Raw genomic sequence first — 57,469 nt, 5'->3', positions numbered from 1 at the left:
CCTTCCTGCTCGCCCTTTTCTTCATTCACTGAGGACATCATGCGCAAGACTTCGCTTTTCGCCCTGACCGGCGCTGCCACCATCGCCAACCCGGCGATGGCCGACACGATGACCGTCGACATCACCATCCCGCGAATGTCGGTCGCCGAATACCACCGCCCCTACGTCGCCGTCTGGCTGGAAGGCGAAGGCGGCAAGGTGCGCACGCTGTCCGTCTGGTACGACAAGGACAAGCGCGGCGGCGAAGGCAAGAAGTGGCTCAACGAAATGCGCACCTGGTGGCGCAAGGCGGGCCGCAGCGCATCGATTGACGGCGTCTCGGGCGCAACGCGTGCCCCCGGCCCGCAGAAGCTTTCGATCCCGGCCGCCGCCCTGCGCGGCCTGCCCGCCGGGAATTACCAGCTCGTGGTCGAGGCCGCGCGCGAAGTCGGCGGCCGCGAAGTCGTCAAGCTGCCCGTCTCGCTGGGCGGCAAGAGCGCATCGACCGCCCGCGCCAGCGGCAAGAGCGAACTCGGCAGCGTTGCCGCCACCATCAAGCCCTGAAAGGACTGACCTCATGAAAATGCGCAGCCGTCTTGGCGCCCGCGCCGCCTTCCTTGCCATCTCGCTGGCCGTCGTCCTGCCCGGATCGGCCCAGGCGCACCGAGCCTGGTTCCTCCCCTCCGAGACGATCCTGTCCGGCGAAGATGCCTGGATCACAGTGGACGGAGCGGTTTCGAACGACCTGTTCTATCCCAACCACTTCCCGCTCGGCACCGACGGCGTGAAGGTCGAGAAGCCGGACGGCAGCGCCGGCTCGATCGAGAACGCGGCCAGCGGCAAGATCCGCTCCACCTTCGATCTGCACCTGGACCAACCAGGCACCTGGAAGATCGGCAACATGCGCAGCGGCGTGTTCGGCCGCTACAAGCTGAACGGCGAGCAGAAGCGCCTGCCGCGCGGCGCTCAGGCAAGCGAGATCGAGAAGCTGATCCCGGCCGGCGCGACCGATGTCGAAGTCCGCGAAAACCTGATGCGCAACGAGTTCTTCGTGACGCTCGGCGCACCGACCGACACCGTTTTCACGCCGAGCGGCAAGGGCTTGGAATTGGTACCCGTAACCCACCCCAACGATCTCGTCGCAAACGAGGAAGGCGTGTTCCGCTTCCTGATCGACGGCAAGCCTGCTGCCGGCATTGAACTGACCGCCATCCTCGGCGGCGGCCGCTATGCCAACCAGCCGGTCGAAGTGAAGGCGACCAGCGACGCCAAGGGTGAAGTCAGGCTCGCCTGGCCGCAGCCGGGCATGTACTGGCTCGAGGCCGAGACCAAGGACAAGAACACCAGCGTCCCCGGCGCGACCGAGCGCGGCCTCGGCTACGTCACGACGCTGGAAGTCATGGCGCCCTGATCCGGCTGCCCATGACCTGAAGGAGAGCCGCGATCCGCATCGCCATTCCGTCGGTCGACTGGCCTGACGCACTGCTGACCCCGCCTGTGGGAGAAGTCGTTTCGTTCGGCGGACGGTCCATGGCCACGACATGGTCGGTGCGGCTCGTGGCCGAACCCAGCCTGGAAGTCGGCAGGTTGCGCCGCGATTGCCAGTCCGCGCTGGACCGCGTCGTCGCGCAGATGAGCCAGTGGGAACCGGACTCCGATCTCAGCCGCTTCAACCGCGCCGGTGCGGGCGAATGGCTTCCGCTTCCGCCCGAATTCGCAGCGGTCATGGCTGAAGCGCTCGACGTCGCGCAATTGACGGGCGGGGCCTTCGATCCCACGGTCGGCGCGGCGAGCGAGGCCTGGGGCTTCGGCGCCAGCCCGGCCACGCAAGCGCCAACCTGCGACGCGCTCGATACCCTTGCCTCGCCCCAAGGCTGGAAGCGGCTGGACTTCGCACCCGATCCGGCACGCCTGCGCCAACCGGGAGGGATCGTCCTCGACTTGTGCGCCATCGCCAAGGGCTACGGGGTCGACCGGCTCGCCGAAACAGTAACCGCCGCCGGCGTCTCATCCTTCCTCGTCGAAGTCGGCGGCGAATTGCGCGCGCAGGGCATCAAACCCGATTTCCAGCCATGGTGGGTGGATCTCGAGGAGACTGGCGGCGAAGGGCTCACGCCCTTGCGCATTGCGCTGAGCGGCTGCGCGGTCGCTACCAGCGGCCACACGCACCGGTTCCATCAAGTGGACGGCATGCGGCTTGGCCATACCATCGACCCGGCAACCGGCGCGCCGCTGCGCAATGGCGCCCAAAGTGTGACGGTGCTGGCCGAGACCGCGATGCGCGCCGACGCGCTCGCGACGGCGCTGATGGTGATGGGTGAGGCCGCCGAGGACTTCGCAAGGCAGCACGGCATCGCAGCGCGCATCGTGGCCGAGACCGAGATACTCACCCCCGCACTGGCGGCAATGCTCGATTAGGCCATCGCCTCGCGGGTGGCCAGCGCGGCATAGCGACGCGCGAGAATGGCGCAGACCATCAGCTGGATCTGGTGAAAGAACATCAGCGGCAGGATGATCGCGCCCACTTGCGCCTGTGTGAACAGCACGCCCGCCAGGGGAACGCCGGTCGCAAGACTCTTCTTCGAACCGCAGAAGACCAGGACGATCAGGTCCTCTCGCGAAAAGCGCATCGCCCGCCCGAGCATGTTCGCCGCCAGCAAGACGAGGGCGAGGATGGCAATCGATATTCCCGCGATCAGCGCCAGTTCGCCGATGGTCACGCGGCTCCACAGCCCGTCGATGACGGCAGCCCCGAAAGCGGTGTAGACGACCAGCAGGATCGAGCCGCGATCGGTGTAGCCCAACACTTTCTTGTGCCGCGCCACGAACTCGCCGATCCAGGGGCGCAGGAAATGGCCGGCAAGGAACGGCAGCAGCAGTTGCACGGAAATCGTGATCACCGGATCGCTCGAGAAACCGCCCTGCTTCCCGGTGATCAGCACCGCAGTCAGCAAGGGTGTCACGAAGATGCCGGCAAGGTTGGAGAAGGAGGCACTGCACACCGCAGCGGCAACATTGCCCCCTGCAATCGCGGTAAAGGCGATAGAGGACTGCACCGTGGATGGCAGCAGGGTGAGGAACAGCACGCCGGTTGCCAATGCCGGGTCCAGACCGGGAATCGCCGAAACCGCCAGCCCGATCAGCGGGAAAAGGACGAAGGTGAGCGATGCCACCGAGACATGCAGCTTCCAGGCCCGCGCGCCGTCCACGATCGCCTCGCGCGAGAGCTTGGCCCCGTGCAGGAAGAACAGCAGCGCAATGCCCGCGTCGGCAACTCCTCCGGCAATGTCGGCAAAGACCCCGCGCGCCGGCAGGACCGAGGCAAACGCAACGGTCGAGACCAGCAGCAGCAGGTAGGGGTCGATATTGAAGCGGGCGAGCAATCGGTTCATCGGGTATCCTGTCCGGCGCGGCCGCCTAGCACGGGAAACCGAGCCAGGCGACGCTACTTTTGCTTGAAACTGTCTCCACCGGCCGCGCTCAACCGAATACCGGTCCCTCGCCCGCTCCGGCGCTGCGGATGGCCTGCGCGATCTGCCCCAGATCCGTCGCGTCGAGTTCGAGCCCGGCCGCTGCGACCCAGCCATCGACCTGCGCCGGACTGCGCGCGCCGACTATGGCCCCGGTCACGCCCGGCATTGCCAGCGCCCAGGCCACCGCGACTGCCGCCTGCGAAACTCCGTGGCGCTCGGCCACCGGCTTCATCGCCTCCGCCACGGCAAGATTGCGCGCCAGGGCACCGCCTGTGAAGTCCGGGTGGCTCGAACGCCAGTCGTCAGAGGGCAGTCCGGCCACCCGCTCGGCAGAAAAGCCGCCGGAAAGAAGTCCCGACTGCATCGGACTATAAACGATCACCCCGGTATCGCGGGCCAGGCACCATGGCAGTTCCCGCGCCAGCGCACCGCGCTTGATCGCCGACAGCGGCGGCTGGAGGGTGTCGACATGGCCAAGCGCTTCGGCTTGCTCGAGTTGGACGGCATCATGGTTCGAGAGGCCGACGGCCCGCACCTTGCCCTCGGCTTTCAGGTCCAGCAGAGCCTGCCAGTATTCATCCAGCTCGCTGCCGTCTTCCGCGGGCCAGTGCATCTGCAACAGGTCGATGACATCGACCCGAAGTCGGCGCAGCGAATCCTCGCATTCACGGCGGATGGAATCCTTGCGACCGACGCGCAGCTTGCTCTTGCGGTCCGCCGGATCCCAGACCTGCCCGCACTTGGTGAAGACATAAGGCCGCTCGGCCTGCGGAATTTCGGCAAGCGCGCGAGCGACCACTTCCTCGGAATGGCCGAGACCGTATATCGCCGCAGTATCGATCCAGTTTACCCCGCGCTCGGCCGCATGACGGATCGCCCGCACCGAATCCGCATCGTCCTGCGCCCCCCATCCGACTGCCCAGTCCGGACCGCCGATGGCCCAGGCCCCGAAGCCGACGCGACTGATCTCCATTCCCGTGCGGCCCAGCGTGGCCTTGCGTAGTGTTGTAGGCGAAGCGGTCGCAGTCATGTGGCCTCCCGGGCATGTCCATCCATTCACATGCATTGGCCTTTGGCAGACGCGGGCCGTGCGGTCTTGATGCTGGGTACGCCCGCGCTTTGACCTGAGACGCCATCCGCGCACTTCTTTCGCGGTGCAACCGCTAGCCGACCCTGCACCAGAGCCTCGTTCGCGACCTGAAATAAAGGGATATTCCCCCTCTTGCCGCATGGCTCCGGGGGGGCTCCAGTCAAGTACTTATTCGCAAGTGCACAAGACCCGTTGCCGCCGAACCGCCAGATTTCAGGACAAGCGGCCGACCCAGACAATGACGAGCCGCAGACCGGGAATGGGTTCTGTCGTCATGTTTCGGGGAGCTTTCATGAACACCAAATCTCACATCGCCTATGCCCTGGCCTGCAGCGTATCCATGCTCGCATTCGCATCGAATAGTGCCCATGCCGCCGAGGCCGAAGCCCAGGCACCGACGCCGGGGGAAACCGGCATCACCGACATCGTCGTCACGGCCGAGCGCCGCGAGGTGAGCCTTCAGGAGGCCCCGCTCTCGGTCAGCGCTGTCACTTCCGAAACGCTCAAGGCGGCAAACATCACCGACATCACCGGCCTCAACGGGTCGGTGCCCGGTCTCGTGGTCGCGCGCAGCGGTGGCGGCGAACGGATCATCACCATCCGCGGCATCGGATCCGAAACGCCGGAGAACACCAACACGCAGCCGGGCGTCTCCTACCACATCGACGGGGTCTACATTTTCAACTCGATCGCCGCGAGCGCAGCCTTCATCGACGTTGCCCAGGTCGAAGTCCTGCGCGGCCCGCAGGGGACCCTGTTCGGCCAGGGTTCGACCGGCGGCACGATCAACGTCGTCTCGATCGAACCGAGCACCGATGCGCTGTCCGGCAACGTCAGCGCCGGGATCGGCAACTACAAGTACATGGAAGGCTCCGGCGCGCTCAACGTACCGCTGAGCGACACGCTCGCGATCCGCGGCGCGATCCAGTACACCAAGCACGACGGCTACGCCTATGCGACCAAGGTCCCCGGCGTCGACAAGTACGACCTCGACGATCAGGACGAGACCGGCTGGCGCATCGGCGCCAAGTGGTCGCCCGCGCCGAACTTCTCGATCACGCTGAACACGGTGCAGTACGACAGCAAGACCAACGGCCCGGCACAGAAGAACATCCTCGATCCCGATACCGATCCGCGCGTCCTGACGCAGGACTATCCCGGCAGGTCGGAGGTGAAGACCGAGCTTTATACCGGCGTGATCAAGTGGGAGACCCCCTTCGCCACGATCAAGTCGATCACCGGCTACCAGAAGCTGCATTCCGAGCAGGCATGGGATGCCGACGGGCTCGATACCGAGCTCTTTTTTGCCAACACCTACAATCCGATCAGCTTCACCGGCGTCAGCTACGACCACGTTCCTCTCTGGGCTTCCGATACCGAGAGCTGGAGCCAGGAAATCAACATGACCTCGAACGGCAACGGTCCGTTCAATTGGGTCCTGGGCGGCGTCTACCTGCACTCGAAGAACAGCCAGTACATCAACGAGTATCGCAGCGACGACGACAACTTCCTGCAGCCCGCGCTGCCGGTCGATACAGCCTTCGACGATCCACTGGTCGGCAATCTCACATACGCCGAGCTATCGTCGATCAAGCGCGAGCTTTATGCCTTCTTCGCGCAGGGCACCTACGAAGTGACGAGCCAGCTCAAGCTCACGGCAGGCGTGCGCTACAACCACGACAAGGCCTCGGGAGCCTATGACAGCCTGTCGGGCGGGACGTCCAACCAGACTTCAGGCGCCTACATGCAGCCGGCATCCACTGGCAGCCGCAAGGCCGATGCCTGGACCGGCAAGGTTGCGCTGGATTACCAGATCACCCCGGAAAACATGGTCTATGCAAGCTGGACCCGCGGCTTCAAGCCGGGGGGCATCAACTCGGCTTCGGCTTCGGGCGGCAGCTTCTCGGTCCTGCCGACCTACAAGCAGGAGACCGTGGACTCCTTCGAGGCCGGCACCAAGAACCGCTTCATGGACGACACGCTGCAGATCAACGCTTCAGCCTTCCTCTACCAGTACAAGAACATGCAGTTCCTCGAGGAAGATCCGATCCTCTACGGCGAGGGCATCAGCAATGCGCCCAAGGCGCGGGTCTATGGCCTGGAACTGGAAAGCACTTACGTGCCGACCGACGGTCTGCGCTTCGACGCTTCGCTGTCCTGGCTGGAGGGCAAGTTCACCTCGCACTACGCAGCGCTCGATCCCACCGCGGCGACCGATGCGCAGAACGCGGCGGGCTATCCTGACTACCTGTTCTGGACCAACTTCTACGACGCGGTCCTTGCCCGCGATGCCGCGCGCGCCGACATCAAGGGCAACCGCATTCCCAAACTGCCGCGCTGGCAGGGCACCATTGCCGCAACCTACAATGCTGAGGTCGGCCCCGGAGAACTCACCACCCGAGCCCAGTTGATCTATCGCGGCAAGTACCAGTACCGCCTGTTCAACGACGGCGCCGTCGACCTCACACCGTCCTACACACAGGTCAACCTGATGGCGAAGTACGAGCCGGAGGGGACCAACACCGACATCACCCTGCGCGTGATCAACCTGTTCGACGAGGACGGCGTGAACTCGCGCTTCTCCGATCCCTATGGCAGCGCGCAGGTGTTCGACACCTACATCCCGCCACGGCAGGTGATCCTCTCGTTCGGGTATCGCTTCTGATCTGACTGGAAGCCCTCACCTCCAGCGCCGGGGCGCGTCGACCGAAAGGCCGGCGCGCCCCGCTTCGTCTCGGCACCTCTTCACCGGACGATCAAGTCTTCAGGCGCGCACCATCAAGAGTGTACGGCGGCACCGTGAGAGCTTCGAGCCTGTCGAATCCCGGAAAAGGTTTCCGGATCGCAAAGCCTGCAGGAGCCCCCATGCCGCGTAACGTACAGGTCATGTTTGCCGCTTCGCTTGCCTTCTTCTTCGTCACGGCAACGACCTTCACGTCGCTGGGATACGTCCTTTACACCATGGTTGCAGAACTGGGCTGGTCCAAGGCCGCGGCAGGCCTCAGCTTCTCTCTGCTGGGCCTGGCCTGCGGGATCGCCAGTCCCCTGCCGCCAGTGATGATGAAGACGGTCGGCACGCGCATGACCATGTTCCTGGGCTGCCTGGTGCTTGCCGCCGGTTTCCTGATCGCCTCGATGATCAGCGACCTGACCTACTTCTTCATCGCCACCTCGCTCATGGGCATCGGCTTCACCCTCGCCGCGCCTTCGCCCGCGGTGTACCTGCTGGCGACGTGGTTCCCGCGCACCTCGGCGCGGATGATCGGCTTCTACTTCATGATCGGATCGTCGGGCGGCATCGCCGGTCCGCTGATCGTCGGCACCATCGTCGGCCTGACCGGCGACTGGCGCCTGCACTGGATGGTCATGGCCATCTGCGCGGCACTCGTCGGCCTCGTCTGCCTGATATGCGTGCGCGACGCGGTGAAGGTCGAAAGCGTCGAACAGGTCAAAGGCCCGGGCGACAAGCGCGATGGCGCCGCCGCCCAACCCCGGAACTGGACTGTACGCGAGGCCCTGTTCAACCCGACCTTCGTGACCCTTGCGGTGATCATGACGGTCGTGCAACTGGTCGTTACTTCGACCCATTCGATCCTCGTCGCCCACATCGCCACCCTCGGCGACGGCGCCGCACCCGGCGCAATCGCCATGAGCCTGCTGGCCTTTGCCGGAACCGGGGCCAAGGGCGTGACAGGCGCCGTGTGCGAACGTTACGACCCGCGCCGCATCCTGATCGCCGGGCTCATCCTCCAGGCCGCGGCCATGGCGGTACTGTGGTCCTCGCCCCATGTCCTCATTGCTTGTGGAGCCGCCGCGCTGTTCGGCACCGGCTGGGGCATGACCTGGCTCTCCGCCCATGTGCTGATCCTGCGCTACTTCGGTGCGGCCATCGCCGGCGACATGACCGCGATGGCAACCACGGCGACCACGCTCGCGGTACTGGGCCCGGTCGGCGCAGGGACCATCGCCGACCTGACCGGCAGCTACGCCCCGGCCATGCTGGTCTTCTCGATCCTTCTAGTCGGCGCGACCGCCGTCGCCGTGCTGTTCCTGCGTGCGCCGCAGCAGCGCCCGCAAGGCGACGAGGCACAAGGCGGGACGGACGGCGTCGGAGAACTCGTTCCGGCCGAATGAGCCCGAGCGTGGCGGGGCCCAATGCCAAAAATCACTACGCCCAGCGCAAAGCCGCCCCCCTGCGAAGCGGCTAACCTCCCAATATCGTCGGAAAGCGCACGAAGCGCATTCCACCGGTTCGCCCAAAACGGAAACAGGCCAGAATGACTCTCCTCAACGACCAGTTTTTCGACAGTCTCGCGAGTTCCAAGCTCGACACGCTCGAGGCCGACACCCTGCCGCCGGCCTGCTATACGAGCGAGGAATTCTTCCACTTCGAGATGGACGCCATCTTCCAGCATGAATGGCTGTGCGTCGGCCGCGAGGAATGGCTAGGCGAGCCGGGCGACTTCTTCACGGTGACCCGCGCGGACGAGCCGATCATCGTATCGAAGACCCGCGACGGATCGATCAAGGCCCTGTCGGCCGTGTGCCAGCACCGCGCGATGCTGGTTGCCGAAGGACAAGGCAACGCACGTGCCTTCGTCTGCCCCTACCATCACTGGACATACGATCTCGACGGCACCCTCGTCGGCGCGCCGGCCATGAGCAGGACCTGCAACTTCGACAAGAAGGCCGCGGCCCTGCCCGAGATCCGTCACGAGACCTGGCACGGCTTCATCTTCGTCAACCTCGATCCCGAGGCAGAACCGCTGACCCCGCGCCTTGCCGCGTTGGAGCCAGTCGTCGCCAATTACGACTTCGCCTCGCTGCGCGGCCCGCGCCCTGAGGAGCCGACCGTGTTCCCGTGGAACTGGAAGGTCATGCTGGAGAACAACAACGACGGCTATCACGCCAGCCGTCTGCATGCCGGCCCGCTGCACGACTTCATTCCCAGCGGCCTCGCCAGCTTTCCGGAAGTTCCCGAGAACTCGGCGGGCTACTACCGGCTCAACGGAACGCTTCACAGGAACGCCGCATTCAACGCCACCCAGCGCGCGGTCTTCCCGGTCTTCCCGAAGCTGACCGAAGAAGAGCAGAACCGGCTGCTTTTCGTGAACCTGCCGCCGAGCCTCTCGCTCGTCGTGCTCAACGATACTGTCCTCTATCTCATCATGGACCCGCGCTCGGCCGGAGCGCACGCGCTGACGATCGGCACGCTCATGGTTCCCGAGGCAATGGACGATCCGCTATTCGACCTGAAAATGAAGATGAACGACCAGGCGGTCGAGGAAATCGTGGCGCAGGACTTCCACGTCGACGAACTCGTCCAGCAAGGGCTGCGATCCAAGCACGCCCCGCGCGGCCGCTATTCCTGGCAGGAAGGGGCCCAACGCCTTCTCAACGTCTGGCTCGTCGACCGCTACTGGGCCGAGTGGGACCGCCGTCGCGGCCCCTCGGCTCCGGTTACCGAGATCAAGCGCTCCGGCGCTGCCTGATCTCACTTATTGCACTGTCCATTCCCGACGGCTGCGGCGTCCGACTCCGGTCGGGCGCCGCCTTTTTGCATGGGCCGTCGCCGCGCCGAAAATCGTCGCGCGAGATCAAGGAATTGTGCGCGTGGCGCCGAGCAAAGTTCCCGCGCCACACTAGGCCTTGTTCCCAGCACAAGGGAGCTATCGATGACCAACAGCCTGATTTTCTTCGACTTCGCCACTGACAATCCGGACAAGGCCGGAAAATTCTACGCCGAAGTCTTCGGTTGGGAAGACGATGCGCGCATGGGCGGGCTCTATCACCGCATGGTCCCGGGCGGCTTCTTCAAGAACAAGGACGGGTCGGACAGCCAGATCGGCAATCTCCACTTCGGCGTATTCGACGCCAGGAACGCTCGCCCCAATCCCAATCCCGACGGCGCGGAGCCGCGCACGCTTTCGACTGAAGGGCGCAAGGCGCGGATCTGGGTACTTGTGAGCGATGACGACACCCCGGAGCGCATCCTCGACACCGCGGAAAAGCTCGGCGCCAAGATCCTGTGGCGGAACCACTACTGGAAGGAATTCAACGGGTTCAACCACTGCTTCGCCGACCCCTGGGGCAACGAGATCCTGCTCTGGGTGAAGGCCGGCGAAAACCCGCAGATCCCGGAGGGCTATACCTGCGAATAAGGCCCTCCCCTTCCCGGTCCTGCGGCAGCGCGACAAGTTCTTGTGCGCCGCGCCGCAAGACCGGGAACACGGCCCCGGCCTAGCCTTCCCCCAACAGCACAAGATCTACGGCGCCCATCGGGTCGGTCGCCGCGGGAACTCAACGGAGCACACGACAATGAGCCGCCTCCCCATCGTCTTCTTCGGACATGGCAGCCCCATGATCGCCCTGGAAAAGAGCGACGTGACGAAGACCTGGAACGAGATGGCCACGCGGATCGGCAAGCCCAGGGCGATCCTGTGCATTTCCGCGCACTGGCAGACCCGCGGCACGGCCGTGACAGCAATGGCCCAGCCGCGCACGATCCATGACTTCGGAGCCTTCCCGCAGGCGCTTTTCGATGTCCAGTACCCCGCCCCCGGCGATCCCGAGCTGGCCGCCCGCGTCAAGGAACTGCTGGCGCCCATGCCGGTCGGCCTCGATGCCAACTGGGGCCTCGACCATGGCACCTGGTCGGTCCTCGTCCACGCCTATCCCGAAGCCGATGTGCCGGTGATCCAACTCGGCATGGACATTGCCAAGACCCCGGCGGAGCACTGGCTGGTGGGGCGTATGCTGCGCCCCCTGCGCGATGAAGGCGTGCTGATCATGGGCACCGGCAACATCGTCCACAACCTGCCCGCGATGGACTGGGCCAATCCCGCCGCCGCGCCATACCCTTGGGCCGAGCAGTTCAACACCGCGATGTGCCAAGCCATTGCCGGCGACGATCCCAGGACCGTCATCGATTACGAGGCGCTTGGCGAGGCCGCGCGCCTGTCGGTGCCCACTTCGGACCACTTCCTGCCGCTGCTCTATGTCCTGGGCGCCAGGCACGAGGGCGAAAACGCCCGGTTCGACCCGCATTTCATCCAGCACAAGTCGCTCAGCATGACGAGCGTCCTGATCGACGAGGCCTGAGCCGCCCCTTTCCCGTTTCCACCTGTGTCACAGGAGTTTAGATGGCACTGATCGACCTGAAGCCCGAGTTCGCCAAGCAGACCGCCGCGCCCAGCGCCCTGCACCATCTCAAGGCCACGCCGGAGACGGTGCACTGGGGTTACTTCTCTCCCGAAATCAAGCCCGCCCTGACCGTCAGGAGCGGCGACCTGATCTCCGCGCAGGCCGTCACCCACCATGCCGGCGACGATCCCGAGCTGATGTTCGACGACGATATCCGCCGCATCTTTACCGAGATCGATCCCAGCACCCGCGCACCGGGCTGCCACATCATGACCGGCCCGATCTACGTCGAAGGCGCGGAGCCGGGCGACATGCTGGAAGTTCGCTATTTCCAGATGAAACCGCGCATGAACTACGGCTCGAACCTGCAGGCGAACTGGGGCCACCTCTACGAGGAATTCGGCGAGACCGAGCGCGTGACGATCTACAAGATCGATCCCAACGCCAATACCGCCAGCGCTCTCTATGCCTATGACGTGGCGGAAAAGTACGTCGAACCCGGTCGCATTACCCATTGCCCGGAATGCGACCGCTCGCCCGCCCTGCCCGGCATCACCCTCCCTGCCCGTCCGCACCTTGGCACTGCCGGCGTCGCGCCCGCCGTCAACGATCCGGTCAGCACGATCCCGCCCGGCCTGCACGGCGGAAACATCGACAACTGGCGCATCGGCGCGGGTTCGACGATGTACTACCCGGTGCAGGTCAAGGGCGGCCTGTTCTCGATCGGCGATCCCCACGTCAGCCAGGGCGACGGCGAGATAAGCGGCACTGCCATCGAAGCATCGCTCGATGTCCTGTTCCAGATCATCCTGCGCAAGGACTTCTCGTTCCCCTCGCCCCTGCTCGAGACGCCGGACTGCTGGATCGTCCACGGCTTCGGCGAGGATCTCGACCAGGCCATGAAGGGCGCGTCGCTGGATATGCTCCACCTGCTCACCGAGCATCAGGGCCTCTCGCGCCATGACGGCTATTCGCTGATGAGCGTCGCGGCAGACTTCGGCGTAACCCAGGTGGTCGATGGCACCCAGGGCATCCACTGCCGCATCGAACGGCGCATCTTCCCCGAGAAGGGCACCGTGATCGATCCCGAATGAACATGCCGATTACCGAGAGTGTGCCGGGCGTTCCCAACCGTCCGGCACACGCCTGTTGCTTCTGATGACGAAGGAAAGTGGACGATGGGGTATGAAATGATCGAGGTGCGCCCGATGACCAAGCGGATCGGCGCCGAGATCTTCGGCATCGACTTGCGAGAACCGCTGGGCAACCAGGCCTTCACGGAAATCCACGATGCCCTGATGAAGCATCAGGTCGTCTTCTTCCGCGACCAGCGGATCGACCACGAAGCGCACAAGGCCTTCGGCCGCGCCTTCGGCAAGCTGCACATGCATTCTGCCGTGAAGGGGCTGGACGATCACCCCGAAGTGGTCGCCATCCATGCCGACGAAAACAGCAAGTTCGTCGCCGGCGAGAAGTGGCATTCCGACCTCTCGTGCGATCCCGAACCGCCGATGGGCTCGATCCTCTACATGCACACCCTGCCCGAGACCGGGGGCGATACCCTTTTCGCCAGCATGTACGCCGCCTACGAAGGCCTGTCAGAACCGATGAAGGCGTTTCTCGAACCGCTGAGCGCGGTCCACGATGCGAACCCGGTCTACAAGGCGCTGTTTCCGGACATCCACAAAACCTACGAATGCAACAGCCACCCGGTCATCCGCACCCATCCCGTGACAGGGCGCAAGCTGCTCTTCGTGAACTCCTCCTACACCACGCGCATCAACGGGCTTTCACTGGAGGAAAGCGATGCGGTGCTCGGCTTCCTGTACGAGCACATCAAGAACGCCAACTTCCATGTGCGCTTCCGGTGGGAGCCTCACTCGATCGCGTTCTGGGATAACCGCTGCACCCAGCATTTCGCGGTGTGGGACTACTTTCCGGAAGTGCGCTCAGGCTTCCGCGTTACGGTCGCAGGCGACCGCCCCTTCTGATCCACTTCCGTCACTCCGTCGCCAATGCCGACGGGGTGACGAGCGACCTCAACTGGTGAACAGTGCCTTGCGGATCACCGCATGTACGCCGAAGTTTCCGTTTACCACCTGGCTCACACCGAAATCGACACCTACCGACAGCAGCGATATCGCCTCGTCCTCGCTGAGCTGCTTGGCCGTCATCAGGAAGCGGCGGGCCTTGCGGAATGCGTCGCGCATCGCGGAATCGATCGAGGACTGCTTGTACACCTCGCTCTGCGCGTCTTCGCCCAGTTCCTTGAGGTAATCTGGGTGGCTGAAGCCCATGACCACCCACTCGGTCTCGGTCTCGATCAGCGGGTAATCGACATCCTTCAACTGCTCGATCAGGCCCGAGGCCTTGTGGTGGACGACCTGGATCAATCCGGTCATCGAGCATTCGATAGCCGTGCCGCACAGTTCGCTATCGCCTTGCGAGGCATGCGGATCGCCAAGCGAGAGCAATGCCCCGGCTACCTGTACCGGCAGGAAGATGCGCGCCCCCGGGCCGGTGCGCCAGTTATCGAGATTACCGCCGAATGAAGCCGGAGGGACCGAATCCACCAGTCCACCATAGGCAGGTGCGACTGCGATCACGCCGAAGTGCGGGCGGATCGGGATCTCGACATTTCGCAGGACGTCATAATTGCGCTCGATCGTCGTGGGATCGACCGGGACGCCCGGATAGTCATAGCGGCTATGGGCAATGCCGGAGGGATCGACCTGTTCAGTCCAGCGATACTGGTAGACGGCGTGGGCCGTGGGCGTGCGCGCGCCGGTCGCCTCGACCTCGTAGATCGTGATGACTTCGCGCTTCTTCGGCTCGGTCAGCAGGTCCTGGTAGTGGAAGCCCCAGTAAGTCGCCGCATTGCTGCCGAAACATTTGCCTGCAAAGCGCGGGTTGCCGCTGGGACGGGGCTTGAGATCGAGGATGCGCACTTCCACGAGGTCGCCCGGCATAGCACCCTCGATCGCAATGGGACCGGTGCAGATGTGAACGCCGAACCCCTCGCCCGGCCCGCGGCCGAAGGCGCTGGCATCCATCGGGCCTGCGCCGCGCCGGTCAACCGCCTTGCCGTGCTCATCCCAGTGGTAGACGCTTTCCGCGCCCGGATCGCCGTGAACCATGCGCTCGGGATCGTCGTTGGCGTGATGGGTCAACGTCTCGATGGTGATGAAATCGCCCGAGCGGACGTGAAGCGCTGGCTTCAGGTCCTTGCTGAGATAACCCCAATGCACTGTCTCGGGCGAGGCCGGAAGATGGTGATGGCGGACCGGCTGGCCGTCGGGCAGGAACTGCGCGGCATCGAGAGCGGGAGCTGACGCCCCCTCCTCCTCGCCGTCCGCGTCCTTGTCAGGCTCGCGTCGGGGGTCCGGCTCCTCGGCAGCATCGACCAGCTTTTCTTCGCCGGAACTGTCCTGCTTTGCCGCACTGCGTTCACCGCGGGCCGGACGGCCGCGCCGGAGCAGCTCTACCGCCTCCTGCTCCTGTGACTGGGCCTTGCGATATTCGCGCGGCGAGATGCCGTACTGTTCGCGAAAGGCGCGGCTGAACGAGGCGGAATCGTTGAAGCCCCACTCGAATAGAATGTCCGAAATCGACTTCTGCACATGAAGCGGGCTGCGCAAGTCGAGGCGGCAGCGCTCAAGGCGCCGCACCTTGACGTAATGGCCGAAGGAATCGCTGATCGATTCAAACAGCTTCTGGAGATAGCGCGGCGAAATCCCGTGCTCCGCGGCAACCTGCTGGTAATTGAGATCGGGGTCGGACAGGCGGATCTCGATCGTCTGGAAGATGCGTTCCAGCAGTGCCGCACGCATGCCTGCCGCGCCGCCCAATGCCTTTGCCGGCGCGTTGTCTAGCAGGCTGGTGACGAGGAATTCGGGGAACGCCAGTTCAATCGGCCGCGCCTGGTCGGTGGTGATGTCCGAGATCGTGTCCGCAAGCGAACGAAGCATCCCGGCAAAGACGCGCGCAGTGCCGGTATCCGTCGCGATCTTGCGCGGTGCGCCGCCGATTGGCGTCTTCAACCGCATTGACAACTCGCTGTGCGGCACCTGCACGATCAGGCTGCGGTTATCGCTCGCGAATGACAGATGCACCGGTGAATCGCCTTTGCCACAGATCATCTCGCCGTCGCCGAGCCGGATTTCCTGCTGCGCATCGCGCATCGTCGCACTACCGTCGAGAATAATCGCCAGCCAGTAGGTCTGCGGCTGCTCGCGAAAGTCGATCGACCAGGACTGCGGCGTGCCGGTGACACGAATGAAGTCGATATTGGTGCTGGAGCGGAATTGGATCAACTCACCATAGAGCGTCGCCTCATCCACCTCGTCGAGCGTGAGCGACAGGCGCTTGAGCGCAAATCGCCACGCGTCACGGCGCTGTTCCTTGGGATAGACGTTCGTTGTTATGCGCAAAGCGAGGACCACCCGATAAGCTGGTGGCACCCTGTCCCGGGCTATGAACGCTTCTTAACTCTGGCGACCTTTCTGCAAGGTTTATCCAGCGTTTAGGCTACCGGCAAGGGGCATTTCACCCGGTCAGAAGGGCGTATCGTTACCGTACACGCTGGATATCCCGGCAATCTGTCCAGGCGCATCGCCACGGCCGCAAACCGCCAGCATCGTCAGCGCATAAACGAGCGCGCTGGAGGCCATGTCCTCGCGCGTCGGCCGCCAGCGCGGCATGCCGGTGGTGACTGCCGGAACGCGGTGCATGTTGAACACATTGTGATCGCGCCACATGCTCGAATAGACCGGATGTGCGGGCTCCAGCGGCGCTCCGCGGGCCAGCCTGGTGGCGGCATCGACCGCACCGACAAGCGGAGCGACTTCGTCCGGGCGGGCCTCGAAACCATGGCGCACGACAACAGGCTCGACATCGAAGTCCTGGACCGCGACCCCGCGCATGGCCTCGACGATGCCGTGATAGGCGTCCGCCGCCTTCTGCCTGGGGTTGAGCGAGACGTCGATATAGAGCGCGCAGACTTCGGTGCCTGCCCCGAAGTCGATTGGCATTCCGCCGCGCACCGACGCGATCTGGACCTTGGGCGCGATGGCACCGCTATCGGTCTCCAACCGGCTCCTGCGTTCGAAGTCCAGCCCCCAAGCATGAAGCGCATCGATTACAGGGCCAAGGCGGTAGATCGGGTTGGGATGAGCCCGCGCATCCTCAGGCGCATCGAGAATCGGCGAGAACACACCCTGGCCGAATATGCGGACCCGGAACAGCGCATAGCCGCAGCCCTGCCAGGTCAGGCCGTAATCGGTGCCTTCAGCGGCAATCGCATAGTCGGGCGCCACGCCGCCATGATGGAACAGGTAATGCGCGCCGATGTCCTTTCCGTTCCAGTCGATGCCTGAGAATTCCTCGATCGGTTCAGGACCGATCTCACCCGGACAGGCCGTAAGCCAGGTCTTCCCGGCCAGCCCGATACCCGCCTTGCGCAGCGCCTTGGCGGCGATGAGGAAGCAGGACATCGGCCCGCGATCGTTGGAGATCGGATAACCGCGCAGCCGCCCTTCCTCATCGACCCAGCACTTCGTCCATTCCGGATCGGCCAGCGTACTCTCGCGGTAGCGGAACTTGTCGTGTTCGCGCATTCCGCTGGGACTCTCGGTATCGAGATGCGCCGTGAACAGCAGGTTCGCCCCGCGCCCGTTGCCGCCGTATTCACCGATGACGTTCGGCCGCTCAGGCGTTGCGCCGACCTTGCGCGGGCGAAAGCCCTCCTGCGCCATCCAGTCGTGCACGAATTCGGCTGCCGCCAGTTCCTCGCGCGAGCGACTGGGAATATTGCCGAGGGTCAGGGCTAGTTCGACGAGTTCGTCCGCATCGATGGCAGCGGCGATCGCGGCGCGCTCTTCTTCGCTCACCGCATAAGGCGCGCTGGCAGGATCGGCGAAGCCCCCTGCGGCGGCCAGTTCGTTCTCGCAATAGTCAGCCAAACCGGCCTCCCCAAATTCTGGTTTCGTGCATGATCAGTGGCCCGCGACCATCAGGCCCTCGGTCGATTGCCCCGAGCGGATGTAGCGTGGCAGCAGGGTGAGCAGCAGCGCGCCTGCGACGAGCGCGCCGCCGACCCCGATGAGCGCGATGCGATAGGAATGCTGTGCATCGTAAACGGCATCGAGCAGGATCGGCGTCGTCCCCTGCGCCGCAATCACCGCCGAATACATCGCTCCAATGATAGAGCCGAAATGCCGCACGCCGAAATACCGGGCGATGAAGTAGGGCAAGGCGCCAAACTGTCCGCCCAGCCCGACCCCCAGCAACGTCCCGCCCAGGATCAGCTGCGGCATCCCCTGCCCGGTTTCGAGCATGACAAGACCGACGACCGCCATGAGGTACATCGGCACCGCTACCCGCGGGGTCTGGATTCGATCCATGATGCGCCCAGTGGCGATCTGCCAGCCCGAGGTGACGAGCGCGAAAACGCTAACGACCGCGGTCCCGGTAGCAACCGAGAAGCCGCGATCGCTCAGGATCGGGACGACATGGCTGAATACGGCCGTTGTCCCGCCTGCCCCGGCCGCCAGAGCGATGAGGACCAGCCAGAACGACGGCGTCTGCGCAGCCTCGCCAAGCGTCAGTCCGTCACGCTCCGGCGCTTGCTCAAGATTCCCGCTCGCGTTGCGATCGCGCAGCAGCAACCATAGGAGCGGGAAGGCGATCACCAACATGAAACCGCTGATACCCAGATATCCGGCGCGCCAGCCCCAGGCCTGAACCAGCACGGCGGCAAGGACCGGAAGAACTACCGAACCGAGCCCGCATCCGCCGCCAGCGCTTACGCCCAGCGCCGTGCCCCGGTTCTGCTCGAACCAGTCGGCGATCACTTTCTGGAAAATCGGCGTACCAGCCATAGCGCCGAAAACGGCAAGGACCGCGAAGGTGGCATAGAACCGGACCAGACTGCCGCCCGTGAATGACAGCGCCGCGATCGAGATCGCAAGCCCGAAGATCCCGCTAAGCAGCGTGCGCCGCGCTCCGTGCCGGTCGACATAACGCCCGATCATCGGATAGCTCACTGCGCCGACCAGAGCGAGCACCCCAAGCACTCCGGATATGCTCGCGCGGGCCCAGCCGAACTCCTCTGACAGCGGCACCAAGAACAAGCCGAAGACGGCATGGACCGCAGGTGTGACGCTGACGGAATTTCCAAGGGTGCAAGCGGCCAGGACGCCGGCTGGCGAGCCTATCGCGAACCCCTGTCCGCGCTGGCCGCCGCGGTTCAAGACCAGGCCTCCATCAGGTCACCGCAGGTCGTCAGCAAGGCCAGGTTCTTCTGCATCACCTTGAGCGAGGCGATGTGCAGATCCGGCTCGTAGGCGGCGCAGGCGTCCGAAACGACGAAAACGTTGTAACCGCGATGAAATGCCCCCCGTGCAGTGGAATCGACGCAGCATTCGGTAGTGACGCCGGTCATCACCAGGGTTTCGATCCCTCGCACCTTGAGCTGGTCGTCAAAGTCGGTCCCGTGGAAACTGTCGAACAGCAATTTCTCGATCTCGATATCCCCGGCTTCGGGATACAACCGATAATAATCGGCGCCCGGGTGATCGGCGCGGCAGATCGCCTCGCCTCCGGCACTGCCCCGGCGGGCCATCAAGGTCTTCAAAGCGGTTGAATCGGTCTCGGGCCGGGTTACCACGCGCATGAAGGCGACCGTCACACCCGCCTTGCGCGCCGCAGCGATCAGGGCCTCGATCCGGTCGATAACCATTTCGATCGGTTCCAGGTCGACCCCGAACGTGCCGGCCAGTCCGTCAGCTGCGGCAAAGTCTTTCTGGATGTCCACCACGACGAGCGCCGTGCTCGCCGGGGGCAGCATCGCCTCGAGATTCCCCGCAGCGACATGCGGCAGGTCGAGCACTTCAGCCATGACTCCCGACCTTCACCTTGCCGGGAAATCGCTCACGCAGGACGGGCAGCACCTCCTGGCCGAATTTGGGAATGCCGGTCATGTAATCGGGGAAGATCAGCATCAGGCCATCGGTCTGCGACACTTCGAAAAGTTCGGTCAGCCGGTCGATCACGGTCTGCGACGAACCCGCGACATGCGCGGACATGAAACTGGAGCGGGCCTTTTTGGTGAAGGCGTTTTCCTTGCCGATCTCGGCATCGAGGAAGCCGTAAGCGCGCATCATGCCGTGCATTGCGCCCTCGTCGAAGCCCGCGGCATAATGCCTGGCGGTCGCTTCGGCTTCCTCATCGGTATCGGCTAGCAGGACCGTCATCATCGAATAGGTGCGCACATACCGACCCATCGCCGCTGCGTCCGCCTTGGCCGCGTGGCTCGCTTCGGCAAGTTCTTCCGGATTGCCGCCGCTCAGGAAGATCGCGTCCATCTCCTCGGACGTGAAATGCATGCCCTTTTTCGAAGAGCCGGCGCAGACGAGAAACGGCCGCTTTTCCGGCTTGGGCCAGGATTCGCAGTCATCGAGCTGGAAATACTTGCCGTCCATCGTCACCGAGTCCTCGCGCCAGAGGCGCTTGATCGCGGTGACCCATTCCTTGGCGAGATCGTAGCGACCGTCATGGTCGACACCTTCGGGCCATGCCCCCATCTGCGCGAACTCCCCCTTGTAGGAGCCGGTGACGACGTTGAGGCCGCTGCGGCCCTTCGACACCTGGTCGAGCGTGGCCATCATCTTGGCGACGACCGCCGGGTTCTGCAGGATCGTGTGGACCGTGGTCCAGACCTTTACCTTGCTTGTCACCTCCGCCAGCGCGGCCATTAGCACGACCGGATCGAGCGAGCTGTTCCAGTGATGCGTCTCACCGCCGTAACCGCGGAACTTCGACATCGACATGACGAAGTCCAGCCCCGCCTCCTCGGCGAGGATGGCGCAGTTGCGGTTGTAGGCATAGGAGCCATCGAGTTCGGGCTTGTTCTTAGAGAGGATCCACCCGCCATTCGCGATCGGCAGGAAAATGCCGAGGTCCTTGCCGCCGCTGTCGGATGGAATATCGAAGGGCGTGGGCTCGAACTGTGTCATACTCAAGGTCTCCCGATCCGCGTCTGGTCGATGTTGGATCAGCTTAGGGAAGCGGCCGCCGGGTTCTTGATTGGCAGCGCATGTTCTGTTGCCGAACCGGAAAGCAGGTCGAACACCGCCCCGCGCGCAGGCATCGAAGGGACCGCGCCCCGGCCGAGAGTGCACAGGGCCGCCGCCGCGCTGGCGATGGGCAAGGCTTCTTCGAGGCGCCTGCCTTCATCGAGCAGCGCCGCCAGTGCGCCGCAGAAGCAGTCGCCCGCGCCGATGGTGTCGACGGAAATGACCGGCACGGCCGGAATGTGGCAATACGAATCCCGCCGTATCGCAAGCGCGCCGTTGGCCCCCAGCGTAACGACGATCGCCTGATCTGCCCGCGCCAGCAAATCCCGGGCCCGCGCAACAATTCCTTCGTGCGAGGGCGGCTCTCCCGTCGACGGGACGTAGACACCCAGCTCATGCTCGTTAAGGACGAGAATATCGACAAGATCGAACAGGCAGCGCGCTTCGAGCAGGGCGGGTGCCGTGTTGAGAATGCGGACCGCCCGAGACTGCGCGAAGACCGGCGCCAGAGCGGCAACCGGCACTTCCAGTTGTGAAAGCAGGACACCTTCTTCCACCGGCGCAGGTGCCTTGAGCCTCGCATTGGCGCCCGAGACGACGATGATCTGGTTCTCGCCCTCGGCATCCACAGCGATATAGGCGGTTCCGGTCTCTTCGCCGGGAACGACTTCGACACCGGAAATATCGATGCCTTCCGCCGCCAGCCGGTCCTTCATCCAGCGCCCGGCATCGCCTTCACCCACAGCCCCGATCATGCGCGTGGCCGCACCCATGCGGGCGGCCGCCACGGCCTGGTTCGCGCCCTTTCCCCCGGGCAGGCGTGCGGTCGCCCCGGCCAGGACCGTCTCACCCGGCATGGGCAGGCGTTCGAGCGATGTAATGATGTCGATGTTGATCGAACCGACGATGTGAACAGCCAAGTCTGCGCCCCGTCTTTTTTGCATGTGCAGCGAAGGTGCAGCATGGGACCTGCCACCGGTCAAGCGCGAGGAGCCCGCGTGCGCCCAGGCACAAGATTTGCGGTCGCCAGCGCAAAGAGCGCGACTCCTGCGGGCCATTAGGTTCCTCATCTGCAACAGGAAGGTGACGACGATGACGAATTGGCTGATCACGGGAATCGGTGGCGGTCTGGGCCGGGAACTCGCCAGGGCGGCGCTTGCCCGCGGAGACACTGTAGTGGGCACCAGCCGCAGGGCCGAGGACGCTGAATTCACCAGCTTCGCTCCGGACCGCGCCCACCTGCTGTGCATCGACCTGCGCGAGGAGGCTTTGGTGCGTGAAGCCGTGGCCCGCGCCGAGGCGCTGACTGGCGGGATCGACCGTCTCGTGAACAACGCCGGCTATGGATTGATCGGCGCCATCGAGGAAGTGTCCATCGATGAAGCCCGCGACCTGTTCGAGATCAATGTCTTCGGCGCCATGCGCATGATCCAGGCCATGCTGCCGCACATGCGCGGCCGGCGCGCAGGGCATGTGGTCAACATCACATCGGTCAGCGGCCATGCGCCCTGGGCAGGCACGGCCATCTACGGCGCGAGCAAGTATGCGCTCGAATGCCTGGGCCAGACGCTGGCGCAGGAGGTCGCCCCGATGAACATTCGCGTCACCAATGTCGCCCCGGGCGGCATGCGCACCGAATTTGCCGCATCGGGCCTGCGCATCGCCGGCGCGGACATTGCCGACTACGACGAGGTTGCCCACTTCGCGCGGCGCAGCCTTACCGAGAATGCCGGCAAGGAAAAAGGCGATCCCCGGCGCGCGGCGGCGGCGATCCTCGAAGCGCTGGATGCGCCCGAGCCGCCGCTGCACCTGTTCCTGGGCGAAGACGCCTTGCACTATGCGACCGATCAGCACGCCTTCGTCGCCGCGCAGATCAGGGACTAGGAAAAGCTTTCGCTTTCGATCGCCTTCGAGGAAGCCTGATGCACAGGATAGAACTGCCCGACTGGGCAGTCGAGCGCGGGCGCGGGTACAATAGTTTCGACGCGATCGACCCGGAGCGCACGGCGCTTGTGGTGATCGACATGCAAACAGCTTTCGTTGCCGAGGAAGGTGTGTTCGGCAAGGAAAGCGCCCGCGCCATCGTCGAGCCGATCAATACCCTGGTGCGCGCCATGCGCGACGCCGGAGCCTGCGTAATCTGGACGCGCCAGACAGTGAGCGATGCACCGCACCTGGCCGTGCCCGCCTGGCAGTACGACCTCGCCGACCCGTTCGTCGCCCGGGCAGTGGCGTCGCTGCGCAGCGGTACCGCTGCTCATGAAATATATCCACCGATGGCCTGCGGACGCGACGACCTAGTCCTGGACAAGTTTCGTTACGGTGCCTTCTCATGCCCTGCCGGCGCCCTTGCCCGGGTTCTGCACATGCGCGGGATCGAACTCATCGTCCTTGTCGGCACGCTCACCAATGTCTGCGTCGAATCCACCGCCCGAGAGGCCAACATGCGCGGGCACAAGGTGATCGTGGTCGCGGATGCCTGCGCTGCCGCCACCGACGCCGAGCACAACGCCGCACTGCTCAACCTGCGTCTGAACTTCGCCGACGTGCAATGGACACGGGACATCCTGGCCTTGTTGCAGGAGCCCGATCGGCATCTCCCGCTCCTTGGGTAGGCGGCGCCGGTTCCGTGCCGAACCGACGCCGCCATCTCCCAATCCACAGGTGCCGTGCGCTCAGCAAAGCAGGCGCGGCACCGCCACGGAAAATATGTCGAAATGCCCGTCCGGGTGCTCCTCGGCTCCACCGCGAGGGGCTGCTCGGTGTTGGACGACGCCATTCTTGCCGAACCCTGGAACCACTGGCCGCCCGGCGTCGCGGCTCAGCCAGAGGCGCAGGAGGTGGCGCTTGCGCTGCGGCTCGGGCCAGTCCCGGAAGGTCGTCCGGGCGTGAAGCGCTGCATAGTTCGACAGCCACTGGATATCGCCTGGCCGGAAGTCCATCGCGATCGCCATGCCTTCCTCGTAAGTGATCTTGTCGAAGAGCTCGAGTACCTCGATCTGTTCGGGCGTCAGCTTGGGCACGCCATCGTATTCCTGCGCAGTGAGGATGTAGAGCGAGCCTGCGTACATGGAGAACACGCCATCGACGAGACTGACGATGGGCGAGGTATAGGTGTCCGCCGGCGCATTGTGGTCCTGCCGCCGCCAGTCCCAATGGAACGGCTCGAGCAGCAGAGGCGCAAGATCGGGTCGGCGCTCGAGAATCTCGTTGTAGATCTGCGCGCCCGAGACCAGACAGGACAGCCCGCCCTCCTTGGCCGGGCGCAGGCACATCAGCGCCACGATGTCCGAACTGTCGGAGTGATAGACGAGCTTGTCGCGCACCTTCGATGACAGCGCGGTCGGATCGTCCATGGTCTTGTCCGAAGTCGCATAGACATGGTCGATCAGGTCGCCCATCTCGTTCTGGCGTATCGGATCACCCATGTGCAGGCCGAGGATGTAGTAAATCGCGCTCGAAAGCGCGTCGGAATAGAGCTGGGTTCGCAGGCCACGCACCAGGACGAAGCCGCGGCCGTAATCGACATCGCTACCCCATTCCTTCACCGCGTCGGCGCAGGCTACAAGCGGGTAGTCCTCGGCCCTGACCGTGCGCAGGTCCGGATTTTCAGCCAGGAAGCGCGCACCGAGAATTTCCAGCTCGTCCACCTGCGCATCCGACAGCATGTAGATCCACTCGCCGCTCTGCTCCAGCGCATCGCCGCGCCAGGCCGCGGCGGTCGTGACCGGGGGGACGGCCTCCAGCGATGTGGTAGGGTTGCTGGCCATGCGCTATTCCTTTGCTCCGCACTTCATGACTGATCCGGCTAGCTTAGAGCGGCGCGGTTGCGTCGACTTGTCGCGTCATGTCCGAAAGGTTTTCCCGACACGTACAAGTCGGCTCAATCGCTTTCGAGGAATTCCAGCACGTTGTCCGCCCCGTCACGGATGAACAGGCCGCGCCCGAAGCGCTCGCCCACTTCCAGCACGATCTCGACGCCGCGCGCGACGAGATTGGCGCGAAATCCCTCGTAGTCGTCAACCGTGAACGCGACATGCTTGTTGCCCAGCGTCTGCAGGTCCTTGCGCGGATCGAGGCGGTCGGGAGACATAGGTTGGGGATCGGCAACCTGGAACAGCTCGATCCGCAAGCCGTCGCGTTCGAGGAACATGGCCTTCGTACCGCCCGGGATCGCAAAGCGCCTCTCCACGCGAAAGTCGAGAACTTCCACGTACCATCGCGCGGCCGCTTCGATGTCGGCCACCGACATCGCCCCGTGATGAAAGCCCAATCGCGCCATGCCCTGCCCAATCGTGTCCTGACCGCTCGCGCCCGGTCAGGCCAATGCGGCGCGAATGACGTCCAGCGCCGTCTCGGCGTCGATGACCTCACCGATCTTGGCGCGGATATCGAACAGGTTGCCTTCGTGCGGGCGCGGATCGCGGTCGGCGCAGGCATCGGCAACCACGAGCGGCACGAAACCGTGGCACAGCGCATCTAGAGCGCTGGCCCTCACGCACCCCGAAGTCGAATAGCCGCCGATCAGCAGGGTATCGATGCCCTCCGCCACCAGCATGGGCGCGAGTGCGGTGCCGAAGAAAGCGGAAGGATAGAACTTGGTGATCACGCGGTCGCCGGGCCTCGGAGTCAATTCCTCGGGAAAGGCGCCCAGCCGCGAGCCGGCCATGAAATTGCGCAGCCCCGGCACCTTGCGGAAGAACATGCCGCCTTCCTTGCCGTCGACATATTCGACATTGGTCAGGATCACCGGCACCCCGGCCGCTCGAGCGGCGTCAGCCAGACGAACCGCCTGCGCCAGCGCTACCTCGCCCTGCGCATAGAGCGGCGATTGCGGATCGAGATAGGCCATGACCATGTCGACCAGCAGCAGGGCTGGACGCTTGCCGGGTTCCAGGCCGCCGCCAAAACCGGCCCCCACGTAGTCGTTGTCGAGATCGGATTTCTCAGCAGCCATATTTCGCCCCTTGAGCCAGCAGCGATTGTGCGCCGGTCAGTTCGTTCAGATCATGAAGCATGCCGGTCTCCTCGCGCAAGCCAGTGCTGGAGCGTGCCGCGGCAAGTCCGGCGAGCCAACGCGGCGCGCCGGTCACGAGCCCGCCGAGCAACAGCATCGGATGCAAGGCGACGGCTATTCCAAGCCTTTCCAGGCACTCTTCGTCATCGGTCGGCGTTACCCCGCCCGCGACGAGATTGTGCACCAGCGGCACACGCCCAGCAAGGCGGGCGGCAATGTCCTCCAGTTCCTGCATGGTGCGGGGACCTTCGATGAAGACAGCATCCGCGCCTTCGGCCAGGAAACTCTCGGCGCGTTCCATTGCCGAGGCGAAGCCTTCGACGCCCAGTGCGTCGGTACGGGCAAAGACCAGCATGTCGACGCGCGCATCGAGTGCAGCGCGAATGCGGCCCAATGCCTCGTCATGGGGCACGACCTGTTTGCCCGCCATGTGCCCGCAGCGCTTGGGAAAGGTTTGGTCCTCGACTTGCACGGCGCTCGCCCCTGCCCGTTCCAGCATGCGCACGAAACGCTGCAGCGTCAGCGCATTGCCGAAACCGGTGTCGCCATCGACGAGCAGCGGCAGATCGCTGACATCGCGCATCAGCGCCACCGTATCGACGACCCTGTCGGCCGGAACGAGACCGAGGTCGGCACGACCCAGCGCCGCCATCGACAACGCTGCGCCGGAAAGAAAGCCGGCTTCGCAACCGGCCTTCTCGATCAGCAGCAGGGACAGCGCATCCCAGCATCCGGGCATCGAAACGAGCCCGCACTGCGCACGATCCGCAAGACGCTCGCGCAGCCGGACAACATGCCCGGGCGCACTCATCCCAGTTGGCCGGGAATGTGGCTTTCGTGGTTGGCGAGATACCACTCGGCGATTTCTTCGCGGGTCGCCCACCAGACGCCGGGCAGCGACTTCGCATGTTCGATGAATTCGCGCAGGGCCCGCACGCGATGCGCGCGCCCGGATACATGGGGATGCAGGCCGACGTTCATGATCCGCCCGGTCTTCTCACCCTCGGCATGGAGCACGTCGAGTTCCTCGATCAAGGCATCGCGGAACTGGTCGGTGGTGAAGTTCTTGCGGGTTATGAAGGTGAAGTCGTTGATTTCATTAGAATATGGAACCGAAACGATCGGCCCGTTGAGCGTGCGCAGCAGCGAAGGCTGATCGTCGTTCATGATGTCGCAGTAGAACGTGCAGCCTTCGCCGGCGAGGATATCGGCAGTCTGCATCGTGCCGCGCAGACTGGAGGAGAGCCAGCCCTTGGCCTTGCGACCGGTGAACTTCTCATACTGTTCGAGCGAGCGCAGGACGACCTGGCGCTCCTTCTCGGGATCGCTTGCAAAGCCGGTGAGCAGCTCTCCTTGTTCCCAGTTGTGCGCCAGCAGTTCCCAGCCACGCTCCAGCACCGCGTCGGTCATCGCCTTGCGGCGCTCGAAAGTCACGGCATTGGTCGTGCAGCTTGCCGGTACGCCAAGTTCGTCGAACAGCTCGAACAGGCGCCAGATGCCGACACGCTGACCGTATTCGCGCCACGTATAGTTGGGAAAGTCGGCGACATTGCCGGGCAGGATATCGGGCAGGATCGCCGGTCCGCCTGCATAATAGGGCTTGTCCGTATCCTTCACGAGATCCCAGGTTTCGAGATTGAAAGTGAGGATCAGGGCAACCCGCGCGCCGTTCGGCCACTTGAGTGGCTTGCGATGCGGCAGGGGGACGTAATCGTATTCCATTACAAGGATCTCCAGGCGTTCTTCTACGCGCCGAGCGAAGTGCGCTCCCACAAGCTCCGGACTAATTCGCCACCCCGCCCCCGGCCTAGCGCGATCGGGCAGGGTGATCGCCTGTCGAACAATGCGGGTCATCGGGGCGTTGCGACGGGTCCTTCACGCGTTATCTGCGGATCGCGGTGCCACCGGAACCACGAGCGCCGCAAGGAAGAAAGGCTAATCAATGGCTCGGCACGTTTCAATGGCATCGCATTTCCATGCAGCCCTGGCGCTTGCGACGGCACCGCTTGCCGCCACGAGCGCGACGGCGGCCGATATACCCTCGAATCCTACCGCGCAGATCGTGTCGCGAGATCCGGTGGCCATACCGCAGGGACCTGACGGACGCGCCCTCGTCATGCGGATTACCGTTCCGGAGAAAGGCAGCGACCTGCCCGTCCTCATCCTGAGCCACGGCAACCTGCTCAATCGGTCGGACTATCGTCCGCTCGTCGAATTCCTTGCGCGAGACGGCTGGATCGTCATCCAGCCCGACCACCCGGACGCGTCGCAGGACGGCTTCCCGCCTGCACCCTATCCTTCCGACACCTGGCGCATTCGGCTCGACCAGGTCGACTGGATCGCCACGCACCTGGGCGCAGTCCTTTCGCGCGTGCCCGGTCTTGCCGCGCGCGCCGACATGAAGCGGCTTGCACTGCTCGGCCACAGCTTCGGCGGGCACACGGCCGCACTGGCAATGGGCGCACGGGTAGAAGACGCCGGCCAGCCTTCACCGACCGGCAGATTCAAGGCTGCCGTCCTGCTGTCGGCTCCCGGAAACTGGGAGGGGCTGACGCCGCAGTGGCAGAAGCGCGGTCCTTATCTCAAGGTCGACTGGTCACAACTGCACGGCCCCGTCCTGTTGATCAACGGCACGAACGACATGGCCGCACTGACCGATCTTGGACCGCAATGGCACGATGACGGCTATCGCCTCTCTGCGCCGGATGCGGACTTGTGCCTGATGCATATCGAAGGTGCCGGGCACTATCTGGGGGGGATCGACTCAGTCCTGCGCCCACCCCAGGGCGACGCGACGCCCGAGCGACGCAAGACCGTCCTGACAGCAGTGGCCGCCTTCCTCGACAGCCGGACCGGCCGCAGAACCGACGCAGCCAGTCGCTGGCTGGCGATCCGGTCCGGCCTGACCTGCAAACTCCAGGCGGAATCGATCAGCCGGCCCTGAGCGCCACCAGGATATTGTCGACGACCTGCTGCCGGCGCCGGGCCAACCGCTCTTCAGTAGCCGCATCGGGTTGATAGGCGTCGATATCCTCTGAAGTGATGCCGTGACGGGCCAACAAGGCCTCGGTCACGATCTGGCGGTCGCACACGACCCATAGCTCGCGGGCGAGAGCGATTACCGCTTCGGCCACGTCATCGATGCGCTCGGGGGGTAGAATCTGTCGCTCTGCGGTCAGATCCCGACCGGTCGCTGCAGCGGCGGACTGCGTGGAAGTCTGCTTGGTCATGCGGGCTTGCGTCCATAGATGACGTAGGGGTCACGCCCCGGATTAGGCTGCCAGCCCCTGACGTCGACGAAGCCGGCCGCGCGGGCCATGGGCTCCATGTCCAGCTTGGCAGTGGAGCGCCAGAAGGGCTCGCCTCCCCAACGCGCCAGCCAGTCGAAACGCCAGGCGGTCATGCGGTCGAGACTCTGGGTCCGCGCGACGTCGGCCATGATCATGTCGCCGCCCGGTTCCAGCACGCGAAATGCCTCGGCAAAGATCGCCTCGATCGCCTTGACCGGCATCTCGTGGTGAATGGCATAGGCGGTCACGAGGTCGAAGCTGGCATCGGCGAACATCGGCATCGTCTCGCCAACGCCTGTGTGCAGGTCCCAGGAAAGGCCCTTTTCATTGGCAACGCGCTGCGCCTGCTCCAGCATCCGCAGCGAGGGATCGATTCCGGTCAATCGGGCATCCGGAAAGACCTCCGCAATCGCAACCGAATGATGGCCCGACGAGGTGCCGATCTCGAGAATACGGCGATAATCGGCGCGTGGCAGGCTTTTCAGAACGGCCCGGCGGTTACCGTAGATGTCGCCCGGAAAGATCTTCGATACGTACTTCTTGTGGACCAGCTCGCCGTGGATGAAACCGTTCCACGGCCCGGCATCCCAGCCTCCCCGCGTGCGGTGGAACCATGTCTGCGACCAGTAGCGCGGCGCGTCGACGTCGTGGACGGTGATCGTCGTCCCGCCTTCGCGAAGCTGCGCGAGCGCGGGCACGATGCTCTCGGAAATCTCCTCGAATGCCTGCTCCGCTGCGCGGCCGTGCTGCTTGGCGCACCATTCGCCCAGCAGCGCACGCGCCTGGTACGCCGTGGAACCGGCCAGCGCGCTGTCGATCACCCGGTGCCGTTCTTCCATGTCCTCGGGCAGACCCTGCGCGTCGAGGCCCGCATCGGCCAGTTCGCCTTCGACCGCCTGCTGCAGGCGCGAAGCCGCCAATCGGGTAGTCACTTCGAAATCCATCATGGCACGGCCGCGTTGGCCGAGGTCGAACTGCATGAGTCGCTTCTCCTTTGCGCCTGCATTTCAATGCCACGCCGTAAGCCCTTGTGCCATCTCGCGTTCCCGGCGCTATCCGCTCTGCGACAAGACTCGATCGAACCCGTATGGCGCGCCGCAGCCTTGTGACAGCAATGTCTGCAACGCGAACAACGCCGAGCCTTGCTGAGCATTCGGCCAATTTAGGGATGGAAACTTAGATGAAGAATTTCTGGCTTGCTGGTTCCTCGATCGGACTTGCCCTCATGGCCACCCTTGCCGCACCTGCCATGGCTCAGACCGCAGCATCGGCCGGGGCTTCCACGGGTGCCGACAACGACGTCATGGGAGGCGACATCGTCGTCACCGCCCGCAAGCGCGAGGAAACGATCCAGTCGATCCCCGCCGCGGTCAGCGCCGTCACGCAGGAAACCCTGACCCGCGCCGGCGCCCAGTCGCTCGACGATGTCGCCCGTCTCACACCGGGCCTGACCTTCAACTCGGGCAATGCCGGCGGCCTCGCCGCCCCGACGATGCGCGGCATCACCAACATCACCTCAACCACCTTCGACAACAACGTCGGCGTGTTTCTCGACGGCGTCTACATGTCGTCCAAGTCGAACCTCGACATCGACTTGTACAACCTTGCCCGGGTCGAGGTGATCAAGGGCCCGCAAAGTGCGCTTTACGGCAACAACGCCTTTGCCGGCGCGATCAACTACGTTCTCGACCGGCCCAAGGACTACCTGACCGGCCAGATCAAGGCATCGGTCGGCACCGACAGTCTCTATGAAGTGGCGGGCAAGATCTCCGTCCCGATCACCAGGTCGCTCAGCATCATGGGCGTCGGCACCTATTCGCACTTCGGCGGCACCATCAAGAACGTGCAAGGTTCGAACCTGGGTGGCTGGGACCACAAGATCTCGGCCTCGGGCATGATCGACTACCACCCGGAATCCGATTTTTCCGCCTCGCTGTTCTACTACCACTATGAGGACGAGCTCGACGGCGGCGCGAACTACATGTTCACCAACGACTGCGGCGGCACGATCTCTCCGACGATCCTGCCCAATCGCGGCGGCAGCACACTTCGCTTCAAGTGCGGCACGCTGCAGGCTCCCGACGAGGTCGACGTCGATTCCGCGTCCTACTCGAAGCGCAAGACCAACCTTGTGATCGGGCGCATGGCCTACGAATTCGGGCCGGTCACGCTGCGCTACACCGGATCCTATGCCAAGTACGATACGATCGCGCTGCAGGACCAGCACCTCAACAGCTACGGCGGCACGCTCTCTTCGGCGCAGCGCCGCTTTACCCGCCCCTTCGTCGGACCGGTTCGCGAATGGAGCAGCGAAGTCCGGCTCGAATCCTACGACAACGCATTCCTCGACTGGGCGGCAGGCGGCTACTACTATGACCGCGCGGCGAACCAGACCGTCGTCGTCGGCAACAGCCCCGGGCAAGTGAGCCGGTCGCTCGACCTCAACAACGACGAAAATGCGACGATGAAATCGGTCTTCGGGCTCGTGAACTTCAAGTTCACCCCGACCTTCAACATCGAAACGCAGGGACGGTGGACCTGGGAAGACAAGGACGCGGTCCTTACCAACAACCTGACCGGCCTTGTCCGCACCCCCAAGGCAGACTTCTCCTACGGCACCTACCGCGTAACCGCGAACTGGGAATGGAACCCCGACCGCATGCTCTACGCGGTCGTCGCCAGCGGCACCAAGTCCGGCGGGTTCAACAACACCTCGGTCTTGTCCGAACAGTCGTACGGCCCCGAGAAGAATACCTCCTTCGAAATCGGTTCCAAGAACACGTTCCTGGGCGGTCGCGTGATCATGAACGTTGCAGCCTACTACGTCGACTGGAACGATCTGCAGATCTCGGTCCCTTCGTCGGTCACCGGCCAGACCAACCCTGTCACCAACATCGGATCGGCTACCGTCAAGGGTTTCGAGTTCTCGACCGCGGTCAAGCCGTCTCCGAACTGGGACGTCAGCTTCGGCTACAACTACGCGGATTCCACCTGGGATGACGGCACGATCGATTACAGCTCCTCGCGAATCTGCCCGACCGCGGCGGACTGCGGCCTGACCCCGGCAGGGTCCGGCATCGACGTGGGCGGCTTCCAGATCCCGCGCACATCGAAGCACCAGTTCTCGGCGGCAACCAACTACACCATTCCGCTCGCGACCTCGGAGCTCTATCTGCACGCAGACATGTCCTATCGCTCGGAGCAGGCGACCAACGCGATCGCCTTGCAGAAGGTCCCGCAGCAGACCCTCGTCAATGCCCGCATCGGCTGGATCAAGGACGGATACGAGCTTTCGGTCTTTGCCAAGAACCTGTTCGACAAGAACTACATCGTTTCGTCGATCAACGAACCGGAGTTCTTCCCCTCGACCACCTTCACGACCGGATTCGTCGGCAATGGCCGCGTGATCGGCGCCACTGTCGAGGCCAAGTTCTGATCGCCATGCCCGGCGATCACGCGAATACGGGGGGGCAGGCGCAAGCTTGCCCCCTTCCCTTGCGAGGGGCAAGGTCCGGGGCGATGAGACACCTTCTGTCAACGCTCCTGACCTTGCCGCTTGCGGCATCGGCGCTGGCCGCCTGCACGGCAACGGGCGCGTCAACCGAACCTTTCCGACTTGCCGCGCAGGCAGCCGACAGCGACGCCGGTCCGCCGCCGGACTACGCCCTGGCATCCAGCTGGGCCGCACGGGAAACAAAGTCCGCCGCGCGCGATGCCGACGTCTTCTATATTCATCCCACGACGTTCCAGTCCCGGGACTGGAACCAGAAGATGGACGACAAGGCCACGCGCGCGTGGACTGTGCAAAGCGTGGCCCAGCGCCAACTCAATGCCTTTGCCGCCTGCTGCCGGCTTTTCATGCCGTTCTATCGGCAGGCTTCGAGCCGCGCCTTCATAGAGCGCGACGGGCGCGGGGCGCAGGCTTACGACTTTGCCTATCGTGACGTGCGCCAGGCATTCCGGAACTACATTGCAAAGCTGGGCCAGGGGCGCCCCTTCATCATCGCAGGACATAGCCAGGGCGCCCTGCTCGGCCTCAGGCTGCTCAAGGAAGAAATCGCCGGTACGCCTCTCGCGGATCGGCTGGTCGCCGCCTATCTGCCGGGCATCGGCATTCCCAAGGGCACGCTCCCATCCGATGTTCCCCCTTGTACCTCACCGGGACAGACAAGGTGCGTGGCATCATGGAACGGCTTCAGCGAAAGCGCCGAAACCACCGCGTGGAAACAGCGCTCCGTTGCCGACTATGGCGCCCCCGGACAGGACCCCGCTCTCGTCTGTACCAATCCCATGACTTTCGACGCAACCCTGCCCGCGGCCGGGTTTGCGGACGGCAAAGGCATGCTGCCGGTTGCACAAAAGGATCGGCCCGCCGCGGCCCTTGTTCATCGCGCCGTGGCGGCACGCTGCGTCGATGGGATACTGCGAGTCCGCACGGCATCGACTGTGGAAGCGCAGCCGCTACCCAACGGCAGCCTGCACATGCATGACATCGCCCTGTTCTGGGCCGACATTTCAGCGAACGCGGCACTACGCGCACAGCGCTGGCAAGAGGATCACCGATGACGTCTTTCGCCTCCCTGCCCCGCCGCGCCCTGCTCGGTGCCGCGGCCTCGTTGCCGCTGCTGACGGGAACCCTGCGCCCAGCCGCGGCAAGTGTAGCTCCACGCCCGATCGACGGTCCGTGGACCGAAAGCGGCACCCTCGCGCGTGCGGGAGGCGTGCTGGCCTGGCATGCGCTCGGCCCAAAGGACGGGGAGCCGGTAATCCTGCTGCACAAACTCGGGGGCTGGGCGGCGGACTGGCGCGGCGTCGCACCGCGGCTCGGCCCGGACAAGCGGGTCATTGCCTTCGATCTGCCAGGCCACGGCGATTCGGCCATGAACGGACTCCCCCCCTATGTTCAGACGGTCCCAGAAACGGCGACCATGCTGCTGGCCGCGCTCGATGAACTGGGCATCGCGCGGGCCAGCTTCGCCGGCAACTCGCTGGGTGGGGTCATCTCGACCGAAATTGCGGCGCTCTGGCCCGAGCGCGTGAACAAGCTGGTGCTGGCCAGCGTCAGCCTGTTTCCCGGCTACGATCGCGCCCGCCTTGCCGAACTGGAGGCCCATCGCGATCCGAAGGTCTATACTGCCGATTGGCGACCGGTAGCCCGCGCGACCGGCGGAGCGGGCGATTTTGCAACGCTCGACCCGCAAGTCGAGGTCGAGCAGGACGCAAGCCGCGCCCGGGCCGATCGCTGGATACGGCCGAGCGAGCGTGGGGTCGGCCTGTTCAACACCCAGGCGGCACTGGCCCGCACGATCGCGCCGCTGCTGTTCATCTACGGCGACCGCGGGCACTACGTGAAGTACATCGAGACCGGCATGAATCTGCGCGGCGATGCCGAAGTGATCGAGCTGCCGCAGACCGGTTCCTTCGTCCATCAGGAACGGCCCGTCGAGGTTGCCGCCGCCATGCGCAGCTTTCTCGACGCGCCGCTTTGAGAATCAGGCCACCAGCCTGATCGTGAAGTGCCCCGCCCGCTCGCGCATCGGCGCCAGAGCGCGATATTCCGGCGAGGCGATGTAGGCGCGCGCGGCTTCGGCATCAGCAAAGCCGAGTGCGACCACGATTTCGCCCTCGATGGCGTCGCCCTCCAGGACCTCGCGCACTCCTCCGCGTACCAGCATTTCGCCGCCGAGTCTGGCATTCACCTGGCCCACGGCCGCCCTGTATTCGCCAAATGACTGGCTGTCGGTGATAGTGACCGTCGTGAGAATAAAGGCGCCGTGCATTCGCTGTCTCCCGGGATTGTGATGACCGAGGGCTAGCAGCGAATTCAAGGCAGGCCGCCTGCCCGGCACGCCTCTGCTCACCCTGCGATAAGTCCCTCCTCGCGCCAGCGCTTGGACGACCGGCCCCGTGCTAGCGCGCTCGCGTCACCACCCAAAGGACCGGACGATGATGCAGGAAGCCGAAACGATCTACAGCGAAGTACCGCAGGACGTCCCGAGCTGGCTCGCCGGACTGGGCCTGGAGCAGACGATTGCCAATCGCGATGTTGCATCGCCGTACAGGGACGTGGTGCATCCGGCCAGTGGCACGATCATCGGCCAGTGCCCCGAAGCGCAAGTCAGCGATGTCGATGCGGCCGTCACCGCCGCCAGGGAAGCATTCCCCGGCTGGGCTGCTCTCGACTGGCAGGAACGCCGCACCCGGCTCGAAGCATTTGCCGATGCGCTGTGGGACAACCGCAAGTCGCTCGCCCTCATCGTCGCAGCGGAGACCGGGCGCCCGCTACGCCGCGCCTGGAGCGAAGTGTTCTTCTCTGTCGACTATGTACGCACGATCGCCGCACAGGACCTGCCCGAGATCGTCTACGACCGCGCGGGCCTGAAGGCACGCCTCGTCCATCGTCCGCTCGGCGTTGCCGGCGCTATCGCGCCGTGGAACGCACCGGTCATCCTTGCTGTCGCCAAGATCGCCAACGCCTTGCTGGCGGGCGATACGATCGTGCTGCGCCCTGCCCCGCAGACCCCGCTCTCGGCGCTCTACATGGGCCAGCTAGCGCGCGGGATCTTCCCGGCCGGCGTCTACAACACGATCACCGGCGATGCATCGGCAGGGGCGGCGATGACCTCGCACCCCGGCATCGCCAAGATCTCTTTCACCGGATCGACCACGACCGGGCGCGTAATCGCCGCAGCAGCCGCACCGACGCTCAAGAAGCTGACGCTCGAGCTGGGCGGCAACGACGCAGCGATCGTCCTGGACGATGCCGATGCCGACGAGCTGGCGGCTTGGACCTATCGCATCGCGCTGGAAAATGCCGGGCAGTTCTGCGCCGCGATCAAGCGCCTCTACGTGCACGAGAGTCTCTATGACGCGGTACGCGACAAGCTGCTCGCCTTGATGGCGGGCGCAAGCGCGGGAAGTCCCTTCGCTGCCGAGACGACGATGGCCCCCTTGCAGAGCCAGGCCCAGCTCGCCCGCGTCGAAGGATTCGCGCGCGATGCCGCGGAACGGGGCTGCACGGTCCACCAGACCGCATTCGCGCCCGGCACCGCCGGCTACTTCCTCGCCCCCACGCTGGTGGAGGGCTGCAGCGCCGGAATGCCGCTGGTCGACGAGGAGCAGTTCGGGCCGGTCCTGCCGATCATGCCCTTTACCGACGAAGATGCCGTACTGCGTGAAGCCAACGCGTGCGAATACGGCTTGGGGGGGTCGGTCTGGAGCCGGGACGTCGATCGCGCGCTGGCACTTGCGGCCCGGCTCGAATGCGGAACGGCGTGGGTCAACCAGCACGGCGCCTATTCGGCATCCCTGCCGCTCCCATTTGCGAAGCAATCGGGCATCGGCATGGACTATTCGCACTTCGGAGTTCTCGAGCACTCACGCGCTATGCTGCTCAACGCGCGGCTGTGAAGGCCGCGCAAACATTCTCACCAGACGAACAACCCGCCCACTTCACCTCGCCCGAAGCGAGGACTGAACATAATCTGAAACCATCGAACGCAGGAGCCGGGCTCGCAATGACCATGGAACAGACAGCAGTGACCAAGTCCGCGGAACGCGGGCCCGACAATTTAGGCTTTCGGCGCCTGTTCGGCGTTCTGGGCCCCTCCACCAACACGACCGTGCAGCCCGATTTCGACGCAATGCGTCCCTATGGCGTGACCAACCATTACAGCCGCATCATCGTCGATGATGCGCAGGCGGTATCCGATGAGACTTTCATGGCCGGGACCATGGAAATCGACGCCAACACCGCCGACGCGGTGCGCGGTGTGCTGACCTGCCACCCGGACTATCTGGTCATGGGCATGTCCGCGGTCACATTCTACGGCGGCGCCGAAGGCGGGCGCAAATGGCGCGAGCAGATCGAGGCCATCTCGGGCCTCGGCGTATCGACCGGTGCCGAGGCCGTCGTTGCCGCGCTGAAGGCCTATGGCAACATACGAAGGGTCGCGGTCATCTCCCCCTACTGGCCAAGCGCCAATGCGCAGGTGAAGACCTACCTTGCCGACCACGGTTACGAAGTGGTCCGCGACCTGCCGCTGCAATGCCGTTCCTGGACGCAGATCGCGCAGGTCACGCCGGAACGGCTGCGCGAAGGTTTCCATTCGCTGGAGGGCGACGATGTCGAAGCGCTGATCCAGGTCGGCACGAACCTCTCGACCGTCGCCTTCGCCGCCGCTGCCGAACTTTGGCTCGGCAAGCCGGTCATTGCCATCAACACGGCCACCTACTGGCACGCCCTGCGCGCCAACGCGATCGCCGACCGCATGCCCGGTTTCGGACGCCTGCTTACCGATTTCTGATCCATTGCCCACGCGTCCGCCAGATTCCGAACGGGCGCGGGAGCGAACCGCTTTCCCTCCCAACAACAGGAAAAACATGTCTTCCATTCGCAGGACCCAGGTTGTCGTCGCCGGTGGTGGCCCGGTCGGTAGCGTTGCTGCCGCCTACCTCGCCAAGCATGGCATCGACGTCGTTCTGGCCGAGACCGGCGCCGATTGCGCGCAAGACTTGCGCGCCAGTACCTTCCACCCGCCGACGCTGGAAATGCTCGACGAGCTGGACGTCACCCCCGCACTTATAGAGATGGGCCTGAAAGCACCCGTCTACCATTGGCGCGACCGACGCAGCGGTGAGATCCTGCCCTTCGACCTGAGCGAGATTTCCGACGTCACGCGCTACCCTTTCCGCATCCAGTGCGAGCAGTATCACCTCGCCCGGATGCTGACCGAACGACTGGCCAAACTCGATCGTGCGCAAGTCCTGTTCAACCACCGCGTCGTCCACTTCAAGCAGGACGAAACCGGCGTCGATGTCGACCTGGAAAGCCCTTTCGGGATCGAGACGATCCGCGCCGACTACCTGATCGGTGCCGACGGCGCGAGTTCGATCGTGCGCAAGTGGCTGGGCACCGAATTCGACGGTTTCACTTATCCCGAACGCTTCCTCACGCTCAGCACCACCTGGCCGATCGAAGAGGCGATGAAGGGTCTGGCCTACGTGAACTACGTGTCCGATCCAGAGGAATGGCTCGTCCTGCTGCGCGTTCCCTCGGTGTGGCGCGTGCTCGTTCCCGCGCATGAGGAAAGCGAGGACTACCTGCGTTCGGACGAGAAGAAGAACGCTGTATTCGACGGCATCATGGGCGACGGCGCGGCGGTGGAAACCCAGCACCGCACCATCTATCGGGTCCACCAGCGCGTCGCCAAGCAGTTCCGGCATGGCCGGGTATTGCTGATGGGCGATTCCGCGCACCTCAACAATCCACTGGGCGGCTTCGGCATGAACAGCGGCATCCACGATGCCTTCAACGCCTGCAGCAAGCTGGTCGAAATCATCAAGGACGGGGCGCCGGACAAGCTCCTCGATCTCTACGACCGCCAGCGCCGCAAGGTCACGTTCGACTTCACCCAGCGCCAGACCATGGACAACATGGAAGCCATGCGCGCAACGCAGGACGAGAACCATCGCAAGCGCGAGGCGGCGATGCGCGCCCTGCTCGAAGACGACGAGAAGCGACGCGCATACCTGCTGCGACAGGCGATGTTCGAAAGTCTCGATCAGGCCGCGGCGATCGTCTGATCCCGCATGCGATGATGCGGATGTCACAATGATTGAAAAGGGAGGGCCCGGTGCCCTCCCTTTTTTCGTTCCTGCACAATCCCCGCTAGATGGCGCCGCGATAGGCGGAAAGGATGTCGCGTGGTGGGACCTGCGCCTGCCTTCGCGCGATCTTGTCAGGGGTCAGCCATGAGAGAATCGCGCCGTTGTCCTGTCCGGCCTCGAGCGCCTCGCGCACCCACCGCGCAATGGTCTCCGGATGATCGCCGATAACATTGACCACCGCCTCGCGCGCAGCGCGGTTGGCTTGCGGTACGCGGGCGTGTTCCCGAAAGAAGCCCTCTGTCATCACGAGACCCGGGCTGAAGCCGCCGACGCCGTAGCACTGCCCCTCAGCTTCCGCCGCAAGCGCGCGGGTCATGAATGTAAGCGCCGCCTTGCTGGCAGCATATCCGTTCATGCCGGGCACGGGCTGGCCATCCCATCCCGCGCCCAGCATGTTCCAGATCTCGCCAAGGCCCTGCGCGCGCATGCCGGCGATCGCGACGCGGCAGGCGTTCATCGTGCCGAGCACGTTGATCTCGATCATCCGCGCGAAATCGTGGCCATCGATGTCGGACAATGGCCGGCCGGTCAGCGCGAGGCCGGCATTGTTGATCCACCAGTCGATCCTGCCCGCTTCGCCCGAAACCTTGTCCCACAGCGCCTGCACCTGCGCTTCCTGCGTGATGTCGCAGGCAATCATGCGCAATTGCCCCGAGCCGACGGCTTGTGCGCCTGTGTCGACGACACGGGGGCTGCAGCCGAAAACCCTGTGACCGGCTTCGGCAAGATCGAGGGCGATGGCTCGGCCCAGGCCCTGCCCTGCCCCGGTGACCACGGCGACGCGTCCCTGGCTTTCAGTCATGTCCTTGAAAACTCCTTTCGCGGCTCAGCGATAGATCCAGCCGCGATATTCCCGTCCTGCGACGCGCTGCGGCAGGAAACGATCCAGATCGGCCTCGCGGGCGATGGCGGACAGCGCCCGCGAGGCATTGGCGATCACTTCTTCTTCGTCCCAGCGGGTCGAACGGCCATTCTCGATCAGCTTCTCGCCGGCGACGAAGACTGAGTGGACCTGGCTCGCATGACCGCCCCAGACCAGCGAACCGAGCAGCCGGCGCCCCTCCCACGTCGGCGCGATATCGGCACGCGCGACATCGAGCATGACCGCATCGGCGGCCTTACCCACTTCAAGCGAGCCGCACTCGCTTTCCATCAGCAACGCCCTCGCGCTGCCCAGCGTGGCCATCTCGATGACGGTTTCTGCATTGAGCCAATGGCAATGCTCGGGTCTCTCGCGGCCCTGCGCGGCCTGCGCCTTCACGGCAATGTTCTGTCCAAGGATCGCATGGCGCATGTTCTCGAACGGGTCCTGACTGTCGCTCACCAGCGGCGCATCCGTGCCGAGGCCCGGCAGTATCCCGGCGCTGAGAAAGTCGTGCAGGGGAACGCCCTGCCCATCGAAGAAGCGCAGCGTCGGAACCACCGCAATCCGGGCATAATGCTCGGCGAGGATCGCATATTCGTGGGGCAGCAGGTTCACGCCCTTGCCGGCGTAGATCGGACCGTGATCGAGCAGGCCATGCCTGCGGTACCAATCGACCTGCCCGCCTTCGAACCCCTGACTGCGCAGCAAGGCGCCGCGGCTGTTGTCGGTCATGTCCACGCCGAAGGGTATGCCAAGCGCCAGCGCGCCCTCATGAATACGGCGCATGTCTTCAGGATCGGAACGGAAGCTGTAATTGACGAAGCTTGCGCCCACACTCACCCGGTCACTGGCGAAATGCCGCAGGCGTTCGACTTCGCAAAGCCCCTCCTCGACAGTCTCGCGACCTGACTCGGGGATGCGGTCGTCGACGATGCAGCGGAACAGAAGGCCGCGCATGCCGCTCTCGGCAATGGCCTGCCAGCTGCCCTCGACACTGTCCTTGCGGACATTGGTGAAATGCTCGTCATGCGTGGCCGTGTAGCCTGACTTGAGCATCTCCAGCGCGTGGAGGCGCACCAGCGCGTGAGTGCGCTCGGCATCCATGCGCCCGCTCGCAGCGAAAAGCTGTTCAAGCAGGCTGCGCACGGCCTTCGGGATATCGAGGACCGGCCAGCGATCGTCGTTGTAGCCGCGAAAGGCATTCTGGATCAGGTGATTATGGCCGTTGCCCATGCCGGGCATGACGACCATGCCCCCGGCGTCGATCGCCTCGCGCGCCTTCGGCATAGCCTCGCCCATCGCCCCGACCGCCACAATCCGACCATCGCGGAAAGCCAGGAATCCCCGTGTATAAACCGTGCGCTGCGGATCGAGCGTCACGAGGTAGGCATCACGGATTAGCGTATCCGCGATGCCTACCTGCGGCTGGGGGCCGGTAGTCTCGATCACCCGTCCTTCTCGGCCTGCGCGAACTTCTTCTCGTCAAGGTCGTAGAAGCTGAGCGCGAAGATGCTGCAGACAAGGAAGGCGAAGGGAATGAACGAAGCGAGCCAGTAGATCGCCGTAATCGCCGAGGCCGGCTGCGCCTGACCGGCGGCATTCTGGATGTAGCCGGTCTGGCCGAGCACGATCCCGGTCAGGGCCGCGCCCAGGGCATAGGCCAGCTTCTCGACGAGGGTATAGACGGCCGCGAGCATGCCTTCGCGGCGCATGCCGGTGCGGCGATAGTCCCATTCCATGGTATCGGGCAGCAGCGACTGGCCGAACAGCAGCACGGCGCCGCCCATGCCGCCCAGCGCCACCGCGCGCAGATAGACCATCGAAAGCGGCTCGTCCGCACCGACGAAATACCAGCTGAGATAGATCGCGCCGTATAGCAGCGTGCCGGCCATGTAGATGTTGCGTTTGCCGCGCAGCTTGGCGAGCCTGACCCAGATCGGCTGAACAAGGATCATCGTGCCGTAGAAGACCAGGAAGTAGATGCCCATCTTCGCATCGCCCAGCTTGAGCACGCGCTGGAAGAGGAAGGGCATGGCCGCCTGCGTGACGGCCAGCGCCATCAACTGCAACAGTTTCACCAGAAGCAGGATGATGAAGGGCCGGTTCCCCGCGAGAGAACGGATCTTCTCGCTCCAGCTCGCCTTCACTGCGGGGCTGAAGTGGAACGCCGCACTGCGGGTCCCGATGAAGCAAGCCAGCGATGCGCAGAGCACCACCACGGCGAGGAACACGGACAGGACAGTGTGACCCGGGCGCCCGCCTCCCGCGAGGCTCATCAGTTCCGGGCCGACGAACACGGCCAGCAGCGAGGCTACGGCAACGGCGGAGACGCGGAAGGATATCAGGCGCGAGCGTTCGTGGAACGAGGACGTCATTTCGGCCGGCATCGCCATGTATGGCACGCTGAACATGGCGTATCCGGTCGCATAGACCAGCAGGGCAATGACGAAGAAGCTGACCGAAAGCGTTCCACCGCCCGCCGGAATATTGAACAGTGCCAGCGCAGCGATAGCCAGCAGGATTCCGCCCGCCAGAAGGAACGGGCGACGGCGGCCCATGCTGGAACGGGTGCGGTCGCTAGCCGCGCCGACGACCGGATCGATAAAGGCATCATAAAGCTTGGACGCGGCGATCAGGCCTCCGGCGAGAGCGGCGCTGATCCCGGCATAGTCGACGACATAGCGAAGAAGCAGGACGTTGACCGAATTGAACAGCGCAGCGACTGCCACCGTCCCCAGTCCCCAGGCAATGCAGGTTTTGACCGGGAGAGTGGTCGGCAGGTCCGACGGGGCGGCCTCCGACGTGTCCGGGGCAGTTTGAACAGTGGCAGTCGATACGGTCACGCAATAAGTCTCCGAACCTGTCAGTTTGCCGCAGAGCGGACGGATACGGGCACTTCAAGGCCCGCTCGTTCTAGAATTTCCGGCACTGAACGATGCGTGGCCGCAATCGGTGCGCCGGCCACGAGCCGGGCGAAGCGCTCACGCTCGGCGGTGATGGCCGCGGCGAGTTCGCCGGTGGGGACGAATTCGTCGATGTCTTCACGCGTCACGGATCCCTTCGTCTCGAGCAGGTACTCGGTCACGATCTGGCGGTCGCGCATGACCCACACTTCGGAGAACAGCGCCATGAGCATGCGCGCGACGTCGGTCACGCTTTCCGGTCCCAGGTAGTCCTTGCCGGTCGGTTCCATCATGCTGCCTCCGCTTGTGCTTGTGCGCCGGGCTTCATCGCCCGCGTGATCCAGGGGTATTGATCCCGACCGATGGCATAGGATTCGACGTTCACGAAGCCGGCTTCGGCCAGCATCTCGTCAAGGCTGTCATGCAGCACGGCCGAAAAGAAGGGCTCCTCGCGATTGTCAGTATCCCAGTCGAGGATGACCGCATGGAAAATCGATACGGCGCGGAACGGCGGCGGATCGGAGATGACGATGTCCGCGCCCGGCTTCATGATGCGGAACATCTCGCGGAACATCTCGCGATTGGCCTTGGGCGGCAGTTCGTGATGCAGGGCGTAAGTGATCACGCCATCGTAGCTCTCGTCCGCCTCTCCGGTGTCACAGGCGCAGTCGGCCAGCTTGAGGTGCACCGGAAAGCCGAAGCGCGAGGCCATCTTCTGGCCATTCTTCAGCAGCAGCGGCGAGAGGTCCGCGCCGTGCAGTTCAGCCTCGGGGAATACCGAATTGACCGCCTTGAGCGTGGAGACACCCCCACAACCCGGTTCGAAGATGCGCCCGTAACTGTCCTTGGGGAACTGCTTGATCGTGTTGACGCGCTGGCTGGTGATGTCATCGCCAATACCCACGGCAGCATAACCGCCGAGGCTGAACACATAAGGGCCTACGCCATAGGCGAAAAGCGCGCCGTAGAGATCGTATCCATCCCAGCCGCCCGGCTCGAGGTGCCATTCGATACGGTCATAATACTTGGGAACCGGCACCGACGCATTGAGGTCGAGCGTTCCGAGCAATTCGGTCTCGGCCTGGGCAGCGTTGAACGCCTCGAACTTCTCGCGCCGTTCCTCGATCGCAGGGATACCGCGATTGAAGTTCTCTTCGGCCACGTAACGCTGGAAGAAGCGCTCGAGCCGATACACCGGATCGGACTCGCAGACCTTCCTCGCCTCGGCAATCCGCTCGCGCGGGGACAGTTCGGGTTCTTCCGCCTGATGATCCGCGGCCAGTTCCTTACCCCGCTGCGAGGCATCGAAATTCTCCGCCGCGATCGGCCGAAGCACGCCCGACGAAAATTTCTGCAGGGCGCCCAGCACCTGCATTCCCGCCCGGCCGCGCTGCGAGAGCGTGAAGGTCGGCACGGAGCCGGCCTTCAGCGTCTTGTCGTCGAGGTTGGTGAGAAAGGTCATGCGAGTTCTCTCCTGTCTTTCTTTTCCCGGCCCGCTCAGAAGCGTACCGAAAGGTCCGCACCGATGGTCCGGCGCTGGCCGGGATAGATGCGGGTGTAGCTCACACCCGAAGTCGGGCCGCCGTCGGCTGTCGAGGATACGACGGTCGTGCGGGCGATATACTTGTCCTGCAGCAGGTTCTTCGCCCAGATTGCGAGCTCATAGTTGCCGAACTTGAGGCCGGCGCGAGCGTTGAGCAACGAGATCGATCCCTGATTCTGCATGTTGAGGCTGGTCGAGTACTTACCTGCCTGCCAGCTGTAATCCGCCCGGACATAGCCGTCGAGGCCATCGACGATATCGGGGATGGTCCAGGCCCCGCCCAGCGCGAACTGCTTGTCCGAGGTGCGCGCGATCTGGTTGCCGCCGACCGACGAGGTGCACATGCTTTCGTCGACCGTCGAGTTCGCCAGTTCGCCGCAGATGAACGAGACTTCGCCGTCGATCACGCCATTCTTGTACTTCGGATCGAGCAGTGCGCCGCTGGCGGTGAGCTGGATGTTGCGGGTCAAATTGTAGGCGATCTGCCCCTCGATGCCCTTGACCTCGGCATTGCCGTTGTTGCCGACCACCGAGAGGGTCGAGAACGGCAACTGCTTCTGGGCATTGATGTCCTTCCAGTCGACGTAGAAGACGTCGGCATTGATGGTCAGCGCGCCGCCCAGCCAGCTGGTCTTCACGCCGGCCTCGTAGGTCCAGTTGGTTTCCGCGCCGTAGGTGAAGTATTCGGTGGCGGCCGCGTTGGCATTGAAGCCGCCGGTCTTCACGCCGCGGGCCGCCGTCGCATAGACAAGCAGGTCGGTGCTCGGCTTCCAGTTAACCGAGAGGCGCGGGGTCAGGTACTTGAAGGTCTGGTGCCCTTCGACGCCGAGCGCCGAGCCGGTTCCGCTGAAGTCCTGATCGTCGATGGTATAGCGCAGTTCGCCCTGGATGTTGAACTGGGGCGTGATCTCGAAACCGAGCATGCCATAGATGGCATGACCCTTGGTCTTGAGAATGCCGCCACGGCTCGAATAGACCGGCGGGAAGCTCGTGCCGGGCTCTGTACCGAGCGTCTGGAAGTTGAGCGTCAGGATGTCGGAGACCAGCGAGTCGTAGTAATTGACGCCGACCATCCACGATAGCGGCGCGCCAGGCTTCGATGCAAAACGCAGGTCGTAGTTCCAGTCGGTGGACTTATCCGTCGCCGCATTGGTGAAGAGCTGGCGCGACAAGCCGCCGAACAACGGCGAATTGATCGCATCTGGATTGCCGGTCGTGTCGATCAGAAGCGCGAACTTGGCAGTGGTGTAGCTCACCAGCGCAGTCGCATCGAGCACCTCACCCGAATAGGACAGCTTGCCATAGTAAACTTCGTTCGAACCGGTCAGGCCGAATGCGGTCTTGTCGTCGAGATTGAACTCGGTCGGATAGGGCACTTTGCCGCAGAAGAACGTGTAAAAGGGTTGTCCATTGACCGTTGTGGTCGAACCGCAGTTGTTCAGCGTGGTCGGCAGCGCATAAAGCGAAGGCTGGTCGTTCTTGGTTTCCGAACGCACGCCGAACAGGTCGAGCGTGAGATTGTCGGTAATCTCGGCCTTCACGGCGGCGCCTGCGCTCCAGCGGTCCTTCCAGCCGTCCAGGTATTCCCCGTCGAGGTCGTTCTTGATCGTTCCGTCGAACTCGGAGAAGCCGCCGAACACGCGCACGGCTACGCCGCTGGCGATCGGCAGGTTGATCGCGCCCTTGGCTTCGTGGCGATCGAAATTGCCCAGGGTGAAGGTGGCGTGACCCGAGAACTTCGTCGGGTCGGGCTGCTCGGTCACGTAGTTGATCGCACCGGCGAAGGTATTGCGACCGTAGAGCGCGCTCTGCGGGCCCTTGACTACTTCGATCCGGGCAAGGTCGTACTGGTCGAAGGCCAGCGCCGAACGGTTGTTGAGATAGACGCCATCGATGAAGATGCCGACATTGCCCTGCGGTCCGGTCTGGTCGATCTGCGCAACGCCGCGCAGTACCGGCGCGGCATAGGCGCCGTTGACGTCCTGGAAGGCCAGGCCCGGGGTCGAGGCGGCAAGATCGGCGAGCGAGGAGATGCCCTTCTCCGTCAGATCCTTGCCCGAATAGGCCGAAATCGCGAGCGGCACGTCCTGCAGCTTTTCCGAGCGCTTGCGGGTGGTGACAACGATGACGTTGCTCTCACCGGCTGACTCGGCCTCCGGGCCGGTGGCCGAATCCTGCGCCATGGCGGGAGCGGAAATGGCAGCCAGCGCCATGGCTCCGGAAAGCAGGGCGATGCGCAAGTGGGTCGTACGCGATGCAAAATTCTCGTTCATTCGATCCCTCATTCGTTTCTTGTTGATGCCTTGCCCCGCGAAGCGCGCCTCCCGCGCACCGAGGCGATTACTCGTCGTCAGTCAGGTACAAATGCGATGAGATCGAGCAGGGCATTAGCGCCCGGCACGACCAGTGGTCCCCCGATCTTCATGGTGGTGCTTGCAGGCTTCACGCCCGGGAACCACGACGCCCATTCCTCGATGGAATCGGCGAAGTGGGTGCCTTCGTCGTGGAAACAGGCCCGGCGCACGATGTTCTCGACGCGGGTGCCGCCGGCCTCGCAGATGGCCGCTACATTGCCCAGCATGTAGCGCATCTGGTTCTTGCCCGGCAGACCGTACCACGGGAAGTTCTCATGCCGCAGCATGCCTTCGGCAAGCACACCGCGCGAATCGCAGGCCATCTGCTGCGACAGGAACAGGAAGTTGCCGACCTTGACCGCCTGCGGCTCATGGCTGAACGGCTCGGGTGCGTCCGAAGTCTCGACCCGCTCGATCCTGAGTGCGGCATCGTCGGCCAACAGAGTCAGCGCTATCTCGACACGGCTGCCCCGCGTGCCCAGGCCCATGTAGGGGATGACGCAGCGCGCCGGCGGGTTGTCCTTGAACCAGCGCTTCCAGGCCCGGTCCAGGCCCGCATAGTCCGAAGGATCGCCGATATAGACATCCGCCTTGACCACATTCTTCAGCGAACCGCCCGCGGCCTCGGCAATCTTCTCCAGTTTCGACAAGGTGTAGTCGGTCTGCACCTCGATGTCCGAACCGTACCAGACGTGCGGATTGGTGCGCGCCTCGCGGGCCAGTGCACCGGCTTCGCCCATGCTGCGATATTCACCGTAGTCGCCTTGCCAGTCGGTCGGCACTTCACCGGCCAGGAATATCCAGTCGCCGCGGCGCAGCGCCGGAGAGTAGCCGGCAAGCGGGGCAGGTACGCCTTCGGGCGCGGCGAAGCCTTGCGGTTCGCTGCCGTCGACGATGGCAATGACGTCGATCTCTATGCGGGCATCGCGCACCGGCAGCGCGCGGATGCTGACCGCGGTCGATGCCGGGCGCGGATCGCGGATAAACTCGTTGCGCACATCGAGGTACGGCGTGATGCGCAGTCCTTCGGGATAGCAGTCACCCGAAGCGAAGGCTTCCATTGACGGCGTTTCCCAGGGGAGCCATTGCCAGATCCGGGCAACGTCCTTCGCGAGATCGGCGCCGCCCGCGGCGAGCGTGCGCTTCAGCGTTTCCATGACGAAGCGCGACTGCAGCGCCTGCTCGTCGACCAGATTGCCGTTCGCGGGGATCGCTTCAGGCGCAATCCCGGTCTTGAAATCGCTGGCCAGCTGGCCGGAAACAAAGATCCAGTCGGCGGCTTTTACCGCTGGCGAATAGGGCATCAGCGGCTGGGGAATGTCCGGCCAGATCGCCTGCGGCGCCTTGGGGTCAGTCACGTACCTTGGCTCCTTGGAAACGTAGTGAAGAGAAATCGAATGCGAATTTGTTCAAACCAGACCGCCATCGACCACCAGCGTGCGCCCGGTGACCCAGCCGGCATCGCCGGAAAGCAACATCGCCACGGCGCCGGCGATATCCTCGGGCTCGGCAACGCGCGAAAGCGGCGTCTGACCGGCAATGCCGTCCATCGTGTCGTCGTCGATCCATGCGGTCATCGCCGTGCGGGTTGCGCCCGGGGCGACGGCGTTCACGCGGATCTTGCGACCGCCCAGTTCCCGGGCGAAGCCTTGCGTCAGACTGGCCACCGCGGCCTTGGTCGCGCAGTAGAGCGTCAAGCCCGGAAGCGGCGCGACGGCGAGATTCGATCCCAGGTTCACGATTGCGCCCCCCTCTCCCATGTGCGGCAGGCAGGCCTGCGTCATCAGCACGACGCTGGCGACGTTGACCGACAATTCGCGGCTCACCGCAGCGGCCGACATTTCGCCGACAGCCATGGCCGTGCAGACACCGGCATTGTTTACCAACGCATCGACCGAACCGAACCGCTCGACCACCGCGCCGACCATGGCCTCCACCTGCGCGGCATCGGTAACGTCTGCGCTCACCGCCATGGCCTCGCCGCCTGCACCGACAATGTCATCGACGACGGCCTGGGCCGCTGCAGGATTGCTGTTGCCATGAACGACCACCCGGTGGCCCCTCGCCGCCAGCAGACGGGCAACGGCAGCACCGATTCCACCCGAACCACCGGTGACGATAGTTGCTCCCTTGCGCGCTTCAGGCATCAGCAAATGGCCTCGCTCAATTGATCTTTTGATATAGCTATAATACAAAATGAATAGCGTCCAGAACGTGTGTTCGCGTTGCGTGCAGGCAGACGCTGAAAACTTCCCGAGCAAAGGCATCAAGTTGTTGGAAAACAGTCATATTAACCTGGATAAAGGCAATTCCACCACTATCCGCAGTGCGGATATGGGGGCGCTCAGGACCTTCGTTTTCACTGTCGCCTGCGGTCTGCTGGCTGCGAACCTGTACTACGCGCAGCCCCTCATCAGTGCGATCGGCAGCTCCCTTCACGTGGCCGAGACGACTCTTGGCCTGATCGTGACCCTCACCCAGATCGGCTACTGCCTCGGCCTGCTTTTCGTGGTCCCGCTCGCGGATCGGATGGAGAACCGGAAGCTCGTCTGCATCCTGGTCGGGATTGCCGCGCTGGCCATGGCAAGCGCCGGGCTCGCCACGAGCGCGACGGTCTTCTTTGCATCGGTTGCGATTGCGGGGCTATCGTCTGTCGGCGCACAAGTGCTGGTGCCGCTCGCCGCCCACCTGTCGCCACCAAGCCAGCAGGGCCGGGTAATCGGGACGATCATGGCAGGCCTGCTGACCGGTGTCATGCTTGCCCGGCCGGTTTCCAGTGCCCTTGCCGGGATCGGTGACTGGCGCCTCGCGTTCCTGCTCCCCGCAGGTCTGCTCGGCATCCTGGCTGTCACGCTATGGATGATCGTACCCGACTATCGGGGCAGTCGGAATCTCGGCTACGGCGCGATGTTGCGCTCGATGTTCGGACTGCTCGCGCAGGAGCCCGTTCTGCGACGCCGCGCCTTCTACCAGGCTTGCCTGTTCTGCGCTTTCAACCTGTTCTGGACAGGGGTGCCGCTGCTGCTGAACCGGCACTTCGGTTTCGGGCATGAGGAAATCGCCCTATTTGCCCTCGCCGGCGCCGGCGGAGCACTCGCGGCCCCCCTCGCAGGCCGCATGGCCGATCGCGGCCTGACCCGGATCGGCTCGGGACTGGCCATGCTGACCCTTGCCGTCAGTTTCGCACTGATGATCCCGGCGACATTTGCCGGCATGGTGATCGTGCTGGCCCTGCTCGCCATTGCTCTCGACGCCGGGACCCAGGCTAATCAGGTGCTCAGCCAGAACGTGGTCTACAGCCTGCGTCCCGAGGCCCGCGGCCGGATCAATGCCATTTACATGGCCATCATGTTCGTGGGCGGCGCAATCGGTTCGGCGCTGGCCCCGCTGCTCTACATCAAGGGCGGCTGGAATGCCTGCGCCCTGGCAGGCACGATCCTCGCCCTTGTAGCGCTCGGCACCTTCGCCACGGAAAAGCGCCCGGCACGCGGCGTTCAATGACATCAAGGGCCGCCCGTGCATCTGCTCGGGCGGCCCCAGCGATAGGTATGGATCGCGGGCCCGTCAGTGAGGGTCGGGAAAGAGGCCCGCGTACCTATGGAATGCGATCAACGCTCGGGGCGGGCCCTTGCCATGCCGCCCAGCACCTTCCAGGTCCCGTCCTGCACGATCCAGGTATGCGTCACCTCGTAGTGCTGGTCGACAGGTGTACCGTCGGCAAGCATGGTCCGATGCGTCTTGTAGTAGACGACGGCAGTATCGCCGTTGAGCGCCATGTCGAGAAAAGTCATCTCGAGCCGCTCCTTGGTCTTACCGGCCATCGACGCACCGGTTGCGCGCAGCCCTTCGTTGCCCTTGGGCACCTCGTTGAACGGCGGCCAGGCGATGTAATCCGTGGCGGTACTGGCAAGATACAGGGACAGGTCGCCGCGACTGCGGCCCTCGTATATCGCCAGTTCCTTCGGCCAGATCTCGTCCTTCACCGCAGTCCAGCGCCCGGTGTGCGCATGCCGGACGACCGGGGGCACGGCACCCTCTTCCCGGGCCATGGCACAGCCGCCGCCTGTCAGCGCTACACAGGCCATGGCAATCTTCATGATTTTCACGCAGCGTTCTCCGGAAGCGAGGCAGCCAGTTCACTGGCTGTAACAAATCGGGTCTCGGCTTGCGCGGCGAGCCATTCCAGCAGGCCTTCGAAAGCACCCATCCGGAACGGCAGGCCCATGACGTAAGGCGTGAGGTGGAGCGGCAGCACACGCGGCCCGCTCTCCGCCGCCAGCCAGCCGAAGGCGTCCTGCATCTGCTGGACGTAGCTTTCAGCCGAATGCTGCTGGACGACGATGATCTGGCGGTCCGACAATTCGTGATTGTAGGGAACGCTGACCAGTGACCCGGCCTCGGTCGTCTGCAAGTAGGGCAAATCGTCGTTCACCCAGTCGAGGCAATAGCCGAAGCCTTCCTCGACAAGCAGGCGCGGCGTGTTCCAGCTTTGCTGGCGCGCGATCGACAGCCACCCCTTCGGCGCCTCGCCGATCGCGCCGGCAAGCGTGTCGCGCGCCTTGACGATCATCGCGCGTTCGTCCGCTTCCGGTACGGTGCTGTCGATGGTTGCATCCATGTCCGTAGCGTGCGCGACGATCTCGTGCCCGGCCGCGACTACGTCGGCGATGATCGAGGGATAGCGCTCGGCAATCGCGGCATTGACAGCGATCGTCGCCTTCACGCCGACTTTCGCAAATGCATCGAGCAGTCGGTAGAAGCCGACCCGCGTCCCGTATTCGCGCGCAGTGTAATGGCGATAGTCGGGATAGGCGGTCTGCATGTGCCCGGGTGCGGCGAACGGCGCCTTGCCCGGCACGATCGGAAACCATTCCAGGCTGACGAGCGGCGCCACCGCCATCTTCGCTCCACCGGGCAAGCGCAGCGGCTCGCGCTCATGAATGTTCGACCAGGCATAGAGATGGTGATCCATACCGCGGCGGCGCATCGGGTATTCGAGATAGGCCGGATCAAGTGTCATGCCCGGTCCTCCCCGCCCCTGACGGCATAGCGCGCCGCGTCTGTTTCAGCGGCCTCGTAGGCGCCGCTGGCAAGGAAATGGTCGGCAATATCGCCGCTGCGGGTAATCCAGGCCCGGCCGTCGGCGGCAATGTGCCTCAGGACTTCCGCAAATGGCCCGATGCGGTGCGGCTGGCCGATCAGATAGGCGTGAAGCGGAATGCACATCACCGTTCCCCCTTCGTCCGCCAGCCTGTCGTACTGGCGGATCAAGGTTTCCGCATATTCGCGCGGGCTCATGTTGTAGACGAAGAAGCCGTAGTGATCGTTGACCTCCAGGCTGTAGGGCATCGAGATCAGCTTGCCGCTTTTCACATGAACCGGATTGGGCCTATCGTCGTGATAGAGGTCGCAGGTATAGGTCAGCCCATATTCGGCTATCAGGTCGAGCGTGCGCGGCGTGTGCGTCAGTGCCGGCGCCAGCCAGCCCTTTATCGTCTGCCCCGTCGCCTCGCGGACGGTACGGATCGAATCCTCGATGATTGAACGTTCCTGCGCCTCATCCATGCCGTAGGAATACCGTGTGTTGTAAATGCCGTGGCTGAAGAACTCCCAACCGCGTGCATCCGCGTCCGCGACGATCTCTGGCATATGCTGGCACATCGAGACCGAAAGGCTTACCGAACCCGGGAAGCCATACCTCGTCATGACGTCGGCCATGCGCCAATGGGCAACGCGATTGCCGTAGTCGCGGTGGCCATAACCTACGACGTCCGGGTGCACGCGCGGCCAGGACTTGCGGTGCGGATTGGCCGGTGGGTCGATTTCGTAGAACTCGAGGTTTGGAGAAACCCAGACGGCTACTTGCTTGCCGCCGGGCCATTCGAGCGGCGGCCGGTCGCGCCAGGGACGAAAGTCGTAAAGCCCGGGATCGCGCTCGCCTTCCCTCATGCCGCGCCTCCCTGCCGCGCCTCCAGCCAATCGACCACTTCCTGCACCGGCACGACATCGGCGTACTTGAGCTGCAGGTCGGTAAGATTGGCGAAGTGGTAGGATTCGTGCTTGTCGGCGCAGGTCTCGATCGGGACAATTGTCCGATAACCCCGGCTCAGGCTATCCACCGCGGTGGCGCGAATGCAGCCCGAAGTGGAGCCCCCGGTTACGACCACGGTATCGACCTTGTGCCAGACGAGCAGGCTCTGCAGCGGCGTCTCGAAAAAGGCGCTGGGCATGCGCTTGGTGTAGATGGCATCGACCGAAGCATCGATTTCACAGCGATCGTCGAAAGCATGTCGGCGGCTTTCGTACTTGATGTTCTGCAGCGAGTCCGGCGTATCGGTCCGCGTCCCCCAAACTCCTGCATCCGCGGCGCTGTCCATGTAGGCGACATGGGTCCAGATCACCGGCATGCCGGCATTGCGCGCAAGCGCGGAGATCGTGTTCACGTATTCGATTTGCCGTGGATCGGTCTCGTAGGCCGTCTTGAATTCATCGATGCGCGTATAGGCGTTCTGGAAATCGACATTGACGATGGCCAGCTTCTCGCCGAACCCGAACCTCGCCCGAGCCGGATTGGCCATTACGTCCTCGAAGATCTGGCGTGCAGTGCGATCGTCGCGCACCATCCGGGTGCCGGGAATGGTCATGCGAAAGTCCTCAGCTTTTCGGTTGATTGGTCTGGAGCCGACCAGCCCTTGGGAAGACCGGCATCGGCGATGAAACCGTATAGCGGCTCGCCAGGCAGCGCGGCCGCGACGACCCGGCGCGATTCCATCAGTCGGTCAAGGTCGATCCCGGTGCGGCACCCTTGCGATTCCAGCATGAATACAAGGTCCTCGGTAACGATGTTCCCGCTGGCACCGGGTGCAAAGGGGCAGCCGCCCAACCCGCCGATCGAGGAGTCGAACGTGCCGATGCCGACTTCAAGACCGGCCAGGACATTGGCAAGACCCACGCCGCGCGTGTTGTGCAGGTGCAGCCCGGTCACGGCCGCGTCGCCCACCTCGCCGCGAACCAAGCGCACGACGCGCTGCACCTCGTGGGGCGTGGCATAGCCGGTGGTATCCGACAGGCCGACCTCGTCACAGCCGGCCTCCATCAATGCCGCGGCGAGCCGCAGGATCGTCGAATCCGAAATCGCTCCTTCCAACGTGCACCCGAAGACGGTCGACAGGCTGCCCTCGAAGTGTGGCCGCCGCTCTTTGGGAAGTTGAGCGAGCATCGCGCAGATTTGGCGCACTTCGCCCAGCACCTGTTCGTGGGTCTTGCGCAAGTTGGCGAGACTGTGCGTCTCGGACACCGAAAGCGGCAAGGTCAGTTTGTGGACGCCTGCAGAAATGGCATCGGCGGCACCGCGACGGTTTGGCACCAGGGCTGCAACCGTCACGCCTTCATGCCTGCGCGCATGAGCGACGATTTCGGGCGTATCGGCAAGCTGCGGGATCAACTTTGCCGGAACGAAACTGCCGACCTCGATCTCCCTGACCCCGGCGGCGACGAGTTCGTCGATCCAGACTTTCTTGGCTTCGGTAGGCATGACCCGCTTGACGTTCTGCAGACCGTCGCGGGGCCCCACTTCACTCACCAGAATGTCCATGACTATCGTGACCTCGTCCGAACCAGCTCAATAATTGTTCTATTTCTATATCAATTGAACCCGGATGCAAGGGCCTGCCGTCAGGCGAATGCTCGCCTGCCGATCAGACCGGCATCGAATCAGCCGTAAGTCGGCGAAAACTGTCCCTGCTCATGCATGTCGAGCGTGATGCGATAGCGGTCGGCGCGGTAATAGGCATTGGTCACCAGCACCGTCCGCCCCTTGTCGTCTTCGACCAGACGCTCGACGTGCAGGATCGCCGCCCGCGGTTCGGATTGCAGTTTCTCGGCAAGGTCGGGGTCTGCAACCATCGCCTCGATCGTCTGGACAGCACCGCCGATCCTGACCCCGGCATCGCGCAGCAGCGACAGTATCGGCAGTGCAGTGAGCCGCTCGGGCGTGACCGACACTCCCAGCCCCGAACGCATGTGGCTCACGATCAGACCCAGCGGGCCCGACTTGCCCGAACGCAGCCGCACTGCGCGGATCGCCGGTTCGCCTTCGGCGATGCCCAGCTTTTGGGCGGTCGCCGCAGAGGCCGGCTCGGTCGTCACTTCGATCACCTTCACCGCCGTATTCTGACCGAAGGCGATCAGCGATTCCACCGCCTGGTCGATATTGGCCTCGATCGGCTTCGACGGCCTGCGGAAAATCACATGGGTACCCAGCCTGCGACGCCTTTCGACGAACCCGCCCATCGCCAGTTCGTCCAGCGCCCGTCGCGCCGTGATGCGCGAGACGTTGTAGTTGTCGGCCAGTTCCATTTCCGTAGGCACTGAAGATCCGAAAGGCCTGTCGCCGCGCGTGATCTCGTCGCGCAAGGTGAGATAGATCTGGTGGTACAGCGGAATGGCCGCCCCGCGCGCGAGGTTGGAATTACCTGCGCGGCTTCCATTCGCAGCCGACCTGTTCATCACTACCATATCCGCTCCAAAACTTCGTGAGCCACCCTAGACCGCCCAGTACTGCTTCGCCAACACCCCCGGCGCATTGATCGCCACGCGAACATTTGCATCATCCATGTGACGTGCAGCCGATCAGCCGATTGCATTGCCTCCAACATTTGTACTATTTATATATCAATTTGAAGCTGAAGATTGCAATAGAGCGCAGGGGAAAGACACTTTGGACATAGCGCGCGAACCGGATTCGAGCGGTCCGGCACCGCTTTCGGGAATTACCGTCATTGAGTTCACGCACATGGTCATGGGGCCTTCGATCGGCGTGATCCTTGCCGATCTCGGTGCCGACGTGATCAAGGTCGAACCGCCCGAAGGCGATCGCACGCGCAATCTGCTGGGTTCGGGCGCCGGCTACTTCCCGATGTTCAACCGCAACAAGCGCAGCATCTGCCTCGACCTCAAGGCTCCGGAAGACCTCGCCCAGGCGGAGCGGCTTTGCGAGAAGGCCGACATCCTCATCGAGAACTTCCGCCCCGGCACGCTTGCCCGTCTCGGCCTCGGCTACGAAAAGCTGAGCGAGGCCAACCCGCGCCTGATCTATTGCTCCGCCAAAGGCTTCCTCAAGGGGCCTTATGAAAACCGTACGGCGCTGGACGAAGTCACCCAGATGATGGGCGGCCTCGCCTACATGACCGGGCCTCCGGGGCGCCCTCTTCGCGCAGGTTCCTCGGTCATCGACATCACCGGCGGCATGTTCGGCGTGATTGGCATTCTTGCCGCGCTCGAACAACGCCACCGCACGGGTCGCGGCTCACAGATCAAGTGCAGTCTCTACGAGACCACGGCTTTCCTCGTCGGCCAGCATATCGCGCAAAAGGCCGTGACCGGGGCGGCCGCGCAGCCGATGCCCGTGCGCATTTCGGCCTGGGCGATCTACGACGTGTTCGAAACCGCCAATGAAGGCGAGCAGCTCTTCGTTGGCGTCGTCAGCGACGGCCAGTGGAAGACGTTCTGCGAAGCCTTCGGACTGAGCGAATTCGCAGCCCGCACCGAATGGGAAACCAATAACGAACGGGTGAAGGCGCGCGATGAGATCATTCCGCAGGTCTCCGCGCTATTTCGTTCGATGCCGCGCCAAGAACTTGTGTCCCGCCTTGAAGCATGCGGCCTGCCCTTCGCCCCGATCGTTCGGCCCGACGAGCTCGTCGACGATGCGCACCTCAACGCAGCCAACGGCATGCTCGACGTGACGCTGTCCGACGGCACCGTGGCACGCCTGCCGGCACTGCCGCTGGAGATCGACGGCGCGCGGCCCGGCCTGTTTCGCGACCTGCCGCTTCCCGGCGAGCACGGCGAAGCCCTGCGCACGCAGTTTGCGGAAAAGCCGAAGGGGGGCTGAACGATGCCACGCACCCTGTTCGAGAAACTCTGGGACATCCACCAGGTCAGCGATCTCGGCGGCGGCACCGGCCTTGTCCAGATCGATCGGATCCTGCTGCACGAACGCACCGGCGGGATCGCGCTCAAGACGCTGGAGGAGAGCGGCCGCAAGGTACGCGATCCTTCGCGGGTGTTCGTGACAATGGACCACGTCGTAGACACCCTCCCCGGTCGTGGCGACCGCACGATCATGCCCACCGGCACGCAATTCATCCTCGCTACCCGCGAAGCGGCTCAGCGCGCCGGGGCGACGCTGTTCGACATCGGAGATCCGCGTCAGGGCATTGTCCATGTCATCTCGCCGGAGAATGCCATCGTCCTGCCCGGACTGACACTCGTGTGCCCCGACAGCCATACCTGCACGCAAGGCGCGCTGGGGGCGCTGGCATGGGGTATCGGCTCCAGCGAAGCCGAACATGCCCTTGCAACAGGAACCCTGCGCGTCGGCAAGCCGGCGCAGATGCGCGTGACGATCGAAGGCACGCTTCCCGCTGGCGTCGCCGCCAAGGACCTTGCGCTTCACGTCGTGGCCCGGCTCGGCTCTGGCGGCGGACGCGGCCATGCCATCGAATATGCCGGATCGACGATTGCCGCGCTCCCCGTCGAAGCGCGCATGACCTTGTGCAACATGGCCACCGAACTTGCCGCCTTTACCGCCGTCATCGCCCCCGATGCGACGACGGTCGACTGGCTGGAAGGCCGCGCCTACGCCCCAAAGGGTGAAGACTGGGACGCTGCCGTCGCGGCCTGGGCCGATCTCAGGAGCGACGCGGATGCCCGCTTCGATCGCGAGGTCTCGATCAATGCGGCAGATGTCTCACCGATGGTCAGCTGGGGCACGAGCCCGCAGCAATCGATCGCGGTCGACGCGATGGTTCCTGCAATTGGCGCCCCTGATCCCGATGCCGCCGCAACGACGGCAGATGCCCAGGCCCGCGCGCTCGAATACATGGGTCTGGTCGAAGGCGCGCCCCTGCTGGGCCTGCCGATCGATGCCGCCTTCATCGGCTCGTGTACCAATGCCCGGATGTCCGACCTGCGCAGCGCCGCGCGCTTGCTCAAAGGGCGCACGGTCGCCCCGGGCATCCGCGCCATCTGCGTGCCGGGCTCGAGCAGGGTCAAGGCACAGGCAG

At 64.1% G+C, this 57,469-nt stretch carries 53 protein-coding genes (2 of these 53 cut by a window edge); 23 read left to right on the top strand and 30 right to left on the bottom strand.

The window, feature by feature from the left end; translation table 11 throughout:
• The 4 genes from J3474_RS01835 to J3474_RS01820 all read left to right on the top strand — a co-directional run.
• A protein-coding gene (locus tag J3474_RS01835; protein ID WP_207093001.1) for a PepSY-associated TM helix domain-containing protein crosses the window boundary here: on the top strand, positions 1–32 show its 3' portion. 640 nt of this gene lie to the left of the window's left edge; 32 of the gene's 672 nt are visible here — the last part of the coding sequence; its start codon lies off the left edge, out of view; its stop codon occupies positions 30–32.
• A 7-nt stretch (positions 33–39) separates the two neighbouring features.
• Positions 40–543: a DUF2271 domain-containing protein gene (locus J3474_RS01830; RefSeq protein WP_207092902.1), complete on the top strand. Its 504-nt coding sequence runs from the start codon at positions 40–42 to the stop codon at positions 541–543.
• A 13-nt stretch (positions 544–556) separates the two neighbouring features.
• Positions 557–1,390: a DUF4198 domain-containing protein gene (locus J3474_RS01825; RefSeq protein ID WP_013832415.1), complete on the top strand. Its 834-nt coding sequence runs from the start codon at positions 557–559 to the stop codon at positions 1,388–1,390.
• A 119-nt stretch (positions 1,391–1,509) separates the two neighbouring features.
• A complete protein-coding gene (locus tag J3474_RS01820) occupies positions 1,510–2,397 on the top strand; it encodes an FAD:protein FMN transferase (RefSeq protein WP_207092901.1) in 888 nt (295 codons plus the stop codon).
• Here the strand turns inward: J3474_RS01820 and J3474_RS01815 are convergent.
• Positions 2,394–3,371, bottom strand: a complete 978-nt coding sequence (locus J3474_RS01815) for a bile acid:sodium symporter family protein (protein ID WP_207092900.1) — start codon at positions 3,369–3,371, stop codon at positions 2,394–2,396. The two genes, J3474_RS01820 and J3474_RS01815, sit on opposite strands and share 4 nt — an antisense overlap.
• Positions 3,372–3,459: 88 nt before the next feature.
• Positions 3,460–4,482, bottom strand: a complete 1,023-nt coding sequence (locus J3474_RS01810; protein WP_242528138.1) for an aldo/keto reductase — start codon at positions 4,480–4,482, stop codon at positions 3,460–3,462.
• A 352-nt stretch (positions 4,483–4,834) separates the two neighbouring features.
• On the opposite strand from J3474_RS01810, the gene J3474_RS01805 reads away from it, so the two are divergent.
• The 7 genes from J3474_RS01805 to J3474_RS01775 all read left to right on the top strand — a co-directional run bounded on the left by J3474_RS01805 (position 4,835) and on the right by J3474_RS01775 (position 13,676).
• A complete protein-coding gene (locus tag J3474_RS01805; protein WP_007013635.1) occupies positions 4,835–7,207 on the top strand; it encodes a TonB-dependent receptor in 2,373 nt (790 codons plus the stop codon).
• A gap of 200 nt (positions 7,208–7,407) precedes the next feature.
• Positions 7,408–8,676 (top strand): CynX/NimT family MFS transporter, encoded by a 1,269-nt coding sequence (locus J3474_RS01800; protein WP_242528137.1) that lies wholly within the window; start codon positions 7,408–7,410, stop codon positions 8,674–8,676.
• 143 nt (positions 8,677–8,819) lie between these two features.
• Complete coding sequence (locus J3474_RS01795) at positions 8,820–10,034, top strand: SRPBCC family protein (RefSeq protein ID WP_207092899.1); 1,215 nt, start codon at positions 8,820–8,822, stop codon at positions 10,032–10,034.
• Between the two features lie 183 nt (positions 10,035–10,217).
• Positions 10,218–10,703: a VOC family protein gene (locus J3474_RS01790; RefSeq protein WP_013832408.1), complete on the top strand. Its 486-nt coding sequence runs from the start codon at positions 10,218–10,220 to the stop codon at positions 10,701–10,703.
• Between the two features lie 157 nt (positions 10,704–10,860).
• Positions 10,861–11,643 (top strand): 4,5-DOPA dioxygenase extradiol, encoded by a 783-nt coding sequence (gene ygiD / locus J3474_RS01785; protein ID WP_207092898.1) that lies wholly within the window; start codon positions 10,861–10,863, stop codon positions 11,641–11,643.
• 41 nt (positions 11,644–11,684) lie between these two features.
• Positions 11,685–12,779, top strand: a complete 1,095-nt coding sequence (locus J3474_RS01780) for an acetamidase/formamidase family protein (RefSeq protein WP_013832407.1) — start codon at positions 11,685–11,687, stop codon at positions 12,777–12,779.
• An 84-nt stretch (positions 12,780–12,863) separates the two neighbouring features.
• The gene (locus J3474_RS01775) at positions 12,864–13,676 is read left to right on the top strand and encodes a TauD/TfdA family dioxygenase (RefSeq protein WP_207092897.1); all 813 of its coding nucleotides are present in this window, start codon (positions 12,864–12,866) and stop codon (positions 13,674–13,676) included.
• Positions 13,677–13,724: 48 nt separating this feature from the next.
• On the opposite strand, the gene J3474_RS01770 is transcribed toward J3474_RS01775, so the two are convergent.
• From J3474_RS01770 to J3474_RS01745, 6 genes are all read right to left on the bottom strand, one after another.
• Positions 13,725–16,115: an acetamidase/formamidase family protein gene (locus J3474_RS01770; RefSeq protein WP_242528136.1), complete on the bottom strand. Its 2,391-nt coding sequence runs from the start codon at positions 16,113–16,115 to the stop codon at positions 13,725–13,727.
• A gap of 123 nt (positions 16,116–16,238) precedes the next feature.
• A complete protein-coding gene (locus J3474_RS01765; protein WP_242528135.1) occupies positions 16,239–17,645 on the bottom strand; it encodes a peptidase M20 in 1,407 nt (468 codons plus the stop codon).
• A gap of 33 nt (positions 17,646–17,678) precedes the next feature.
• Positions 17,679–18,935, bottom strand: coding sequence for an MFS transporter (locus J3474_RS01760; RefSeq protein WP_207092896.1), 1,257 nt, complete (start codon positions 18,933–18,935; stop codon positions 17,679–17,681).
• Positions 18,932–19,582 (bottom strand): cysteine hydrolase family protein, encoded by a 651-nt coding sequence (locus tag J3474_RS01755; RefSeq protein WP_207092895.1) that lies wholly within the window; start codon positions 19,580–19,582, stop codon positions 18,932–18,934. Before J3474_RS01755 ends, J3474_RS01760 begins: the two co-directional genes overlap by 4 nt.
• The gene (locus J3474_RS01750; RefSeq protein WP_207092894.1) at positions 19,575–20,699 is read right to left on the bottom strand and encodes an LLM class flavin-dependent oxidoreductase; all 1,125 of its coding nucleotides are present in this window, start codon (positions 20,697–20,699) and stop codon (positions 19,575–19,577) included. Before J3474_RS01750 ends, J3474_RS01755 begins: the two co-directional genes overlap by 8 nt.
• A gap of 38 nt (positions 20,700–20,737) precedes the next feature.
• Entirely contained in the window at positions 20,738–21,679 is a 942-nt protein-coding gene (locus tag J3474_RS01745; RefSeq protein ID WP_242528134.1) for a ribokinase, read from the bottom strand.
• 172 nt (positions 21,680–21,851) lie between these two features.
• Between J3474_RS01745 and J3474_RS01740 the strand changes: the two genes are divergently transcribed.
• On the top strand, positions 21,852–22,643 hold the full coding sequence (locus J3474_RS01740; RefSeq protein ID WP_207092892.1) for an oxidoreductase: 792 nt from the start codon (positions 21,852–21,854) through the stop codon (positions 22,641–22,643).
• A gap of 38 nt (positions 22,644–22,681) precedes the next feature.
• Positions 22,682–23,374 (top strand): cysteine hydrolase family protein, encoded by a 693-nt coding sequence (locus J3474_RS01735; protein ID WP_007013620.1) that lies wholly within the window; start codon positions 22,682–22,684, stop codon positions 23,372–23,374.
• A gap of 60 nt (positions 23,375–23,434) precedes the next feature.
• Here J3474_RS01735 and J3474_RS01730 read toward each other — a convergent pair whose 3' ends face one another.
• The 5 genes from J3474_RS01730 to J3474_RS01710 all read right to left on the bottom strand — a co-directional run bounded on the left by J3474_RS01730 (position 23,435) and on the right by J3474_RS01710 (position 27,498).
• Entirely contained in the window at positions 23,435–24,529 is a 1,095-nt protein-coding gene (locus tag J3474_RS01730) for a TauD/TfdA family dioxygenase (protein WP_207092891.1), read from the bottom strand.
• Positions 24,530–24,642: 113 nt separating this feature from the next.
• Entirely contained in the window at positions 24,643–25,041 is a 399-nt protein-coding gene (locus J3474_RS01725; RefSeq protein WP_207092890.1) for a VOC family protein, read from the bottom strand.
• Positions 25,042–25,077: 36 nt separating this feature from the next.
• A complete protein-coding gene (locus J3474_RS01720; RefSeq protein ID WP_207092889.1) occupies positions 25,078–25,716 on the bottom strand; it encodes an isochorismatase family protein in 639 nt (212 codons plus the stop codon).
• Positions 25,706–26,587, bottom strand: coding sequence for an oxaloacetate decarboxylase (locus tag J3474_RS01715; protein ID WP_207092888.1), 882 nt, complete (start codon positions 26,585–26,587; stop codon positions 25,706–25,708). Before J3474_RS01715 ends, J3474_RS01720 begins: the two co-directional genes overlap by 11 nt.
• Complete coding sequence (locus J3474_RS01710; protein WP_207092887.1) at positions 26,584–27,498, bottom strand: polysaccharide deacetylase; 915 nt, start codon at positions 27,496–27,498, stop codon at positions 26,584–26,586. Before J3474_RS01710 ends, J3474_RS01715 begins: the two co-directional genes overlap by 4 nt.
• A gap of 238 nt (positions 27,499–27,736) precedes the next feature.
• Between J3474_RS01710 and J3474_RS01705 the strand changes: the two genes are divergently transcribed.
• The gene (locus J3474_RS01705) at positions 27,737–28,720 is read left to right on the top strand and encodes an alpha/beta fold hydrolase (protein ID WP_207092886.1); all 984 of its coding nucleotides are present in this window, start codon (positions 27,737–27,739) and stop codon (positions 28,718–28,720) included.
• On the opposite strand, the gene J3474_RS01700 is transcribed toward J3474_RS01705, so the two are convergent.
• Together J3474_RS01700 and J3474_RS01695 are read right to left on the bottom strand one after the other, a co-directional pair.
• A complete protein-coding gene (locus J3474_RS01700) occupies positions 28,707–29,006 on the bottom strand; it encodes a hypothetical protein (RefSeq protein WP_207092885.1) in 300 nt (99 codons plus the stop codon). The two genes, J3474_RS01705 and J3474_RS01700, sit on opposite strands and share 14 nt — an antisense overlap.
• Positions 29,003–30,046, bottom strand: a complete 1,044-nt coding sequence (locus tag J3474_RS01695) for a class I SAM-dependent methyltransferase (RefSeq protein WP_207092884.1) — start codon at positions 30,044–30,046, stop codon at positions 29,003–29,005. The genes J3474_RS01700 and J3474_RS01695 overlap by 4 nt, the downstream gene beginning before the upstream one ends.
• Before the next feature lie 200 nt (positions 30,047–30,246).
• On the opposite strand from J3474_RS01695, the gene J3474_RS01690 reads away from it, so the two are divergent.
• From J3474_RS01690 to J3474_RS01680, 3 genes are all read left to right on the top strand, one after another.
• The gene (locus J3474_RS01690; RefSeq protein WP_207092883.1) at positions 30,247–32,502 is read left to right on the top strand and encodes a TonB-dependent receptor; all 2,256 of its coding nucleotides are present in this window, start codon (positions 30,247–30,249) and stop codon (positions 32,500–32,502) included.
• Positions 32,503–32,585: 83 nt separating this feature from the next.
• Positions 32,586–33,632 (top strand): DUF3089 domain-containing protein, encoded by a 1,047-nt coding sequence (locus tag J3474_RS01685; protein ID WP_207092882.1) that lies wholly within the window; start codon positions 32,586–32,588, stop codon positions 33,630–33,632.
• A complete protein-coding gene (locus J3474_RS01680; RefSeq protein ID WP_013832388.1) occupies positions 33,629–34,555 on the top strand; it encodes an alpha/beta fold hydrolase in 927 nt (308 codons plus the stop codon). The genes J3474_RS01685 and J3474_RS01680 overlap by 4 nt, the downstream gene beginning before the upstream one ends.
• 3 nt (positions 34,556–34,558) lie before the next feature.
• On the opposite strand, the gene J3474_RS01675 is transcribed toward J3474_RS01680, so the two are convergent.
• Positions 34,559–34,846 carry a DUF1330 domain-containing protein gene (locus J3474_RS01675; protein ID WP_207092881.1) on the bottom strand — a complete coding sequence of 96 codons (288 nt, stop codon included), beginning with the start codon at positions 34,844–34,846 and terminating at the stop codon, positions 34,559–34,561.
• Between the two features lie 166 nt (positions 34,847–35,012).
• Between J3474_RS01675 and J3474_RS01670 the strand changes: the two genes are divergently transcribed.
• The 3 genes from J3474_RS01670 to J3474_RS01660 all read left to right on the top strand — a co-directional run bounded on the left by J3474_RS01670 (position 35,013) and on the right by J3474_RS01660 (position 38,651).
• On the top strand, positions 35,013–36,476 hold the full coding sequence (locus tag J3474_RS01670) for an aldehyde dehydrogenase family protein (protein ID WP_207092880.1): 1,464 nt from the start codon (positions 35,013–35,015) through the stop codon (positions 36,474–36,476).
• A gap of 113 nt (positions 36,477–36,589) precedes the next feature.
• The gene (locus J3474_RS01665; protein WP_207092879.1) at positions 36,590–37,372 is read left to right on the top strand and encodes an arylmalonate decarboxylase; all 783 of its coding nucleotides are present in this window, start codon (positions 36,590–36,592) and stop codon (positions 37,370–37,372) included.
• A 76-nt stretch (positions 37,373–37,448) separates the two neighbouring features.
• Entirely contained in the window at positions 37,449–38,651 is a 1,203-nt protein-coding gene (locus J3474_RS01660) for an NAD(P)/FAD-dependent oxidoreductase (RefSeq protein WP_013832384.1), read from the top strand.
• A gap of 85 nt (positions 38,652–38,736) precedes the next feature.
• Here the strand turns inward: J3474_RS01660 and J3474_RS01655 are convergent, their stop codons facing one another.
• The 8 genes from J3474_RS01655 to J3474_RS01620 form a co-directional block, all read right to left on the bottom strand.
• Positions 38,737–39,537 (bottom strand): SDR family oxidoreductase, encoded by an 801-nt coding sequence (locus J3474_RS01655; protein ID WP_207092878.1) that lies wholly within the window; start codon positions 39,535–39,537, stop codon positions 38,737–38,739.
• Between the two features lie 24 nt (positions 39,538–39,561).
• Positions 39,562–41,049: an amidohydrolase family protein gene (locus J3474_RS01650; protein ID WP_207092877.1), complete on the bottom strand. Its 1,488-nt coding sequence runs from the start codon at positions 41,047–41,049 to the stop codon at positions 39,562–39,564.
• Complete coding sequence (locus J3474_RS01645; RefSeq protein ID WP_207092876.1) at positions 41,046–42,329, bottom strand: MFS transporter; 1,284 nt, start codon at positions 42,327–42,329, stop codon at positions 41,046–41,048. Before J3474_RS01645 ends, J3474_RS01650 begins: the two co-directional genes overlap by 4 nt.
• Before the next feature lie 134 nt (positions 42,330–42,463).
• On the bottom strand, positions 42,464–42,796 hold the full coding sequence (locus J3474_RS01640; RefSeq protein ID WP_013832380.1) for a hypothetical protein: 333 nt from the start codon (positions 42,794–42,796) through the stop codon (positions 42,464–42,466).
• On the bottom strand, positions 42,793–43,965 hold the full coding sequence (locus tag J3474_RS01635) for a class I SAM-dependent methyltransferase (protein WP_207092875.1): 1,173 nt from the start codon (positions 43,963–43,965) through the stop codon (positions 42,793–42,795). The genes J3474_RS01640 and J3474_RS01635 overlap by 4 nt, the downstream gene beginning before the upstream one ends.
• Before the next feature lie 35 nt (positions 43,966–44,000).
• Complete coding sequence (locus J3474_RS01630; RefSeq protein ID WP_207092874.1) at positions 44,001–46,319, bottom strand: TonB-dependent receptor; 2,319 nt, start codon at positions 46,317–46,319, stop codon at positions 44,001–44,003.
• Between the two features lie 77 nt (positions 46,320–46,396).
• Entirely contained in the window at positions 46,397–47,758 is a 1,362-nt protein-coding gene (locus J3474_RS01625) for a RidA family protein (RefSeq protein WP_207092873.1), read from the bottom strand.
• Between the two features lie 51 nt (positions 47,759–47,809).
• Positions 47,810–48,547 carry an SDR family NAD(P)-dependent oxidoreductase gene (locus J3474_RS01620; RefSeq protein ID WP_207092872.1) on the bottom strand — a complete coding sequence of 246 codons (738 nt, stop codon included), beginning with the start codon at positions 48,545–48,547 and terminating at the stop codon, positions 47,810–47,812.
• 187 nt (positions 48,548–48,734) lie between these two features.
• On the opposite strand from J3474_RS01620, the gene J3474_RS01615 reads away from it, so the two are divergent.
• Positions 48,735–49,901 carry an MFS transporter gene (locus J3474_RS01615; RefSeq protein WP_207092871.1) on the top strand — a complete coding sequence of 389 codons (1,167 nt, stop codon included), beginning with the start codon at positions 48,735–48,737 and terminating at the stop codon, positions 49,899–49,901.
• Positions 49,902–50,008: 107 nt separating this feature from the next.
• On the opposite strand, the gene J3474_RS01610 is transcribed toward J3474_RS01615, so the two are convergent.
• From J3474_RS01610 to J3474_RS01585, 6 genes are all read right to left on the bottom strand, one after another.
• A complete protein-coding gene (locus J3474_RS01610; protein WP_242528160.1) occupies positions 50,009–50,497 on the bottom strand; it encodes a nuclear transport factor 2 family protein in 489 nt (162 codons plus the stop codon).
• Positions 50,498–50,502: 5 nt separating this feature from the next.
• The gene (locus J3474_RS01605; protein ID WP_207092869.1) at positions 50,503–51,420 is read right to left on the bottom strand and encodes a polysaccharide deacetylase family protein; all 918 of its coding nucleotides are present in this window, start codon (positions 51,418–51,420) and stop codon (positions 50,503–50,505) included.
• Entirely contained in the window at positions 51,417–52,349 is a 933-nt protein-coding gene (locus tag J3474_RS01600; protein WP_207092868.1) for a polysaccharide deacetylase family protein, read from the bottom strand. Before J3474_RS01600 ends, J3474_RS01605 begins: the two co-directional genes overlap by 4 nt.
• A complete protein-coding gene (locus tag J3474_RS01595; protein ID WP_013832371.1) occupies positions 52,346–53,044 on the bottom strand; it encodes an isochorismatase family protein in 699 nt (232 codons plus the stop codon). The genes J3474_RS01600 and J3474_RS01595 overlap by 4 nt, the downstream gene beginning before the upstream one ends.
• Positions 53,041–53,994: a hydroxymethylglutaryl-CoA lyase gene (locus J3474_RS01590; protein WP_207092867.1), complete on the bottom strand. Its 954-nt coding sequence runs from the start codon at positions 53,992–53,994 to the stop codon at positions 53,041–53,043. The genes J3474_RS01595 and J3474_RS01590 overlap by 4 nt, the downstream gene beginning before the upstream one ends.
• Before the next feature lie 119 nt (positions 53,995–54,113).
• Positions 54,114–54,908: a GntR family transcriptional regulator gene (locus J3474_RS01585; protein ID WP_207092866.1), complete on the bottom strand. Its 795-nt coding sequence runs from the start codon at positions 54,906–54,908 to the stop codon at positions 54,114–54,116.
• A gap of 211 nt (positions 54,909–55,119) precedes the next feature.
• Between J3474_RS01585 and J3474_RS01580 the strand changes: the two genes are divergently transcribed.
• Positions 55,120–56,295, top strand: a complete 1,176-nt coding sequence (locus tag J3474_RS01580) for a CaiB/BaiF CoA-transferase family protein (RefSeq protein ID WP_207092865.1) — start codon at positions 55,120–55,122, stop codon at positions 56,293–56,295.
• Positions 56,296–56,298: 3 nt separating this feature from the next.
• Positions 56,299–57,469 carry the 5' portion of a 3-isopropylmalate dehydratase large subunit gene (locus J3474_RS01575; protein WP_207092864.1) on the top strand. Its footprint extends 248 nt past the window's final position, so the window shows 1,171 of its 1,419 coding nt (coding positions 1–1,171); the start codon lies at positions 56,299–56,301; its stop codon lies off the right edge, out of view.

It is taken from the genome of Novosphingobium sp. PY1, from assembly GCF_017312445.1.
GTDB lineage: Bacteria > Pseudomonadota > Alphaproteobacteria > Sphingomonadales > Sphingomonadaceae > Novosphingobium.
Note: the sequence above shows the minus strand (reverse complement) of the source record. Positions and strands in the feature narration are given on the sequence as shown.

Excerpts from the sequence above, each read along its gene's own strand:
- J3474_RS01830 (WP_207092902.1), top strand. The coding sequence starts at position 40 with ATGCGCAAGACTTCGCTTTTCGCCCTGACCGGCGCTGCCACCATCGCC.
- J3474_RS01825 (WP_013832415.1), top strand. The coding sequence starts at position 557 with ATGAAAATGCGCAGCCGTCTTGGCGCCCGCGCCGCCTTCCTTGCCATC.
- J3474_RS01820 (WP_207092901.1), top strand. The coding sequence starts at position 1,510 with ATGGCCACGACATGGTCGGTGCGGCTCGTGGCCGAACCCAGCCTGGAA.
- J3474_RS01815 (WP_207092900.1), bottom strand. The coding sequence starts at position 3,371 with ATGAACCGATTGCTCGCCCGCTTCAATATCGACCCCTACCTGCTGCTG.
- J3474_RS01810 (WP_242528138.1), bottom strand. The coding sequence starts at position 4,482 with ATGACTGCGACCGCTTCGCCTACAACACTACGCAAGGCCACGCTGGGC.
- J3474_RS01805 (WP_007013635.1), top strand. The coding sequence starts at position 4,835 with ATGAACACCAAATCTCACATCGCCTATGCCCTGGCCTGCAGCGTATCC.
- J3474_RS01800 (WP_242528137.1), top strand. The coding sequence starts at position 7,408 with ATGCCGCGTAACGTACAGGTCATGTTTGCCGCTTCGCTTGCCTTCTTC.
- J3474_RS01795 (WP_207092899.1), top strand. The coding sequence starts at position 8,820 with ATGACTCTCCTCAACGACCAGTTTTTCGACAGTCTCGCGAGTTCCAAG.
- J3474_RS01790 (WP_013832408.1), top strand. The coding sequence starts at position 10,218 with ATGACCAACAGCCTGATTTTCTTCGACTTCGCCACTGACAATCCGGAC.
- ygiD (WP_207092898.1), top strand. The coding sequence starts at position 10,861 with ATGAGCCGCCTCCCCATCGTCTTCTTCGGACATGGCAGCCCCATGATC.
- J3474_RS01780 (WP_013832407.1), top strand. The coding sequence starts at position 11,685 with ATGGCACTGATCGACCTGAAGCCCGAGTTCGCCAAGCAGACCGCCGCG.
- J3474_RS01775 (WP_207092897.1), top strand. The coding sequence starts at position 12,864 with ATGGGGTATGAAATGATCGAGGTGCGCCCGATGACCAAGCGGATCGGC.
- J3474_RS01755 (WP_207092895.1), bottom strand. The coding sequence starts at position 19,582 with ATGGCTGAAGTGCTCGACCTGCCGCATGTCGCTGCGGGGAATCTCGAG.
- J3474_RS01750 (WP_207092894.1), bottom strand. The coding sequence starts at position 20,699 with ATGACACAGTTCGAGCCCACGCCCTTCGATATTCCATCCGACAGCGGC.
- J3474_RS01740 (WP_207092892.1), top strand. The coding sequence starts at position 21,852 with ATGACGAATTGGCTGATCACGGGAATCGGTGGCGGTCTGGGCCGGGAA.
- J3474_RS01735 (WP_007013620.1), top strand. The coding sequence starts at position 22,682 with ATGCACAGGATAGAACTGCCCGACTGGGCAGTCGAGCGCGGGCGCGGG.
- J3474_RS01730 (WP_207092891.1), bottom strand. The coding sequence starts at position 24,529 with ATGGCCAGCAACCCTACCACATCGCTGGAGGCCGTCCCCCCGGTCACG.
- J3474_RS01725 (WP_207092890.1), bottom strand. The coding sequence starts at position 25,041 with ATGGCGCGATTGGGCTTTCATCACGGGGCGATGTCGGTGGCCGACATC.
- J3474_RS01720 (WP_207092889.1), bottom strand. The coding sequence starts at position 25,716 with ATGGCTGCTGAGAAATCCGATCTCGACAACGACTACGTGGGGGCCGGT.
- J3474_RS01715 (WP_207092888.1), bottom strand. The coding sequence starts at position 26,587 with ATGAGTGCGCCCGGGCATGTTGTCCGGCTGCGCGAGCGTCTTGCGGAT.
- J3474_RS01710 (WP_207092887.1), bottom strand. The coding sequence starts at position 27,498 with ATGGAATACGATTACGTCCCCCTGCCGCATCGCAAGCCACTCAAGTGG.
- J3474_RS01705 (WP_207092886.1), top strand. The coding sequence starts at position 27,737 with ATGGCATCGCATTTCCATGCAGCCCTGGCGCTTGCGACGGCACCGCTT.
- J3474_RS01700 (WP_207092885.1), bottom strand. The coding sequence starts at position 29,006 with ATGACCAAGCAGACTTCCACGCAGTCCGCCGCTGCAGCGACCGGTCGG.
- J3474_RS01695 (WP_207092884.1), bottom strand. The coding sequence starts at position 30,046 with ATGCAGTTCGACCTCGGCCAACGCGGCCGTGCCATGATGGATTTCGAA.
- J3474_RS01690 (WP_207092883.1), top strand. The coding sequence starts at position 30,247 with ATGAAGAATTTCTGGCTTGCTGGTTCCTCGATCGGACTTGCCCTCATG.
- J3474_RS01685 (WP_207092882.1), top strand. The coding sequence starts at position 32,586 with ATGAGACACCTTCTGTCAACGCTCCTGACCTTGCCGCTTGCGGCATCG.
- J3474_RS01680 (WP_013832388.1), top strand. The coding sequence starts at position 33,629 with ATGACGTCTTTCGCCTCCCTGCCCCGCCGCGCCCTGCTCGGTGCCGCG.
- J3474_RS01675 (WP_207092881.1), bottom strand. The coding sequence starts at position 34,846 with ATGCACGGCGCCTTTATTCTCACGACGGTCACTATCACCGACAGCCAG.
- J3474_RS01670 (WP_207092880.1), top strand. The coding sequence starts at position 35,013 with ATGATGCAGGAAGCCGAAACGATCTACAGCGAAGTACCGCAGGACGTC.
- J3474_RS01665 (WP_207092879.1), top strand. The coding sequence starts at position 36,590 with ATGGAACAGACAGCAGTGACCAAGTCCGCGGAACGCGGGCCCGACAAT.
- J3474_RS01660 (WP_013832384.1), top strand. The coding sequence starts at position 37,449 with ATGTCTTCCATTCGCAGGACCCAGGTTGTCGTCGCCGGTGGTGGCCCG.
- J3474_RS01655 (WP_207092878.1), bottom strand. The coding sequence starts at position 39,537 with ATGACTGAAAGCCAGGGACGCGTCGCCGTGGTCACCGGGGCAGGGCAG.
- J3474_RS01640 (WP_013832380.1), bottom strand. The coding sequence starts at position 42,796 with ATGATGGAACCGACCGGCAAGGACTACCTGGGACCGGAAAGCGTGACC.
- J3474_RS01635 (WP_207092875.1), bottom strand. The coding sequence starts at position 43,965 with ATGACCTTTCTCACCAACCTCGACGACAAGACGCTGAAGGCCGGCTCC.
- J3474_RS01630 (WP_207092874.1), bottom strand. The coding sequence starts at position 46,319 with ATGAACGAGAATTTTGCATCGCGTACGACCCACTTGCGCATCGCCCTG.
- J3474_RS01620 (WP_207092872.1), bottom strand. The coding sequence starts at position 48,547 with ATGCCTGAAGCGCGCAAGGGAGCAACTATCGTCACCGGTGGTTCGGGT.
- J3474_RS01615 (WP_207092871.1), top strand. The coding sequence starts at position 48,735 with ATGGGGGCGCTCAGGACCTTCGTTTTCACTGTCGCCTGCGGTCTGCTG.
- J3474_RS01610 (WP_242528160.1), bottom strand. The coding sequence starts at position 50,497 with ATGAAGATTGCCATGGCCTGTGTAGCGCTGACAGGCGGCGGCTGTGCC.
- J3474_RS01605 (WP_207092869.1), bottom strand. The coding sequence starts at position 51,420 with ATGACACTTGATCCGGCCTATCTCGAATACCCGATGCGCCGCCGCGGT.
- J3474_RS01600 (WP_207092868.1), bottom strand. The coding sequence starts at position 52,349 with ATGAGGGAAGGCGAGCGCGATCCCGGGCTTTACGACTTTCGTCCCTGG.
- J3474_RS01595 (WP_013832371.1), bottom strand. The coding sequence starts at position 53,044 with ATGACCATTCCCGGCACCCGGATGGTGCGCGACGATCGCACTGCACGC.
- J3474_RS01590 (WP_207092867.1), bottom strand. The coding sequence starts at position 53,994 with ATGGACATTCTGGTGAGTGAAGTGGGGCCCCGCGACGGTCTGCAGAAC.
- J3474_RS01585 (WP_207092866.1), bottom strand. The coding sequence starts at position 54,908 with ATGAACAGGTCGGCTGCGAATGGAAGCCGCGCAGGTAATTCCAACCTC.